This window comes from Peribacillus sp. NPDC096622 (genome assembly GCF_044762665.1).
Taxonomy (GTDB): Bacteria; Bacillota; Bacilli; order Bacillales; family DSM-1321; genus Peribacillus; species Peribacillus frigoritolerans_B.
This window is the reverse complement of the sequence record NZ_JBIWES010000009.1, coordinates 173,015-213,411: the sequence shown is the minus strand read 5'-3', so window position 1 is coordinate 213,411 and position 40,397 is coordinate 173,015. Positions and strand designations below refer to the sequence as shown.

Genomic DNA, 40,397 nt, shown 5'->3' with positions numbered 1-40,397 from the left:
CGGGAGTTTCTCGCTCTGGTTTTTATAACTACTTTTCTTCACAAGCTCAGGAAAGAAGAGAGCGAAGAGAAGAAAAAGACTTGATACTTAAAGAAAATATTTTAAATGCTTTTCATTTTAAACGCCGCAAAAAAGGTGCACGCCAGATTAAGATGACGTTAGAAGGACAGTTTCGAATTACATATAACTTGAAGCGAATCCGAAGGATTATGAGGAAATACAAGATTGTTTGTCCTATTAGAAGAACCAACCCTTATCAGAAGATGTTGAAAGCTACTCAAGAACACACCATTCTGCCGAACTTATTAAACCGAGAGTTTAAACAAGCAATTCCAGGAAAAGTATTACTTACTGATATTACATATTTATATTATGACAATAGACAAAAGGCTTATTTATCCACGATTAAAGATAGTTCAACGAATGAAATACTTGCCTTTAATGTGTCTAGCCGAATGACATTAGATTTAGCTACAGATACATTAGTAAAGTTAACGAAGAATAAACGAGTAAAGTTTGCCGAAGGGGCCTTTATTCACTCTGATCAAGGAGTACACTATACTAGTCCCACTTTTCAGAAACACGTAAAAAAACTAGGACTTGGGCAATCCATGTCTAGAAGAGGGAACTGTTGGGATAACGCTCCCCTAGAGTCCTTCTTTGGTCATTTCAAAGATGAAGCCTATATTAAACCTTGTAATACTATAGAAGAACTTAAAAAGGAAATAAGAAGTTATATGACGTACTATAACAATTTCAGATATCAATGGAACTTAAAGAAGATGACTCCTGTTCAATACAGAAATCACCTTCTCCAAGTGGCATAACCTTTTTTAAAAATGTCCTTTACATAGGGTACAGTTTAAAGACTGGCTAACCTTTTAATACGAAGGAGCATCGATATAGCACTCTATTACAATATTTTTTCATTTTCAAAGTTAGTATTCGACTCCACTTTCTTAGCCAATTTAAATTTATAGAATAATATACAGGCTACCAAAAATCCTATTCCATAAAACAGACCAACTCGTTGAGTAGGGTCAAAGGCAAGGAATACTAAAATCAGCAAACAAAAGCCTAAACAAAACAACGGGACAAATGGGTAAAATGGTACTATGTATTGTAAGTCTTCCGTTTTACCACCCGCTGTAATAAATTTCTTTCTAAACATATATTGTGATAAAGCAATTCCCATCCATGAGATCGTTACGGAAATACCAGCTATGGACATAAGTATCACGAACACAGTATCCGCCGCAATGAAGCTAGTCAATAACGAGAGAAGCGAAAAGCATATCGTAAAAAGAAGGGCATTCAAAGGCACTTTCCTTTTGGACAATAGACCAAACACCTTTGGCGCCATCCCATCATGGGCCATCGACCAAAGCAACCTTGTAGATGCATAAAGACATGAATTCCCCACTGAAAGAATGGCTGTCAAAATAATGAAATTCATGATACCTGCTGCATAAGGAATCCCCGCAATCTTCATCAAAGTTACAAAAGGACTTTCCAATAAACCTAATTCCGAAGAAGGGAATATGGCGGAAAGGATGATAATGGACGAAATGTAAAAAACGATGATTCTAAATAATACGTTTCGAATGGCTTTAGGGATGTTTTCTTCAGGTTTTTCACTTTCACCTGCCGCTATTCCTATTAGTTCTGAGCCTTGATAAGAAAATATTACATTCATCATTGTCACAAAGATAATTGTAATGCCGCCTGCCGGAAAAAGACCAGAAGGAGCCAAATTCTCGAAGAATGGGGTCGGACGATCAGATAAAGAGACAAAACCAAAGATACCTGCGATTCCAATCAAGATAAACAAAATCACTGCAACGATTTTTATTCCAGCGAACCAATATTCCGCCTCTGCAAAACCTCTTGTCGTTAATGCATTCAATGTAAATAAAAGCACTATGAACGCAGCACACCAAATCCAGGTAGGACTATGGGGGAACCATTGTTTCATCAATATTCCTGCTGCCGTAAATTCAACTCCTGCAGTTGCGGCTGAACCTACGAAATACATCCATCCTAGAGAGAAACCGGCAGAAGGCCCAATATATTCGGTAGCATACTTTTGGAATGATCCTGTAACCGGCATATGAACGGCTAGCTCGCCCAGGCAAACCATGACCATATACAAAATAAGACCGCCGGCTAGGTAACCGACCAAGGCACCTCCTGGCCCCGCTTGGTTAATTGTATAGCCTGCATTTAAAAAAAGGCCTGTACCAATTACGCCGCCAAGTGAAAGCATAAATAAATGGCGTCTTTTCATTGAGCGTTGCAGCTGATCATTATTCTCCAGTCCATACCCCATATAATCACGTCCTTATTTTATCTATTAAGCATATGCCTTCTCCCAAACCAACTTAGAACCTCAATGAAAGACAACTAAGCCCGCCATCTTGTTTTTGAAATTCTGACATTTCCACTTCAATCACTGTGTATCCCAAATCTTCAATTTTTTTCTTTGTACCCTCAAATCCTTTAGGGACAATAACGCAATCGTTCATTCTGACGCAGTTACCGGAATATTCTTCTTCCTGTTTTACGGTTATTTGATTGAAGCTAGTAAAAGCCTCGTGATTAATGAATTCCCCTGCCACTAATAAATTATTGTCTCCCAGGTAATTGACGCCCGTTTTTAAATGAAAGAATTTCTTAAGGGGAATGATGGTCGTGCCATAACCATATTTACCCATAATATCTTTGAACTGCAGAGCACCAGCTTCATTTGTTCTAGTTGAAAGGCCAACATAGAAGTGATCTTCAACTTGCATTACATCTCCGCCATCTAACATACCTGGAGATTGAATATATTCGATTGTGTCATAAAAGTCCTTTAAAACTTCTTTCATTTCATTAATCTCACCATTCCGGCTTTCTGCACCAGGATTGGTTACAAGGGCACACTTTGGCGTCAACACCGCGGTATCTTCCACAAACGTGGAATCAGGGTATCTCTCATCCGATTCGAGAACGGTCACTTTCACACCGCAGCGTTTTAATGCTTCTACATAAGCCTCGTGTTGTACAAGCGCTTTTTCATAATCCGGGTTTCCTAAATCCGATGTTGTTAATCCATTTACAAAACTTTTTCCAATCTTTCTTACAATCGCGTGATTAAACATATATATTCCTCCTGAATAGGTAGCTTATTTTTAAAAAATTCGGTAAATTGACCTTTTTACTGTTCAAGCAGCTGCTTAACTATGACAAAAGCGAGAGAAGAGGCAACCGAAAGCCTTTCTTAACTATAATGGGTGTCCCTTCTGAGCCCATGCTTTCTCAATTATTTTGATGACCGCATAATTTATCCGCTATTCCTACAAAATATCTTACTCCATACCCTAAAGCCTTCTCATCGATTTTAAATTTAGGATGGTGCAAAGGATAAGCTTTTCCAAACTCATTATCATGGACGCCTAGAAATTGCATGGAAGAGGGAACGATTTCGGAAAAAGCCGAAAAATCTTCTGTCCCAAACATAGGATCATCAACCTGGATGATATTATTTTCTTCAAAAATCCCCTCCATGACCGTTCTTGAAATATCAACGGCAGCTTTATCATTTACCACTGCTGGATACCCTAAATACCAAGTGACTTCACATTTTGCCCCATGTGCTTCTGAAATCCCCTTAACGATTTGCTCTAGATACTCCCTTGCTTTCACTCGGCTATCAGAGTCCAAGGAACGAATGGTGCCACCGATTTCTGCATATTCAGGTATGACATTGAGCGCACTTCCGGAATGGAACTGGGTGACTGAAATGACAGGTGTCCTAAGAGCTGAAATTTTTCTGGAAACGATATGTTGAATATTCGTCGTGATTTCTGCACCAATGATAAGCGGATCTACCGTTAATTCCGGAGTCGACGCATGACCGCCCTGACCAATAATTTTAATTTCAAAATCATCGGCTGCTGCACAAAATACCCCTTCCCTTAAACATATTGTTCCTGTTCGTTCATAAGGAGTAACATGCAGTGCGAATGCATAATCCACTCCTTCCATGACCCCTTTTTTCACCAATTCCTGAGCTCCTCCTGGCAGAACTTCTTCGGCGTGTTGGAAAATGAACCTGATTTCCCCATTAATTGCATCTTTTTTGCCAGAGAGGACTTTAGCAGCACCTAATAACATCGCAGCATGTGCATCATGTCCGCAAGCATGCATAACCCCAGGATTTATTGATTTATATTCAATATCTGCTTCCTCTTCAATCGGGAGTGCATCAATATCTGCACGAAAGGAAATGGTATTCGATTTTCGGGGTGATTTTTCAGCTCCTTTGAGAACCGCTAAAACGCTCGTTTCGGTAGGTCTTGTCACTTCTAATCCTGTAAAGGTTTTTAATTTCCTATAGATGAATTCGGAAGTCTGGTGCTCCTGATACGAGAGCTCCGGATTTTCATGAAAATGACGCCTCCATGAAATCACTTCATCCACAACTGTCTCCTCTATTGTCTTCATCATAAATGCCTCCTCCATCCAATAGTGCCAATATTCCGATTTTTAATCTTTAAAAAGGGCCATACTGTATGCTTTGAGCAATGATCAAAAAGATAATCGCTATCGCAACCTGAATCAAAAGATAGGGAAATACCCATTTTACCCATTTCGTAAATGATATGCCTGCCACTGCCAGTCCAGCCAATAGCACTCCAGAAGTCGGAAATATCATATTCGATATCCCATCCCCTAATTGGAAAGCTAAAACTGCCGTTTGTCTTGTCACACCCATTATATCCGCTAATGGAGCCATGATCGGCATCGTCAATGCTGCTTGTCCACTTCCGGATGGAACAATGAAGTTAAGGAATAATTGGACAATGAACATTCCGATTGCATTTATGGCGGGAGGAAGCTGCTCAACCAATCCTGCAGCATAATATAAAATAGTATCAAGCAATCCGCCACTTGTAATGATGACCAAGATTGTCTGCGCAACGCCTATTATCAATGCCCCTGAAACCATATCGCCTGCTCCCGAAATAAAACCATTAGCCATCTTTGACGGAGTTAAGCCTCCAATTAGGCCCATTATGATCCCGCTTAATAAAAACAAGCCGCCAATTTCACTTATATACCATCCTAATTTAATAACTCCATATACTAATAGAATGAAATTCACCAATAAAATAATTAAAGCAGCGCAATGTCTTTTGCTCATCCTAAAGTTTTTATCAAGGTGTGCATGTTCTTCACGCCTGAATTTCCCATACTCCCCCAGTTCAGGGTTTCTTTTAACCTTCATGGCATGGAAATAGATGTACAATACTGTAACGACATAAAACACCGCAAGAAGAGCGATTCGCAATCCCATTCCCGAATACATGGGCAATTCAGCAATGCTTTGGGCAACTCCAACATTAAATGGGTTCGTAATGCCCGAAATGAATCCAGTCGCCAATGTTCCAAGGATGACGATCGCAAAACCAGTAAGTGCATCAAAGCCTAATGCAATCGTCATCGGAACAATGATTGCGATATAAACTAATGCATCTTCAGCAGACCCGATCAGTGTCCCTAACGATGCGAAGATTAATACCATCAACGGAATAAGCAATTTCTCTTTTGTTCCGAATCGGACAGCCACAAACTTAATGAAAGAATCCAGTGCCCCTGTTGCCTGCATGATTCCCAGTGCTCCGCCAAACAAAAAGACGAACAAGATTATTGACGCTCCTTCAATCATCCCTGCGTGAATACTGCTGAACATTTCCAATAATCCCACTGGTGTTGATTCAACGAATTCAAAAGAAGCAGGATCGACTACACTTCGGCCATCCTTTTCAATTCTCTCATATTGGCCAGCTGGTAAGATATATGTTAAAACCGTCACTATTACAATTACGATAAACATTAATACAAAAGGATTAATCCCATTTTCCGGTAACTGTGTTAGTTGGTTAAGTGGCTTATTATTCGGATTAAGCGGCTCGGAAGTGATTTGACCACCAGGCAGGTCATTCATATAAATACCCCCAGTTAAAGTTTTATACTTTTAATCCAGTTCTCCTGTCGGACCATCACTTCTCTACCAAACACTTAAACATACTCTTTATTAACTTTTCCAGCATAACCGGCGTATGGACGAAGGCGCTATCGATGTGAAGGCGCTCAGTACGCTGGTGTGCATCCTTGCCGAACGGACCCACATTAAGTACGGGTGCCTGAAGTTTTTGCATATCGGCAAAAGGAATGCTGTAAGTATCGCCCCAGACTGGTGTATTTTTTTCAAAAGCCGTCCAGCCATCGGACTCATCACTATATTGAACATAGCTTAAATCGCAAAGGCCATTAAAATAATGAATTTGGCTGACTTCACAATCAAGCAAGCTGGCAGTTTCCTTCATTAATTTCACAGATTTGATGATCAGCGGATCATCGGACGTATTGACGGCTGGATAATATGGCGGTGCGAACAGCAATACAATGGCGGGTGAAAGCTCCTGACATTGTATCATCAATTTTTCAGCGATCCGCACTGATTTTTCCCGCTCATCCAAATCGGTGTTTCCTTTAACTTCACTCTTTATTTCCTCAACAAACCTCCCGCCAAATTTACCCTCGGCATATGAAAGTAACTTTTCATAGCGCAACACTTGTACTTCGCCTACACCTTCAATTTGTTCACGCAGACAAAGCTCTTTATAAGATTCATTGCATTTCATCGCTGCTTCGTTTGCAACCTGCTCGAATAGATCCATTATTTCTGCAGCTGTTCTTTTCATGATGAACACATTATAAAGCGCTGCTGCCCGATAAGGTGTCTGTGTTGAATATTGTAGTTTTAGATCTTTTTGCTGAAGCGATACTGGTAAAGGTGTTTCCTCGCCAAGGTCACTTTCCAGAAAAAGAGTGTTCCACTCCATGAGCTGCGTGAGGAACGAGGCTATATAGTTAGCCGTTATGCCCTTTAATGGCTCACCTACATGAGTTTCTTTCCCATAAAAAAGGGCAGCCGGCATGATTTTCCCCAAAGTTCCGGAATAAATATAATGTCTATTATCGCCCGGTTTCTGTGAAAAGGACGGTTCACTATTAAAAAACATTTTATAGGAAAGGTCATATTTATCACGTAAAGTCACAAGTTCTTTAACTGCAGCCCTCATTCCCGCAGAATTCACTTCCTCATCTGGAACCGTTAACAGCAGGAGATTGATCGGCCATTGTTCGATGCTTGCCTTTTCGATAATAGCCATATGAAGGGCAAGCCCCATTTTCATATCCATCGTTCCTCTGCCAAACAAGTACTTTCCTGATTCCAGATCAATGCGAGCTTCTTCCGGCAGTTCATCTTTCCTGTCATGAAGTTTTTTCGTGAGCTCCTCTGGTTGAAATGCAAGAGACTCAAGATCACCGTATTCTTCAGTATGAACCGTATCAAAATGGCTAATTAATACAACAGTCTCCTTGCTATCGGGATGATTATAAAAGGCATTGACAAAATTCCTTCCTAAATCTGCCTCGTGAAGCGATAAGTATGCCGGATTCCTTTTAAAATAATCAAGCTCCCTTAATTTCTCTTGTACCTTATAAGGGAACATCCGCTCCCCTGGTGTAAGAGAACGGCTTTCCCAGCTAACAAGTTCACACAACAAAGCACGGAGCGTTTCTGGAGTACCCCATAGTAATTGACTCATTCCAATCCCCCTTCATCATTATTTGCGCGCACCACCGGGCAGGTTAAACAGGTAGGACCGCCAGTGCCTTTGAAACTGATTTCAGTCCCTTTGTACTCATAAACTGTTGCTCCCGCATCAATAAGCCTTTGCTTCGTGTAAGCGTTCCCAGAAGATATCACGCAAACCCGCGGAGCGATGGCAAGCACATTACAACCCAAGTTCAAGTACTCATCAACCGGCACTTCGATAAGCTGAATGCCTCGTTCAATAAGCAGTTTTCTGAAAAAGACAGGCATAAGACGGGAATGAACTACCGCTAAATCATGGTCGACCATACTGATGAAAGACATAAGATGGAGACACTCTGCCTCTCCTTGATCATGCGGAAGCTGAACTACGATGAATTCATCCACCAGATGTGCGGTCATTTCCTTTAATTGCCGAATGGCTTCAGCGTTTGTACGATAACCATGTCCGACAACCAAGGTCTTATCATCAAGCCAAACGATATCACCGCCATCCGCGACCGCATCACCCGTTAAATACCCAATGATCGGGATGTTCTTTTCCTTACAAAATTCCTTGTATACATTCGCTTCAGGCTGCCTCGATTCTTTCCCGGACTTTAAAATGATGGCCCCTTGGCTTGTGAATTTGACCGGGTCATGCGCATATAAGGAATCAATGCCGACTACCGAAGATGCTGGCAAATAATCGATGTTTGGAACATATTTCTCCAAAATGGAAATAAAGTCACGATACTCCGTTAGCGCTTCGTTGAAATCTGGCTCTTCCAGAAAGTTGAAGTTCCGCCATGTTTGGCTTAAATGCTCTTGACTAATAAAAGCTTCTTTCGGATGTTTTACAATGACATGTTCCAATGGTTTGTACATGGACGAACAATAAGTCACTGCCTCCCCCTCCTTTTCCGCATATCGGAAAACGTTTCCGCTAATAGGAATTTTTCTTTTATTATAAATTTAGTTTTGTTATAATGTCAATATGTTTTAAATTTTCAAATAAATTAATACTTCATTTAACTTGGATTGAAAGATAGGTGGTTTGTTTATGCAATCAATTGACCGTGCAATGAACGTTATAAAGGTGCTGGTATCCAATTCATCGGAAAACTGGCTGTCAATTACGGAACTTTCCCAAGAATGTGATCTTCCTGTCAGCTCCATGCATCGTTTGTTAAAAGCAATGTCCTTGCATGGATTAATTCAACAGGACGGGCAATCCAAACAATATGGTTTGGGGAATATTTGGCTCGAATATGGTTTACGTATGTATGACAAAATGGATTATATTAGCCAAATAAGGCCTGAACTGGAAAGGCTGATGAACAAAGTGGAAGAAAGCGTCTATCTTAGCCAACCAGTCGGGATGGAATCACTCGTAATCGAAAGAATCGACAGTGAAAAAAGCCAAATCCGGGTTTATGACCAGCTTGGCTCACGAGTACCTATGCATATCGGCGCTGCCAATAAAGCGATGCTAGCCTATATGCCATATAATCAAACAAAAAAAATCGTGGATACTCTTCTGCCACCTCAAGAAAGAGCAGCTTTTTGGGATATATTGCAAGAGACTAAAATGAAGGGACATGGAATCAGTCACAGTGAAAGAACAGAGGGAACATGTTCTGTTGCCGTGCCGATATTGAACCATTTTGGGGAAGTTCACGGTGCGGTGAGCATTGGTTTTGTCAGCTTTAACCTGACAGATGAAAGACTTGATTTCCTCATTAAGAATGTGATGGAAACTGGCAATAGGGTTTCTGCAAAATTGGGGTATAGGGGAACATGAAAATAAGAGAGCAGTGGAGGGTTATCGGATAAGCCGAAAAAGAAGATGAATCATTTCATCTTCTTTTCGTTTATATATCAATCGCTGCCGGTCACGAATAAATCTTCCCTGAAATAGGCGAGGACCTCGCCGGCCACCACTGGTTCGCCCTCCAATACCTCCAATGATTCTATTTTCCCGCTTACACCAATATCAATGATTTCCACACTTCCATCTGCCTTCTTAACCTGAAATAATTGTTCCCATTCGTAAAATCTGGAGTTTTTGGATATTGAAATTTTTTCAATCCTGCCATCACAAGGGCTAAGAATCACATCGACGTACATTTATATCATTCCTTCCTTCAGTATTCTTCAAAATGAAATGGGGTTTGTAAAACTAACTTGAGAAAGTTTTGGAACTCAGATATATCTTCTTGTTCAATGCCAAGGGTCGGAGCCCAGTATTGATCTAAATTAATATCATTGGCACAAAGCAGGATCATTCTTCCGCTTTGCATGGAAGTCACCATTGCTTTACCGAAAAACTGGGCCGAATATACAATGGTCACATCATATCGATAATCTTGTGACAATAAGCAATAATGATGAATGGCCTGGTTTTCTTTACTTTCGGAAAGAATATCAAAATTCAACGGATTGCCTCCTTTCTTGTAAGCCCTAAATTCGTTCAGAACCTGACCCAGCCCCGAAGCTGGGATGCTTCTGCTATTTTGCGAATCCCTTCAATATATGCAGCCACTTTCATGTTCACGGAATATTTTTGGGAAGTATGGTAGACATTCAAAAAGCTGGCCGTTATCTTTTCCTTCAAACGTTCATCTACAAGCTCTTCCGTCCAGTAATAACCTTGGTTGTTCTGGCACCATTCAAAATACGAGACTATCACCCCTCCTGAATTCGCCAAAATATCCGGGACTAGCACTATACCTTTATCATCGAGAATTTTGATCGCTTCCTTTGTCGTCGGCCCATTTGCTGCTTCAATCAGGATTTCACATCTCAGTCGTTTTGCATTATCCTTATTCACCACTCCGCTAATAGCTGCGGGAATCAGCACATCACACTCTTTTTCCAATAATTCCTGATTGGATAATGAATCTTTGTATAAGTTCGAAACGACCCCAAAAGAGTCCCTGTTCTCCAAAAGGTAAGGAATGTCTAATCCATTCGGATCATATAAACCTCCAAGCTCATCCGCTATTCCGACAACTTTGGCCCCCATTTCATGTAAATACAATGCTAAATGACTGCCAACATTCCCGAATCCCTGGATGATTACCCGCATGCCTTCAATAGGAATCCCCTTTAAATCACATATCATTTGAAGTGTATATAATACTCCCTTGGAAGTGGCCTTTTCCCTGCCCTTCGATCCTCCTAATCTAAGAGGCTTTCCTGTAATGAAGCCTGGTGAATCGAATTCCCTGATGTGATCATATTCATCCAGCATCCAGGCCATGATTTGTGAATTCGTATACATATCAGGTGCCGGAATATCTTTTGTAGGGCCCACAATTTGACTTACTGCCCTGACATACCCTCTGCTTAATCGTTCAAGCTCAGATGAACTCATCTGTCTGGGATCACACACAATGCCGCCTTTTGCCCCTCCATATGGAAGATCGGTTATTCCGCATTTCAAGCTCATCCATCCGGCCAATGCCTTAACTTCTTCAGGAGTGACATCCGGGTGAAACCGAATCCCCCCTTTGGTAGGACCGGCTGCATCATTATGTTGAGCCCGATACCCTTGAAACATCCTTGTCTCTCCATTATCCATTTGAATAGGAATACAGACTTCCAGAAAACGCATTGGCGCTTTTAGAAAATCAAAAACTTGATCTGGATAGTCCAAAACTTCAATCGCTTCTTTTAAGATATCCTGGAATTCTTGCAGTGGATTATCCAATTGACGTTTTTCAATAACCTTAATTTTCTCTGTCATTTTAGCACCTCACTTTTATTCTTATTACTTATTAAGCAACTTTCATGCCAGCTTTGAGGATACAGTACGGATAGCAATACACCGCCATTTGATCACACATACAATCATCAGGATATATGTATTAATTCATAAGCAATTCAGGTTTGCATATGTAACAAGTGATGATTAAATACATAGAAAAAAACGCATCCTTTTAGGATGCGTCAGTCGGTGACAAACTAGATGACGCCTACTTTCGCTGTGATGAACTTAAAGAAGAAGGACAACTGGAGTTGGCAAAGGGGCCGAGGTCAACCATTCCCTATACCTGCTTCATTCAAATAAAAAACCAAAAAGGTTTTGGAATGAAACGATTCCAAAACCTTTTTGGCTACAAACTGACTCATTCTTATCGGATGAGTTTTTACTTGCAAAGTCTCATAGCTGAATTTCTTCAACTTGGTATTGGGGCGGAGCCTTCCGGAATGCCTTTGTGATATATAATAGATAACAAAAACCAATAATGAACCAACTTGTCCCCATTATTAGGGAACTTGCCTCAAGGTTGATCCATAGAATGCCAATTGCTATAGCTCCAATTAAAGGCATTATTAAGTATTGAATACACCCCTTTATCGTTCGGTGCTTCTTTTCCCGAATGATAAAATGGCTGATCACTGACAGATTTACAAAGGTAAATGCCATTAATGCACCAAAGTTGATCAGTGACGTGGCTGTCACTAGATCAAAGAATAAAGCCGACATTGAAATGACTCCAACTATGAGTACATTAATGGCTGGTGTTTTCCACTTAGGATGAATAAATCCAATCCATTTTTCCGGAAACACTTTATCACGCCCCATAACATACAAAAGACGGGAAACGCTGGCATGCGATGCTAGTCCCGAGGCTAGCGTATTGACGAAAGTCGTACAAAGAAAAATGGATTGAAATAGCTTCCCACCTACATAAAGGGCGATTTCCGGTAATGCAGCATCCGGTTCCTTAAAACGGGAAATATCCGGGAAAAAGAGCTGAATAAAGAAAGATGCGGTAATGAAGATGATTCCACCCCAAAGTGCAGTTAAAAATATCGCTTTTGGAATCGTTTTTTTCGGATCCGGCGTTTCCTCAGATAGTGTCGTTACCGCATCAAATCCCAAAAAGGAAAAACAAAGGATCGTGGCCCCGGTAATTATTGCCGAAAAGTCCATTCCTTCATTTACGAAAGGCGTTATCGTAAACACTTCTCCTGTACCTTCGCCATCATTCAACCCTTGGACAACAAGAATGATGAACACTGCCATGATGGCAATCTGAATTAAAACAAATAGCGCATTAAAGTTAGCAAGTACATTGACGCTCCGGAGATTGAGTATGGTGACGATTGCTACGAATAATACTACCCAAATCCATGTAGGAACTCCTGGAAATAATGCTGTCAGATAAATTTTGGTTAACAATGCATTTACCATAGGTAAAAACAAATAGTCTAACAGCGAAGACCATCCTACAAGGAATCCTAAATGCGGGTTCATGGCCTTTTGAGTATAAGTGTAAGCAGAACCTGCAGCAGGAAAAACCTTTACAAGTTTTCCATAGCTTGCAGCTGTAAAAAGCACCCCCAACAATGCAACGATATAGGCAGTCGGCACATGGCCGCCCGTAATCCCAGATACAATGCCAAATGTATCAAATACGACCATGGGTGTCATATATGCTAACCCCATCATAACGATTTGCCATAATTTCAGTGATCTTTTCAATGTAACTTCATTTTCCACCTATCATTCCTCCTTGAAACCGCTTTCAAACCAGTAGATTCAATTTCTTAACTAGAATAATCCCCATGCCTCCCTCTTTTTTAAAAGTTTTACCTGTATACCTTTATGCAAATTCCGTGCCATATGATTAAGGTTTACTTTGAAAAACGAAATAAGCCAAAAACGCTACTTAATTCCTGTATTTTTAACGGCAAATGATTGATTCATAGATATGATGTCTTTCAGCAACTCTTATTTGGCGATTCAATTCCCCATAAATTATTCTTCTTTGCATACCCCAAGCCAATGTTTTTGGTTAAACCCCTCATAAAATCACTTCCTGTAACTTGGCATGATAATTGCATAATAAATATTCTATAGGAATTCACCTATATGAGTTTCAAAACAATAATAGTTATAAGAAAATGGAGGAATAGAAAAAATGAAATATCCTTTATCCCCTGATGTAATGCCAGAGTTTTGTACCACCGGATCATTTATGCGCTTACCTTCTTCAAGAGAAAATGCCAAATTGGCAGTGATAGGTATGCCTTTTGATACAGCTGCTTCATTCAGGGTAGGAGCCCGGTTTGCTCCACAGGCAGTCCGCCAGGCATCGATGACGTTGTTTCCTTATCATCCCATTCACAAGGTATTTCCGTTTGACGAATGCAATGCAATTGATATTGGGGATGTTTCGGTGATTCCCCATAATATACATCGAAGCTATGAGTTAATTGAAAAAGCTATGGCAGACTTGATGAAAAACGGCATCATTCCAATAGGCATCGGAGGAGATCATTCAGTAACATTGGCTAATCTAAGAGCTGCCGCAAAAATACACGGTCCTGTTGCACTTCTTCATTTTGATTCACATACAGATACTTGGGATACTTATTATGATGAAAAATACTGGCATGGTTCCCCGTTTATCCGTGCATATGAGGAAGGCTTGCTCCAAACAGATAAAGTTTTCCAGATTGGCATAAGAGGTACGCTCAATCATCCAGGAGATATAGATTCCAGTACGGATCTAGGCTACAATGTAATAACTACGCCCGAGCTGAAGAAAAGAGGGATCGAAGACGTCGTGAAGGAAGTCAAGAAAACCATTGGGGATACGCCATGTTTCTTGACCTTTGATATTGATTTTGTCGATCCATCCTGTGCTCCTGGAACTGGCACCTTGGAGGTCGGCGGTCTAAATAGCTTTGAAACCCTGGAGATGATACGCTCACTGCAAGGATTCAACTTTATTGGGTTCGACCTGGTGGAAGTCCTCCCACCGTACGATCCAACACAAATTACATCACTATTGGCAGCCACCATCATTCATGACTTTGCCAGTTTAGTAGCCTTACGACTAAAAGAAGAACAAAAAAAGGAGAATTCAGCCGAAAAAAGTTTATAGGAGCAAACACCGACAATTAATGAAGGGACATTTCAGGTCCAAACTGTAATCGTTCAAAAGGCATCTGCTATCAGTGAAAGCAGATGCCTTTTTTCTATGTAATCTTTATTCTTGTCCTGCTATTTCCACTATAAATCATTTCATATAACAAGTTCGTGCTTCTATCGGTGTGGAAAAATAAAAAACACATCCCTCTGAAAATGGGATGTGTCATCATTTTATTCGTCTGCTTCTGCCCCAGGACGATTGGTTTGTGTTGGCAGGGTGTCCCAAAAGCTTGCATCAACAGTTTCAATTGAATCATCGGCAAGAGCTCTTACAGCTGCATCCAAAGTGGTTACTGTTTGCTTAATTAGATAGCCATTACTTTTTTGCCCAAGCGCTACTGACTCGACATTGTGGTCCGACATACCTCGCATCTCAAAGAGCAGTGTGGCAATATCATAACGGACGGCTGCACCATTACGGCCTATATTTTCTCCAGAACCGCCATCATACCTACCAATATGTCCCCAACCAGATGGTTCAATGGAGTTATATACGACAGCACCCAGTTTTTTTGACGCTTCTAACACTTCAGGCTTTACGTTAGCGTTTGTTGGATAAAGAATTGAACCTGAAACAAGTTCACCATATGTTTCGCTTAACGTCCCTTGATGATGTAAATCTATCATGTAATCTATATCGTATTTCGCGAATACATTTTCGTGTAAAGCCTTTACCTCTACTTGCATGGAATCAGTTTTTTTATCATGCTCACGGTTTAAGTCGATCCCATTTGCATTTGCCCGTGTTAGATGTCGATCACCTTTTGCTAAATAGTCATCTAGAGGGAAATTAACATCTCCCATGGCCCCATCTGCATTTAGCATGGGAATGATCAGTATATTAACATTTTCCAAAATACCTTTAGTCTTGTTCGTGCCTAGATGTTTAATGAATTCGAGAGCACCCTCTGTAGTCAGTTGTTCATTTCCATGCTGTTGAGTTAAAAATAGTATTGTAGGATTCTTAGGATTTGAAATGTACTTCGCCAGGTAAATATCCCTCCCTTTTACCGTTTCCCCGATTACTTCCAGTGCCAGCCTTTCTTGTTTAGCGTCCTGCGTTTCAAGATAGCTTACCAGGCTTTCATATGTATGAAGATTTGAAGTTGTCACTTGACCATTTCCAGCACTTGGACCATTACCAACCGCTCCGACTGGTAGTGAAAAAGCCGTTACTGCACTTAACGTCATTAAACTAGATAATGAAACTGCTAGAACTTTCTTTTTTAAATTCAATAAAAACCCTCCTTATCAAATATGATAACCATAAAAGAATAACTATTACTACTATTCTGACATTTTTAACACTTTGTGTTAATAGTGAAAAATGACTATGTTTCCAAATAGTTTTCTTCTACACAATATAACTTGAAAGGAATTGTTATATTAAATCATCAACTTTCTTTAGTCAATGAATTTGTCAGAATATTTTATTTACTCCCTTCCTTGAATCAGTTAGCTGCTGAATTGCCCATCAATTTTCATGACGTCCACTAGAACATCAAATATGATGCAACCCCTTCTTACTTTTTTCTAATTTTCCCAACCATTAATAATAACAATGGCAGAATAAAACAAATCGTTAAGGATAATGGTGTCCAAGCTGTAGCCATGAAGTTTTGATAATGCACGATATCGGGATGCGAAAAGATGGTAAAAGTGAGAATTAGAAAAGCTAATGGGAATAGAAGTATTTTGTAATTTTGCATACCCAGCAATTGAGCTAGTCCCAGGGCGAGTCCATAAAAGCATATGGTCAACTTAAAATACTCTGTAAAAACCCAAATGAAGGCCACAATGACCTCGACCCTTTCAAAAAAATTACCAATGCTTATCATCATTCCCAGTTTATAAGAAGGGTAAGTTAACCTTGCTGTATTATCAGCACCCAATACAAGGATACTGAAAACGATCACTAAGAATAGAACGCCGCCACCTAATATAGTCCCTAAATAAAAGTTTTTCTTCATTTCAGCCTTTTCATTTACATATGGGGTGATCATTAAAAAGAAAACAAGCTGAACATAAGGCAGTGCTAATGAGTGATATGATCCCCTCACTATCGGTTTCATGCCTTCTTCAAATACAGGTTGCATATTTTCGATTTTGATATCCGGGATAAGAAATACGAATAATATGAAAAGCAGCAGTACAAGCCAAGGAAAAAAGATTAATGCAGTCCTGCAGATAACTTCCAATCCTAGCCGTGCACCAAATAAGCTTGTTAATATAAACAAGATCATAATCATTTCCATAGGTGTCTCAACCAGAACCTGTGTTGAAAAAAAATTCCCAATTTCACTAAGTAACGCAGAAGAAAGGTAATATAAATAAAATAGGAATAGCAGGGCCGAGATTTTTCCGATCCATTTCCCAAATATTTTTTCATTAACTTCTATATAAGTCATGGATGGGTAGAGCGAGGCGAGCCGGATAAATAAGAAAACGAAACATAAACCGATGAGAGTAGCGATAATATAGGCAATCCAGCCATCCTGTTTTGCTAATGAAACAAGTACGGAAGGTAAAGTAAGTATCGCTCCTCCTATGGTGAATATGATGACCATTATAAGAAATTCACCAGAGCTGATTTTTCCTTTTTCGAGCATATTCGATACCCCCCTAGGATAAAATACGATCCATGAAATGAGCGAGTGGACTATATATTTTCGTTATCCAGTCGATGGGAGTGGGAATGGTAATATCCTTGATAATTAAAATACTCAACGTCATGCCAAGTAATAGTAATAAAATAAAAATGACAATTTCCTTCCAACATTTTTTTTTAATAAGAGGAGGTATTTCGAAAAATGAAATAATAGCACCAGTACACACTGTTCCAATAATTGCCCACATTGATCTTTACTCCTCGATTTCTTTTTGAAAGGATTCTGATATCGTTCCTAAATTGCGAATCTTTGCTTTAACGGTTACATTCACGTCTAAATTTGCGAATTCCTGCTCCCAATTTCCTTCTAAACGTTTCCATGCTTCAGGATCGGTTCTATGAATTTCGTCACCGAAACCGAAGATGTCACTTTGATACTTCTCTTGAAGCGTTTTTATCGATCCTTCTATTTTAGCTTTAATATCTTTTTCGTATCTTTTATTCAATTCTTCGATTTTTTCGGGTTTAGATAAATCGATCGTGCATTCTACCTCACCTATACTCCCTTCTGTGGTGACATTTATATCAATTTTCGGATTTCCTTTTTCCATTTCCCCCTTGATTTTCGTTTTTGAACTAGTCGTGTTAACCGTAATTTGGTCACCTTCACATGGAATATTTACCGCAGTGGACTTAACATGATCTGTAATGTAACTAACACCTTTACTATCGTTCCTGTTTAACCAGCCGACAAGTTTATCCTTCTTGAATACTCCAAGATAATCCAAACGCAAGCCGGATTTCGGGGAAATATTTTGTGCATTCGTAACATTGCTTCCTGATTCGGGATCACCATAAACGTAAATCCCCGTTAGCATGGCCTGTCTGCCTTTACTGACGATACTGCTGACCAGCTCATCCAAAGTGACCGTCCTTGTCGGCGCCCATCTTCTCTCTGAATTTTCCAAGGAATCAAACACTTTATTTGCCGGTATTTTTTCAAGAGCCGTTTGAACATTAAGCGTATCATAAGCAGTTGAACCCTTCGCAACGGTCATATAGAAATCGGAACGCAACTCCTTCTGCCGGGAAAGGACATCCAGAGGTTTTGCAATTCCTGCCCTGGCCATTTCCTCACCAAAGACAATTTCACGAAGATGTGCGACATATAACCTTCTTGGTATATCAGTTGATAGGCTTCTAATTGCTTCAGCAATGGTTTTACCACTTTTCCTGAAGGTTACAACTTCCGTACGGCCGGACCTGGCATCACCTGCCAGTTCACTCGAATTTAGAACTTGGACGCTGACAAGATACCCATCTTCCGTTTTATCAATTCCCATGGCAGTAACGATGGCAAGTTCATTCAACTCAATGCTGCTCCAACAGCCGGATAAACAAATTATAGGTAACATTAAAAATACCTTTAGCATTTTTTTCATCGTAAAACCCTCATAATCCCATCAATTTTATCTAGGTGGTTTCGGAGAACTGACATCTCCTCTGTCTGTATCATTTTTACTGATCAATCGAGGCCGCTTTACTAATGACCAATGTGGCATACGAATGATGTTGTCTTTTTGATCTTGTAAAATGAATGGTGCATTTGGAGCTAAATATGGTAAACCAAAAGATCGTAAGCTATTTAAATGCAGGACCACCACGATCAGCCCCAAAATGATCCCGTATAATCCAAATGTAGCGGCAAGGATCATGAACAAAAAACGAAGCATCCGAAAAGCTATGGCCATACTATTGGATGGAAACACAAAACTACTGATGGCTGTTAATGCGACGATGATAACCATCGTTGCTGAAACGAACCCTGCTTCGACAGCAGCCTGCCCAATAACTAATGCACCAACGATGGAAATGGATGAACCGATTGCCCTAGGCATCCTCACACCTGCCTCACGCAAAATTTCAAACACTACCTCCATCAGCATCGCCTCCACAAAAGCAGGAAAAGGAACTCCCTCTCGTTGTGAGGCTAGACTTATGAGTAATGGAGTAGGAAGCATTTCTTGATGAAAAGTCGAGACAGCTACATAAAGTGACGGTGTAAGCAAAGCAAGGAAAAAAGATAAATACCGTAATACTCGAATTAATGTTGCAATGTCTGCCCGTTGATAATAGTCTTCACTCGACTGGAAAAAATGCACCATCAGTGCTGGAACGATAAGGACAAACGGCGTTCCGTCAACCAGTATCGCAATCCTTCCTTCTAAAATGGCAGCGGCTACAGCATCAGGACGTTCCGTATTATAAATGGTTGGAAATGGAGTGTATACTTCATCCTGAATAAGCTCTTCAATGTATCCACTCTCAAGAATCGCATCTATATTGATTCGATTTAACCGGCTTTGCAATTCTGAAACCGTTTTATCATTGGCAACACCTTTTAAATACATAATCGCAACGTCCGTTTGCGTTTTTTCTCCAATCTGCTTTGTTTCAAGCCATAGGCTAGGATCTTTTATTCTCCGTCGTATTAAAGCAGTATTTGTCCGCAGCGTTTCAGTAAACCCATCCTTTGGTCCTCTTACTACTGTTTGGGAGGAAGGTTCTTGAACCCCGCGATCGACCCAATTTCTTGAACCGAGTGCCATTCCTTTAGTGGAGCCGTCCAATAATAACATCGTGTCTCCCGATAAAACATGGTTAAAAAACTTTTGAAAATCAGTTATTTCCACTATTTCCCCTATAGGCAGAGTATGTGATTTTATCATTTCAAAACAATCAGGGACCTCCACGTCCAAGTCAGAGTTCCGAATTTCAACCATCAAAGTGTCGAGGATTAAATCTTGGATGGAAGCTGAATCCGTTAATCCATCTGTGTAAACGATGCCTAACTTAATTTCCCCATTTTTACCTGCTTGAAAATCCCTTATAATTATGTCTGAACTATTTCCTAACGTTTTCTTAATATGATCAAAATTATATTGAAGATCAGAGGATATAAGTTTGGTTTGATGATTCTTTGAGTCTTTACTTCTGTTTTGAGCATTTTGAACTGGATTTTGGCTTTGATTTTTAGTTTTGCTGGAGTTTGGATTTCCGCTTTGATTTAGCTCTTCTTGTTGTTTTTTATTTTTCACTGATTGTTTATCTTCAATTAACTTCCTCAATGGGATAGGAACTCGAGATTTCAATGCTAACCCCCTCATAACCATAAGCTAGTTAAAATTATGTTTTCACCTTGGCTGCAATTATATCCATCTAAGTAAAATAAATTGCAATTAATAAAGAGCTAAATCATTGTAGACATGATAATTTTTTTCTCCAACAATCACGCTCCATTCATCGATAATTTAATTAAAGGTTGCTGAAGGTGGCTCGGATATAGACTTTCTGTACCTAGACTATTTTCCAGAGAATTCAAAACACGATAAATACAAACCACTTTCCGCCATCTTTGCAAACCCTGACACTATTTGTCTTTTGGAGTCAGATCAGCAGGTATAATCCGGCATAAAAAAAGGATTATCTTAGCATCAATTGCAGGCAGTTTACGATGAAAATACTTAAGGTAATTTGGATGTTAATTTTCTTTTAATCCCAACTTTCTTGCCTATGGCGACAGTTGCCTCATCTAATCGTTTATAGGCATCCTGCAGTACAATCTAAATCAAATTCATTGAAAGTCATGTTTAAAAGTATCCTATGAGTAAATGCATAGATTGCCAATATTCGCATAATCTATTATCGGACTAAATTGATAGAAAATAGGATGGTTAGGGGCAAAAAAAGAAAAAACTCTGCAGACCTCCACAGAGTTTTTAAAAGCTTTCAACCAATTTTTGGATGGCAGGTCACCATTCCCTTAGATTAGGTGCATAGAACTTTTTTTCCTTTAACTTGTTCAGATATATGTTTCATCCCAAGTTTCTTAATACCTGGTTTCCTACTTAACTTCATGTTTTACCCCAATTTTCCCCACACTCTTGAAGTCGCAAAATTCCATCTCTGGTATATATATACGAAAAAAAGGCTACACCCAATAGATACCGTCTCCATCCTAAAAAATTGTACATTCATGGATGTCAAGGGGTAGAATTCAGGATTCCAATGTAATATATTCAGCTCCTTGTTCTTTCGCCCATTTATGTATATAACTGAGCAGATTATATCCAAGGCCACTAGGACGATGATTTACATCAGTAACCAAATCTTGTACATAAACATAGCGTTCATTATATGAATCTTCGCGCCAGCTAATACCTGCTAATGCTACGATGCTTGTATCATGATATAAAGCAAATAACTGTTTACCCTCCTTACGCATATCACTTAATAAATCTAGATATTCCTTTAAAGTCAAATCAGTACGTAACTGACTCAATATAGGATATGCCTGTAAAAATTGATGTTCAACAGTTAACTCTACTATATTTTCCACTGGTATTTTCATGCTAATACTCTCCTAACCTTTTTAAGTTTAATTGCTTCGCCGCCCTTTTACGAACCCTGTTTATCTTCCTGACATATAAACCTGTCCAATTTGCTTTCAAGGGCTTAAATATTTTTCAATGATTGTATGTCTAACAGTTTCCATTCCTTTCTCCATAAATTAGATATACCAATAAATCATATGCAAGGATCGTGCCATACCGAAGGAAATATACTACTTATAATACTAGTGCAATTAACATGCTTAAAAATTCATTCCTAACATTTGCACTAAACTCTAACCAATAACAAATCAGAAACTTAAAAACCTTCTCTTGGACAGGAGTTCGAAGATTGTATAGTGAAGCTACATCAGGAAAAAATCCATAAAAAAATTGAGAAGAACGTAACGGGGATGGATTGTTGAAGAAAGGCAATTGATTTCTGTGTGAATAACTTGAACATGAATCGCCAAAAATAAGGAGTATTAAGAAGGAAGGAACCAATAGGTGAATAATAATGCCTGGTAGTTTCAAAATTTCATCACATCAATTGATGATTTTAATCCTTTTGTACTCGGTAGGAACGGTTATTTTACATACCCCTTCTCCTTTAGCTGGTTTTGCAAAGCAGGATGCGTGGCTTGCTGCATTATTTGGAACAGGAATCGCATTGATTTTTGTATGGTTTTACATCAGGGTTGGAAATTTATATCCTGATCTCGCCCTAGATCAAATAAATGAAAAGGTTTTCGGTAAGTTAGTCGGAAAGATCATCAATCTCACATTTTTTATCTGGTCCTTTTCCACTGCTGCCGAGAGCACTTATTATGTGGGGAATTTCATTGAAACTTTTTGGATGCCGGATACCCCGCTTTTAGCTTTAAATATATTGTTAGCTGCAGTGGTGATCTTTACAGTTCGCCTTGGTATGGAAACTTTTACACGCACGTTGGAAATATTCTTCATACCCGTATTAATATTACTGACTGTTTTTTTGATTTCCATCATTCCTCAAGCAAATATCCAAAACATTCAGCCGGTATTTGAAGATGGAGCCAAACCTGTCATAAGGGCGACACTTTTTTATGTCAGTGTGTTCACGCTGTCCCCTGTTATGTTCTTAATGATTTTCCCTTCAAAAGTCAATGAAAGGAAAAAAGGGGGAAAAGCTTTTTATATTGGCACTTTGATCGGAGGAATCATTTTAATTCTGGTAATCATGCTGGATATCTTGGTTCTTGGTCCCGATACCACAGCAAGAAATATCGCTCCAAGTTATACGATGGCAAAAAAAATATATGTGGGGAATTTCCTAATGCGGATTGAAGCTATTATTGCCACGATTTGGATCTTTACAACCTATACCAGGACGGTTATGTATTTTTATGTATCGGTTGTTGTATTTTCAAACATATTTAATATAAAAGATTATCGCCCCATTACTACAGCTTTAGGGATGATAATGGTTTTTTATTCATTGATTGTTTTTCCGACGGTCCCATCATCCGGGGAATTCAATAAGAATATATGGTTATTCTATGCATCGACTTATGGTCTGGTCATGCCTTTATTATTGTTTATTACGGCTAAATTTAAAGTCACCATTAAAAATCTCCATCATAGCCAACAATGATAATACTTAAGTGAGTTGGGGAATTTAAAAAAGAACATCATAAAAATACCCTAAAAATTCAATTTTGCCGGATTCCATCTGGCTGAATTGGATATGATCGTAATGAATATTTACGAATGAGGTGAGTATATTGAAACATAAAATAATCATTATTTTTAGTCTGGTTTTTATTGTATTCATGACAGGTTTACTCATCTTTTACCTCAAAAAAGATGATTCTTCCCGATGGATGGTAGCTCTTGGGGGAATATTGGTAAGTGCTATACCCATTTCATTACTGTTTGTAAAAAATAATCCCTTTAACATTCCAATCATAATCGGTTATTATGTTTTTGTTTTCTGTACGACATTTTTAGGGTCCATCGCAAATTTTTATGTTGATTTTAAATGGTGGGACTCTGGACTTCACTTCTACAAAGGTATTTTCGTGGGTTTTGTTGGGATTGCTCTTTATAAACTATACATCCCTCAAAAAGCGAGAAAAGATGTTTCAAGGTGGGTCATTTTCCTTTTTGTTCTCTCACTTTCAGTCACTTCCACTGTTTTTTGGGAAATATATGAGTTCGCAGGAGATCTCACTTTTACTCATACCATGCAGCGAGGCGGTAACAAAGATACCATGTACGATATAATTTTCGGTCTAACCGGCGGCCTGCTCATTTCCATTTATTCTAGTGTACAAAAATTAAAATTATGATGATTTGTTGAGGTAATCATATGAATCGTAAGCTAGTTATTTCATTAAGTTTGGTGTATGTACTTTTCATGGCAGCTTTATCTATTTATTACTTTACAGCCGATGAAACTTTCAAATCACTGGTTTCGATAGGCGGTGTGGTATGTGGGGCAATTCCCCTTTTACTGGCCCTATTTACCAAGCTTCAATTCAATTTGCCAATTATCATTTCCTATTTAATCTTCTTATTCGGTTCACAATTTTTAGGATCTATTTTAGGTTGGTATGGACTGGGGTGGTGGGACACATTTTTGCATTTACTAAGCGGTTCCCTCCTTGCTTTTACGGGAATTGCTTTATATGAACGATTGGTATACAGAGATGCAGGCAAAGAGATATCCCCTTGGTTCATCTTTTTGTTTACCCTCTCTTTCTCAGCACTTGGAGGCGTCATATGGGAGATTTACGAATTTAGTTCTGATCAATTATTCGGAATGACACTACAAGGCGGGGGAAATAAAGATACAATGATCGATTTAATCGCGGATACGATTGGAGGACTTATCATTGCAGTGTGGGCCGGTGTACGGACAAAGATTAAGTTAAAGAAGCTATAAAAAAACGTTCCAGTTGATTTCAGAAACCCGCTCCCTTTCCGCCGACTGGCTGCCAAGCCTCCTCGACGCAAACGTCTCCGGGGTCTCGGCTAGCCCGTTATTCGGCAGGAGTGTCGCAAATTTCTTCAATCTAATGAGGTTTCATTCTATTTGAATGAATAAAAAGTCATCCCCTATGTTGTGAACAACAGAGACCAGCATATTCTATTATCAGTCTATACTCTATTTTATTAAAAAAACGTTCCAGTTGATTTCAGAAACCCGCCTCCTTTCCGACTGTCTGCCAAGCCTCCTCAGCACAAAAGTCTCCGGGTTCTCGGTCAATCCAGTTATTCGGCAGGAGTGTCGCAAATTTCTTCAATCCATTGAGGATTACGGTAAAAAACATGAAGGGTGATCAAGTTTTTTCTAAACAAACGTATCATTTGATTGGAATGTAAGGTACGAGACTCCTGCGGGAAAAGCGTGGCCAAGGGAGACCCCGCAGGCGAGCGCCGAGGAGGCTCCCGGACCGCCCGCGGAAAGCGAGTGCCTGGAATGGAAATCAAAGGTCAGAATTACTAACCCTCAAAAAAAAAACGTTCCAGTTGATTTCAGAAACCCGCTCCCTTTCCGCCGACTGGCTGCCAAGCCTCCTCAGCGCAAACGTCTCCGGGTTCTCGGTCAATCCAGTGGGGGGAACAGTAAAAAGAAATCATTCCCTCGGTAATATCGTGAAAGGGGTCCGGGATGAGACCGTACCCCTTTCGTAGACAAACTGAAACGACCATCTTATCGATGGTCGTTTTCATGTTCATTTAAATATGATGGAAATTATTTTTTCCGTCGTCATCGCACTGTCCACCACATATGTTCCAGGTCTTAATCCGTTGGCCTTGCCTTTCTTTTCAACCGCGTCGGAAAACTCATTGGCATTTTTAATGACTTTTGCTTTTTGCAGGGTTTTACCCACATCGATGCTTGTCGAGCCTTTAGACACAGTAAGAACAGTACGGTATATGATTTTTTCTGTTGGTTCTTTTACCGTTTCTTTTTCCGCCTCCGCCTTATCTTTAACAGACTGTGCTTCAGCAATCTGATCTTCCCATTCTTTTTCGGAATGGATGACATACCCTTCTGAAGCCAGAGACTCTTTCATTTCATCTTCCGATAGTTTCTCGGATGTGCCGGTCGCTTCACCTTGACCAAAGAAGTACACTGCTCCGCATAAGCCTGCTGCAACAACAAGGCCTCCGGCAAAGCTGCGCATTGATTTAGATGTCATTGGCCACATTTCTCCTTTCATTCGTCGTTTTCATGTAAGGAGTAAGCATCCGTTCTATTTCTTCTTCTGGCTGTTTTGTCTTCAGTGCGATGCTTTCAAATGAATAGCCTCGCTTATGTAGGTCGAGTACCTCACGTAACATGTTTCGCTTTTCGGAAGACATTGCTAGAATGCCTGCCTCTTGCACCGTAATTTCAGCATCTATCTCGATGTTCCTGATTTTTTCCTGTAATACATTCATTTCATCTCCAAAAGTGCTGGCAATCTGCTCCAATTGACTGTCCACTTTTACAGAATCCTTTTTAATAAACGATAAAATGAACAGTAATACTGCTGCAGCAAACAAAATGATCAGAGCCCATTCCATCATTCTATGTCCCTCCTTAATCTTTGAATCTATTATCTCGCTTTCTAATTATATATGGATTTGTTCCAAAACTCGATTTAAAAGTACTAAATGCCACAATAGTCACGAATTTATGACATTAAAAGGCGCGAAAAGGCCATCCATAATTATTAATAATCAAAAAACGAAAAATACAGCTTCCATTTAAGGACCATTTTACCATAATCCATTCATCATTTATACCAATGTTAGCATATTAAGGCAACATACTGTAATAACGCTGTCTAACTAGGTGATTCAAACGTATAAATGGCATTCTTATTCACATCACTGCTTGTACTTTCCCTTTAAAAAAGTCCAAGGGTTATATTAAATGACAAACACGTTTCCGAACGATAAGATATATATTATTAGGTTCCTTTTCCTGTTTCATTTAATAGGTACGAATTTTCAGTGCCATTGATTTATTGGATACATGCAAGATAATAAGGAGGAAGCAATGAATATCAAAATAAATAATATACCGGGTTTCATGCAAGACGATATCGAACAACTTCAATCAAAATTGTCCCCCTTGTTGAAGAAAAATATGAAATACGGTTTTTTTTCGACGGTGATGATAGGCTTTTCCATCATTAATCTTTTTTTTCTATTATTTAAGAACGACTCTTTTCCCATCTCGAAAATCGCACTCGGAATCTATGCATTGGTGGGAGCTGTGGGATTTGCCTTATTAAAAGAAAATAAACACAACCAAAGAGAAATAGTGAAAATGAGTCAAAAATATATGTTGGAGAGAATCAAACAAAGCAGCTATTTAACAGATGCCCGAAAAAGTAATTACTTTAAAAGAGTTAATGAGCATCCGCTTACTGCCATGAATGTTTTTTTTGAGTTTCTTGCTGAAGAACAACAATGGAAGAACAAATCCTCACACCCGGAATAATATCTGTTGAAATAAGCAATAAAATTAGCACTAAAAAACAACTCAACCAGTGTGATCCGGTAAACTGCCGAATCACACTGGTTGGATGCTAGACTATTGAAATCAAAAAATTGTCTGGATCACGTTTCTTTTTTTAAGTACATTCAAATTATCAGCTCAGTTGTTAGTTCTGGAGCTTTTCATCAATGAGTTCATGAAAATAGACTGCAGCATGCTCAGTTGGAGAAAAGATACCATTTGTAAATGCCTCGGAACTTAATCCTTTTTGCAATTTTTCCACCAGTTCAAAATCTTCCTGCCGTACTTGATCAACAAATTTAAAATATTCTTCTTTTTCTATGGTTGTTTTTTCATCCAGTGAGTAATCACGATAAATACCTAACGACGTCACAGCATCAACAGGAATTACTTGAATGGTATTCACATTCCCGTCTCCTGGATAAACGTTAATCATCATATTTGGCCATACCCAATAAAATCGCGCTTGGTCCCCTTCGCCATTCTTGCTTGCTGTCATATATTGATAGGTGAATTTGTCGTGTGTCGTTGTGCAAAAGTTTGATAAATCAAAGGATTTTGCAAAGCCAGGATGAGCAATGGAACAATGATCACATTCAAGGTAATTGTCAACAACGGCTTTCCAATTAGCTTTTACTACACGGCGGGTTTCCCTGACTAGTTTCAGTGAATCAAAGAAGGGATACTCTTTCATTTCCTCTAAGAATTCCTGATATGCTTCTGCCATAGAAGGTGCATTTTTGTCAAGATTGACAAAAATCAAGGCATTCTGAACTTCTAAGCGAATTGATTTCATACAGCTGTGTATTCCCAGTTCATTCGTTTTAAAATTAGGTGCTCTATGCACACTTCCGTCTAATTTGAACGTCCATCCATGGTATCCGCATTGTAAAATTTTCTTATTTCCTTTATCGGAGTTTTCTACTTTCATTCCGCGATGGGGGCAAATATTGTAGAAAGCACGCAGTTCACCATCGGTACCGTGAGAAACGATAATAGGCTCTCCGGCGATATCTAATGTCATGAAATCACCTACCTTTTCGACTTGGCTTGCATGCCCGGCCAATATCCAACTCTTTCTGAAGATTTTTTTACTTTCTTCATTGAATACCTCTGGATCGACATACCGTGAATAAGGCAGTGTAGGGCTGAACTGTACATTTTCTTTCGTGGACATATTGAAATCCCCTCCTGTTTTTGATCTAATTTAATAGTTTAAAAAACGTTTAGTACAATTTTAGTTATACCCGATCCATATAGACTGTCTTGACTTCTGTATAGAATTCAACAGCACTCTTCCCTTGTTCACGGCTGCCTGCACTTGAATTTTTACATCCGCCAAACGGCATTTGCGGTTCGGTTCCTGCTGTTTCCGAATTGACATGAACAAGACCCACTTCAACGTCTTCAATAAACCGTTGAGCCGAAGTTAAATTATTCGTACAAATGGCTGCGCTCAATCCATACTCTGTATCATTCGCCATCTTAACTGCTTCCTCATAATTTCCGGCCTTAAAAAGGGCGATGACTGGTCCAAAGATTTCTTCACGTGCAATGCGGGCATGTTGAGGAACATTTTCAAAGATAGCCGGCCTGACATAAAAACCATTCGCCAATTCCTCTTCTGCCGGAATCTCTCCTCCGCACAAAAGTGTAGCTTCTGATTTCCCAACATCAATCATTTCAAGCACGCCATCGCGTTGTGATTTAGATACAGCGGGACCGATATATGTTTCTTCGTTGAGCGGGTTGCCCACTTTTAATTCTTTCGTACGAGCCACCAGAAGTTCCCTGAATCCTTCATAAATTCCTTCCTCCACAATCACGCGGCTAGTGGCTGTGCACTTTTGCCCTGTGGATTTAAAAGCTCCGCCTATGGCTATTTCCACTGCTTTTTCAAGATCAGCATCAGCCAGGACGACGAGCGGGTTTTTCCCTCCCATTTCCACTTGCACTTTCTTACCATGTTCAATGGCTTGTTTTTGAATTTGTTGACCCACTTGATTCGAGCCCGTAAAAGATATAGCCTTCACATCAGGATGTTCCACTAATGCAGCACCAATGACGGAACCCCTTCCGAATACACAATTGATGACACCAGGCGGTAAACCCGCTTCATCAAATGCTTTTATCACATGATAGACAGACTTAGGTGTAAGATCAGCCGGTTTAATCACGACTGTATTCCCGTAAATCAGGGCCGGCGCCAATTTCCATACAGGGATGGCGATAGGAAAATTCCATGGTGTGATCAAACCCACCGGACCGAGCGGTGTACGGGTAGTGTATAAAAATGTATTGGCATTAGCTGAAGGAATTACTTCCCCTAGTGGCTGCCGAGCTTCAGCAGCATAATATTCAAGTATGCTGGCAGCCCGAGTGGCTTCCCCCATCCCTTCAAAGAATGTTTTCCCTTCTTCCTTTATCAAATCTTGACCTACTTCCTGTATACTCTTTTTCAAAATATCAGCTGCTTTTTGCAAGTATGAAGCACGTTGCTGAAACGACAGTTTTTTCCAGTATGGGAATGCATTTTTTGCGGCTGCCACTGCATCTTGTAAATCAGCTGCCGCACTAGATGGAAATTCACCTAAATTTTCACCATCATGTGGACTAAGATTTTCTTTATACTCCCCTGTAGTGGGTTCTTTCCATTTTCCATTTATATAATTTAAGTAACGCATATCATTTCCTCCGTATTCTATTCTACTTCTCTAAATTATAGGTTTGCTTTTAACTCGAAACTTCTAGATGAACGACCGTTTTCTTTTTTCTGGCATATAATAATACTATTGAATAAAATCATTGGTCTGTTCATTTGTTAATGCTGGCACCTCGACGTTCCTTCTCGCATATCTAAAATAGTAAAATATATAACAAGCAACGACGAAACCCAATCCCCAATATAACGAAGTTCGCTGTGTCGGATCATAAGCGGTGAACACGAAAATACCTAGACACATCGTGATGCAGAGAATCGGGGCAAACGGGAAAAAAGGTACTCTAAACTTCAGATTTTCAACCTTTCCGCCTGCTCTGATATACTGCTTACGGAATCTGTACTGTGCGAACGCAATCGCCATCCAAGTAAGCACCCCTCCGACCCCGCTTATGGAAAGTAGCACAACGAATAACGTTTCTTCGGCTACTACACTAGTAAGTAGCGACAGCAAAGCAAAGACCATGGTTACGAGCAAGGCGTTAAAAGGTACACCGCGCCGATTAAGCTTTCCAAATGCAGAATGCGCCATACCATTTTGAGAAAGGGAGAAAAGGATCCTGGTACAAGCAAACAGACCCGTGTTCCCAACAGAGAGGACCGCAGTCAAAATTACAAAATTCATAATGTCGGCTGCATAAGGAATTCCAACCATTTCAAACACGGTGACAAATGGGCTTTCCAGTACCCCAACTTCTTGCCAAGGAACGATAGCCGATAGAACAAAGATTGCTAGTACATAGAAAAGCAGCACACGTATTACAATGTTTCGAATTGCTCTCGGAATGCTTTGCTGCGGGTTTTCCGTCTCTCCTGCTGCAACACCCATGATTTCCGATCCCTGGAATGCATATACGACTGTCATCATCGATATGAATACACCCGTGAATCCTGTTGGGAATAGTCCATCACCTATAAAATTGGAAAATAAAGGAGCGGTTTGTGCATCCTCCATATGAATCAATCCAAACATCGCTGCCGCACCGATAATTATGAAGAGAATGACGGCAAGTACTTTAATCCCGGAGAACCAATACTCTGTCTCTGCGAAACTCCTCGTAGTTAATGCATTTATAGTGAATAAAAGTACCGTAAATATCACACACCATATCCATACTGGTATATCGGGAAACCATCTAGTCATGAGTAAACCAGCCGCTACAAATTCCAAGCCTACGTAAAGTGCCCAGCTCAGCCAGTAAATCCAGCCAATGACAAAACCAGTGGCGGGTCCAATAAATTTCGTTGCATGAACCTGAAAGGAACCGGACACCGGCATCACTACCGATAATTCGCCGAGACAAATCATCGCCAAGTACATTAATAAACCACCCACCAAATAGGCAACAATCGCTCCTGTGGGTCCGGCTTCACCGATTGCATATCCTGATCCCAGGAAAAGACCTGTTCCAATTACCCCACCTAATGAGAGCATGAATAAATGTCTGCTCTTCATTGAACGCTGTAATTCTTTTGGCTGATTTTCATGTTCTGTTTGCATGAATTCCCCCCCTTTTCTGATCGATAAACTGCCTAAGCACCTTTATGGTTAACACAAGTTAACGAGAGTTCCCCGATAACGCTTCGGATGGCTCTTCATATTCCGGCAAGTCGCTGATTGTCGGTTTAAATATTTCATAAGCTACTTCTCTTTGATATTTATTTTCGTTTTTAGCTTGTTTAAACAAGTGATACGTATTTTTCCTGCATAGTTTTTCAATATCATCAACGACAGCTTGTGGATTTGGTTTAACTAGTCCGAAAATAATCGCATCATAAAATCTTATCGCACCCAGGTTGGCAACGAAATCATTGACAACATCAATTCCTCTTTGTTTTATGATTGCGTCTCCCTCGGAAGAAAGGGGAATGTTTGCCGCCTCCACAATCAAACTCGCTTTTACGCTTTTAGCATTGGATATGTGGATGACATCCTCCAGTGCGGACGGAATTAATATGTCGCAATCAATGTCGAGCCATTCCGTGTTGGGCCTTACATCATAACTCGGTTCAAAAAAGGCTTTATCCATTTCTCCGTACATATTCTTATGATCAATAAGCTTTTGGACATCTAATCCTTCTTCGCACGTTACCAAAAGAGCTGCATCAGAAATTCCCACAACTTTATAATCTAACTGGGACATTTTCAATGCACAGCTTGCTCCTACACAGCCGAACCCTTGAATGACAACTCTCGCTCCAGCTTTCCCGCTTTTAAATTTCCATGCCTCATCTGCGGAAAATGCCACACCATAGCCTGTTACGACATCGTTTAAAAACAACCCGTCGATTTTTGTCGTCAACAGTTCATCGAAGTCTTTTATCCCCTGCAGAACATCCGGATTCTGCTTCATTGATTTCGTTAGAGGGATATCAATGCCAAATTCATTGAATATTTTCAGCACATCTTCATATTTGGTGCCAAAATCACTGCCTAAAGATACCCCTATATCTATATAAGGCATCATCGCAATCAGAAATCTTCTTAACACTGCATATGCGTCTGGCGCTTTATAATCATAGGCAATGCCCGCTTTACAACCGCCAGTCGTCTCAGACTCACAGGCTACATACTTATAAGCCATAGCCTCGGCCAACCTTTCGACCTCTTCTCTTGTAACCGTTGGGTGCATTCTTGTACCGCCGCCTGTGTATCCTTTTACAAAGTTATGAACGACCAGCCAGCCTTTAGCATCTGTTTCAGTATCATTCCATTCCACAACTAAATATGGTTTTGACAACTATGAAACCTCCCTTAAATGGCTTACTTTTATTGGTTTCCGTTAACTTCCAATGTTAATTGTTCGACACTAGCTTTTCGTGTACTTCCTTCTTGTCCTGACCTACGGATAGAATCTTTGGATTGACTGCAACTTCAATTACAGCCGGCAGCCCTGAATTAATCGCCCGTTGCAGCGCTGGCGCAAAATCGCTATTTTTTTCAACCTTTTCACCATGTGCCCCAAATAAGCGGGCCAATTCGGCAAAATCAGGATTAAATAAGTCAGTTCCAACGACCCGGTTTGGAAAATGCCTTTCTTGATGTGCTCGAATTGTTCCGTAAATATTGTTGTTAACAACAATTGATATGGTCGGAATTTTATACCTTACTGCGGTTTCAATCTCTTGGAGAGTCATCATAAAGCCGCCATCTCCTGAAATAGAAACTACATGTTTGTGCGGCTGCGCCAGCTTTGCCCCAATAGCAGCAGGCAGTCCATATCCCATCGCACCCGACGTTGGCCCGACGTATGTGTTTTCTTGTTCAAAACGATAATATCTTGATAGCCATCCAAAAAAGTTGCCTGCATCATTTGTAATGATGGTATCCTTCGGCAGGCAGACAGCTAGATCATGCATCAATCCGTCCATATCCACGAAATCTTCTGTGTAGTCGGCCTTTGTTTCAGAAAATTCTAAATATTTATCATGCAATTCTTTCAAATGATCGCTTGAAATTAAAGATTCAGATTCTGGCGCCTGCAGTGCTTGTTCCAAAAAGCTCTTGGCATCTGCTTCAATGGCAAGAGAAGGAGCATACACTTTACCAAAAATATCGGGACAAATATCCACATGGATCAGCTTTGAATTTTTAGAAAGCAAGGTGTAATCTTGTGTTCCTACTTGAGAGAATCGTGTCCCTAATGCCAAAACTACATCTGCTTCCCGGATCGCATCAAGTAAATATTGAGGTGTCCCAAACCCAAGCCATCCTATATAGCAAGGATGTGAGTTCGGAAACGCGTCAAATCGACGGAAGGCTGTAACGACAGGAAGTTTCATTGCCTCCACAAACTGTACAAGCAACCTGTTGGCCTTAGCATGAATCACACCTCCGCCAGCAATCAATACGGGGCGCTCCGCATTTCGTATCATATCCATCGCCTGCTTCACATCTTCCATATGTGGTTGAGGAGGAAGCGAGCGATAAGAAGGATTTATGTTCAACACTGCCTCATCTTCTAACATGTCATGCGGCAAAGCCACTAATACAGGGCCCGGACGCCCCGATCGCGCAATATGGAAAGCCCGTTGCAATAATTCCGGGACTCTTTCCACACGATCGATCTCTACCGTCCATTTACATAAATGACTGAAAAAACCAGTCAAATTCACTTCCTGGAATGCTTCCTTTTCTTTAAAAGGGCGTTCGACTTGGCCAATAAGCGCAACCAAAGGGGTTGAATCTTGAGCAGCAGTATGAATGCCGATAGCTAAGTTTGTAGCACCCACTCCACGCGTTGCCATACAGACCCCTACCTCCCCTGAAGCCTTGGCATACCCTTCCGCCATAAAAGAGGCACCTCCTTCATGCCTGGCGGAAATAAGTTCTATTTCAGGATGTTGATATAGTGCATCCATAACACTAAGATAACTTTCACCTGGTACACAAAAGGCTTTTTTCACCCCTTCTTTAGCCATTACTTCTACGACTGCTCTTCCTCCACTGACTTTCATAATCAAGCCTCCCGCTCTTAAAAACGTGTTTTTGTTCTAGTAATTTATGATTATATTAATTTTTGGACTCATTCCTACTGTCATTTAACAAGCTTTTCCATTCCCGAAGCCTGTTTATTATCTTCTTTCATCCCGATTGAAGTTTTTCGTGTAACGGCACTCACTCCCAAAGTTACTGCAATGTTGATGAATAATACAGCCAACCCTACATCAAGATCTTGTATTACTTGCGGCAGGGATGGAAATAATGTAGCAAGTGTCGTACCTGATTTAGTCGAGTATATGACAATTAGAATTCCAACGATCATTCCGGCAAAAGCTCCTTGAACGGTGACAGGATTCTTTTTCCACAAGCTGAAAAATAGCGCTGGAAACAACTGTGCCATGAAGCTGTATGCCATAAGATACAACGTAAAAATTGACTCCCCGCCGTTGAACGTAAAATATAGAGTCACTATAGAAATGACAGGTACTAACATCCTGCTCAATCTTTGAAGCTGATCATCTGATGTATTCGGCTTCCACACCTTATATACATTTTTGGAAAGTATCGTGGCCGTAGCCGTCAACACGAGTGAACTGGGAATAAGGGCGGCCATTGCCCCTGATGCTCCAATAACTCCAACAAACCAGGGATCAAATGACATCTTCGCCATTTTAAATAAAGCTAAATCTGCTTCTGCTCCCTGTAAATTCGGGATTTGGAGAATCGCAGAAAAACCAATAAATAACGAAAAAATGATGATTACTTGATAAATTGGCATAACCCCAGCATTCCAACGAAGTGATTTTGGACTTTTTGCAGAGAACACTCCCGCTAACATATGTGGAAACATATAGAATGCCAGTGCTGTCATGATCGTAGCTGAAATAAACCAAGAGATACTCAAACCTTGTTCCGGGAAAATCAAAAATCCTTGTTTTGCTGTATCGATTGCTTCAAACATCGGCTGTATACCACCGTAATAATGAAGTGGAAAATAAATCCCCATAAAGACGACAACAGTCAGAATCATGATATCTTTAATGACCGCGGTCCACGCTACTCCATGCATCCCTGAAGCTGTTACATAAATTGTGATCGCAATTACACTAACAACTATAGCTACATTCGGCGAAATGGACCCATAGGAGGCTTCCGATACGATTATTCCTAACCCTTTCAACTGCATGATCAAATATGGAATAATTGAAATGACACTAATTACCGCCACAAGAACACCTAAAGCAGGACTGTTGTACTTTTTGTCATAAAAATCAGATTGAGAAATGACATTATTTTTTTTGGCATATCTCCAAATAGGCGGCAACAGCCAATAGGCGATTACAAAATAGAAGCAATTGAAAGCGTATAAGGCTGGAGGCATACCAGATCTATAAGCTCCGCCGCTTGCCCCCAAAAACGTATATGTCGTAAACATTTCACCTGCTATCAAGAAGAAGAGCAATAAGCTGCCGAAACCTCTTCCCCCTATAGCCCATTGTTCCAAACTCATATTTTTACCTTTTCGAGCTTGAAGCCCTAACCAAATACACAGAACCAGAAAGAAAAGGATAACGAGCAGGGCTTCATTCATCAGTCTTCTTCCTCCTCGGTTGCAGGATCAAGTTTATTAGCAATTATTAAAAACACGGATGTAAGACAAACCCATAATATAGCCCAAAAAAGAACAAATGGCATGCCTAATACATAAGGTTCAATTCGATTGATAACCACTAGCGAGCCAAGTGCCGGTATTGCACTTATCACATAGATTATTTTCTTCATTTGTTCACCATCCTTATCAACAAATGCCAAACTTGAACCTTCTGGAATTTTTCCGAAAAAACAGATAATTATTTCTATTTCATTACATTGGCAGCCTTTTAGTTAAGGGCTCATTTACAGCCCAATTCGGTTTCACGCCAGTAAGAACTTGTTCCACTTGCATTGCTGCATGTACTGCCATGCGTATCGAACCTTCCTTCGTCAATGCCGCATTATGAGGACTGACAATCACATTATCCAATTTAAAAAGGGGGTTCCATTTATCAGGAGGTTCAACCTCAAATACGTCTATTCCAGCACCAGCAATCTCCCCCGCTTGCAAAGCATTTACTAAATCAGCTTCCTTCACCACACCGCCTCTGGAAGCGTTTACAAAATAGGAGGAAGGTTTCATCCAGGAAAGCTCACGGCATCCTATTATTCCTTTTGTTGTTTTCGTTAACGGCAGATGTAGACTAATTACATCAGAGTTCCTGAATACCCATTCTAAATCTGTTGCTATCTCCAACTCCGAATTCGTGCAGGCTGTAACATAGGGGTCGTAGCCAATTACTTTCATATCAAAGCCTTTGGAAGCCTTTTTCGCCAGTATTCTGCCGATTCTCCCTAGTCCAATAATCCCCAAAGTCTTGCCTTCCAAGTCCATGCCGAAAAGTTGATTACGGATAGCAAAATTCCCGCTGCGCAGCTCTTTGTCAGCCAAGCTTAAGTTTTTGGACAATGATAAAATTAATGCCATTACATGTTCAGCTACAGAATTTGCATTTGCCTCTGGGGTATTTGTTACATAAATGCCACGCTCTGTAGCGGCTTCGATATCAATATTATCCAAGCCCACTCCATACTTGGCTATTACTTTGAGGTTTTCGGCTGCTGTAATGACTTCTTTATTTATCACAGCCGTTGATCTCGTTAGTACTGCATCACAATCTTTGATTTCTTCCATAAGAATTTTTTGCGACAGATCTGACCCTACTTTAACCTTATAGCCTTTTTCTACTAAATAACGTTTCCCCTCTTTCTCAATATCTTGAGGAATAAACACTAAATGACTCACATTGCCACCAACCTTTCATGTTAACCTTGAAGGAAAAATCTTTCCTACACCATTGTATATATACAATTATTGTGCCAACATAAAAAACATCAGTTTATTCAAGAAAGAAGCCAATTAGTTCTCAAACTAAGACATAAATAAAGTTAACAAATTGTTTCAATATGAATTAATTAGTTTCATTACGTTTCAATTTGATTCAATATTCAGATTTTTCATCTTTCTCCATAAAGTCGTGCGGCTCATCCCTAACTCAAAGGCAGCTTTTCCTTTGTTAAAATTCACCTTTATTAACGTTTGGACAATTCTTTCACGCTCGGATAAATGTATCCCAGGTGACAAATCCATCTCTTCGTCTTGTTCAGATAACAATATTTTCTTTTTACTTTTATTCGGAAAATACATTTCGATATCGTACACATCAATCAATTTGTTCTTATAAAGAGCGCATAATCGCTCACAAAAATTTTGCAATTGGCGAATATTCCCTTCCCAATTCCCTTCACTTAGCTTTTTCATGGCAGTATCCGTAATCTTGATTTGTTTTTGATCCGACTGACCTTTCCGAATAAAGGCATTCACCAATAACGGAATATCTTCTCTGCGTTCCCGAAGCGGAGGCAATACAAGGTCCAGCACGCTCAAGCGATAATACAGATCCTCCCGAAAGTCATTGCTCTTTACCATTTGCATGAGGTCTTTGTTCGTTGCCGACACTATTCTCACATCAACCGGGATTACTTTATCATCCCCGATGCGCATGATTTCACGCTCTTGCAGGACACGTAGCAGCCGGCTTTGCATTTTTGGGGAGATTTCTCCTATTTCATCTAAAAAAATCGTACCTCTATGAGCCAGTTCAAAAAATCCTTGCTTTCCGCCTTTCATGGCTCCCGTGAAAGCTCCTTCTGCATATCCGAAAAGCTCACTTTCCAATAAATTTTCGGGAAGCGCTGCGCAATTAATGGCAACAAACGGGTTATTTTTCCGGTTGCTATGATTATGTATGCTTTGGGCGAATATTTCCTTGCCCGTACCAGTTTCTCCAATTATAAGAATGTTTGAATCCACTTCACTATAACGTTGAGCTGTTTCAATCTTCCTCTTAATTTCCGAACTCCGGTACAATATATCATCAAATGTGTACTTAGCCACATGTCCGCGTGAATGAAGCTTTCTAAAGAACTTTCCTTCCATCTCCTGAATCCGTGTAACATCTTGAAAGGCGACCATATCCCCCACTTTTTTACCCTTTAAAAATATCCCAACCTTTTTTACCGATAATTGAATGGATTGGTAAGCAACGGTATCTTTTTCGTATTCATCGTCGCTTAAAAGCATATTACGAAATTTCCCGGGCTTTATTATATCGTTTACAGAATTTCCAATTAAGCTCTCCTTGGAAATGGATAATATCTCCTGAGCCGCCGTATTAAATACGGATATCTGTCCTTTTAAATCTATTGCAATGACCCCTTCATAGGCATAATTAAGAATCGTTTGGTAACGCTTGGTCTTCTCCTGTTCCCTTCTGCTGACAAGAGCCACTCTTTTCGCCTCAATCAACGCCTGCCGAAATGATTCCTTTCCAGTGTCAACAAGAATGGCTCCCAACCCTATCTCTTCAGCATATTTACAGGTGCTTAAACCACTTAACACAACCTCACAGCCATCTCTGGCGGCTAAATCCACTAGACTGACGGAGGACTCGATATCATTTAATATATAGGACTGAATTGGCAAATCCACGATATCCGAAAGGTTTTCCACGCCATAAATCATATTTAACGCTCCTATAACGGCCACTTTTTTACTGCCAAAACGTGCCTTGCAATCATGCAGGGAACGAATGAGGTCAATTCCTTGTACAGGTATATCAACGATAGGAATGAATTCATTGCATTCTTTTAATAGTTTCGTGATTAATCCCCTTGAGATGATTACATCAGCATCCAGTTTCAACTTCCCAATCTTATCGGCATCCTCAACTACTTCCTCTAAAACAAACTTCACTGAACCGTTATCATTGTTTTCCGATTCTTCCAACTTGTTGAACTCCTCAAATCTTTCAAAAGCATCCGTAATATACCCTTTTCGGGGAACAACTAGTTTAATTTTAATCAAAACACCCACCTCCAACGTAAAATCATTTTGGTTTATTGGAAATACTGGCAACCTGTTAATCTAGCCCCGGTCATAAAAGAAGGACGAGATATAATAAAGTTTGCCAAGAATGCCGTCAAAGTTTTTATTCAAAGCCGAGATTAGAAAAGTAAAAACCATAATACCCTTGAGACTTTCTAAAAAAGTAATTCTGTATTTTATTAAGATATTTCATATTTTACTATGAAAAATAAAAAACCCTGTTACCTGGGTTTTTAAAGGATTTCGATTGATATTAATTATAATTATTACAAAAATAATAAACATTCAAATCATATCATTAAAACTTACTTTTCATCACTAGAATACTATTTTTCACATTAACATCAGTATAATGATTCTTAAGGTGAAAGGTCATCATAATAAAATCCTCATTAATTTCTTAAAGTGGCAGTGTCATCTACTTCATTTTCCATAATCCCCCTTCCTCTCACGCTAACAGGACTATATTCCTTTTATTCTTCATACAAATGTAGAATTCCTTTTGATTTTATAGTTACTGACAATAAAATTCGTCTACAAACATATTAACCCCGTCAAGAAATCCTGAACGGGGTTTTTCAATAAATAATAATGTTAAGTTTTTGCGGGCTTGAGCTCAGTTGTCAAACTTCGTAAATCTGTTCATTCAAGTGGCTTTACTTACGAACTTAAAAAAGATCGGCGATGACAAGGATTTTCCCTGCCTTAATATCCTCCACATATTGATCGACTTCGGCTTCCTCCAGTCCAATGTCCAATAATGGCTTTCTTAATCCGCCTGCTCCCGATGCTGCTCCGGCTGCTGCTCCCCCAAAAGTGGTGAAAATCGGTCCTGCTGCCAATATCGGACCTATTCCTGGTACGGCCAATGCACTCATTCCAATAAGCAGGCCTGTCAATCCGACAGCTCCGCCGGCTGCTGCCCCAGCTACTAATCCATCAGTCTTTGCCGGGCTGACTTCCTCGGCTTCATTTGGTAATTTATCAATGTTTTTTGCCACTACTGATATTTGATCGGATGTATATCCTTGTTCCTTTAAATTTTCGACTGCTGAAGTCGCTTCATTTTCAGTTTCATATATTGCTATAAACCTCTTGTCCATGGTATCTGCTCCTTTAAAAGTAATGTATTATACAATACCCTTAATTGA

The 40,397-nt window shown here is 39.8% G+C and carries 35 protein-coding genes; 7 read left to right on the top strand and 28 right to left on the bottom strand.

Going from position 1 to position 40,397, the window contains the following annotated elements; genetic code table 11:
- A partial coding sequence (locus ACIQYG_RS17405) for an IS3 family transposase (RefSeq protein WP_402840238.1) occupies positions 1–827 on the top strand: 827 nt, incomplete at its 5' end.
- An 86-nt stretch (positions 828–913) separates the two neighbouring features.
- Here the strand turns inward: ACIQYG_RS17405 and ACIQYG_RS17400 are convergent.
- The 6 genes from ACIQYG_RS17400 to ACIQYG_RS17375 form a co-directional block, all read right to left on the bottom strand.
- Positions 914–2,329, bottom strand: coding sequence for an amino acid permease (locus ACIQYG_RS17400; RefSeq protein WP_402840235.1), 1,416 nt, complete (start codon positions 2,327–2,329; stop codon positions 914–916).
- Between the two features lie 52 nt (positions 2,330–2,381).
- Entirely contained in the window at positions 2,382–3,143 is a 762-nt protein-coding gene (locus ACIQYG_RS17395; RefSeq protein WP_402840234.1) for a dimethylarginine dimethylaminohydrolase family protein, read from the bottom strand.
- A gap of 157 nt (positions 3,144–3,300) precedes the next feature.
- Positions 3,301–4,491: an amidohydrolase gene (locus ACIQYG_RS17390; RefSeq protein ID WP_402840231.1), complete on the bottom strand. Its 1,191-nt coding sequence runs from the start codon at positions 4,489–4,491 to the stop codon at positions 3,301–3,303.
- Between the two features lie 46 nt (positions 4,492–4,537).
- On the bottom strand, positions 4,538–5,881 hold the full coding sequence (locus tag ACIQYG_RS17385) for a YfcC family protein (RefSeq protein ID WP_402840273.1): 1,344 nt from the start codon (positions 5,879–5,881) through the stop codon (positions 4,538–4,540).
- Between the two features lie 166 nt (positions 5,882–6,047).
- Positions 6,048–7,664 (bottom strand): M20/M25/M40 family metallo-hydrolase, encoded by a 1,617-nt coding sequence (locus ACIQYG_RS17380; protein ID WP_402840228.1) that lies wholly within the window; start codon positions 7,662–7,664, stop codon positions 6,048–6,050.
- Positions 7,661–8,539: a dimethylarginine dimethylaminohydrolase family protein gene (locus ACIQYG_RS17375; RefSeq protein ID WP_402840271.1), complete on the bottom strand. Its 879-nt coding sequence runs from the start codon at positions 8,537–8,539 to the stop codon at positions 7,661–7,663. The genes ACIQYG_RS17380 and ACIQYG_RS17375 overlap by 4 nt, the downstream gene beginning before the upstream one ends.
- Positions 8,540–8,714: 175 nt before the next feature.
- Between ACIQYG_RS17375 and ACIQYG_RS17370 the strand changes: the two genes are divergently transcribed.
- Entirely contained in the window at positions 8,715–9,455 is a 741-nt protein-coding gene (locus tag ACIQYG_RS17370; RefSeq protein ID WP_402840226.1) for an IclR family transcriptional regulator, read from the top strand.
- 77 nt (positions 9,456–9,532) lie between these two features.
- Here the strand turns inward: ACIQYG_RS17370 and ACIQYG_RS17365 are convergent, their stop codons facing one another.
- From ACIQYG_RS17365 to ACIQYG_RS17350, 4 genes are all read right to left on the bottom strand, one after another.
- The gene (locus ACIQYG_RS17365; RefSeq protein ID WP_402840224.1) at positions 9,533–9,781 is read right to left on the bottom strand and encodes a biotin/lipoyl attachment domain-containing protein; all 249 of its coding nucleotides are present in this window, start codon (positions 9,779–9,781) and stop codon (positions 9,533–9,535) included.
- A gap of 17 nt (positions 9,782–9,798) precedes the next feature.
- Positions 9,799–10,089 carry an SAV0927 family protein gene (locus ACIQYG_RS17360; RefSeq protein ID WP_402840221.1) on the bottom strand — a complete coding sequence of 97 codons (291 nt, stop codon included), beginning with the start codon at positions 10,087–10,089 and terminating at the stop codon, positions 9,799–9,801.
- 35 nt (positions 10,090–10,124) lie between these two features.
- Complete coding sequence (locus ACIQYG_RS17355; protein ID WP_402840218.1) at positions 10,125–11,402, bottom strand: Glu/Leu/Phe/Val family dehydrogenase; 1,278 nt, start codon at positions 11,400–11,402, stop codon at positions 10,125–10,127.
- 417 nt (positions 11,403–11,819) lie between these two features.
- Positions 11,820–13,166 carry an APC family permease gene (locus ACIQYG_RS17350; RefSeq protein ID WP_402840215.1) on the bottom strand — a complete coding sequence of 449 codons (1,347 nt, stop codon included), beginning with the start codon at positions 13,164–13,166 and terminating at the stop codon, positions 11,820–11,822.
- Positions 13,167–13,587: 421 nt separating this feature from the next.
- Between ACIQYG_RS17350 and speB the strand changes: the two genes are divergently transcribed.
- Positions 13,588–14,556, top strand: coding sequence for an agmatinase (gene speB / locus ACIQYG_RS17345; RefSeq protein ID WP_402840212.1), 969 nt, complete (start codon positions 13,588–13,590; stop codon positions 14,554–14,556).
- 218 nt (positions 14,557–14,774) lie between these two features.
- Here the strand turns inward: speB and ACIQYG_RS17340 are convergent, their stop codons facing one another.
- The 6 genes from ACIQYG_RS17340 to ACIQYG_RS17315 all read right to left on the bottom strand — a co-directional run bounded on the left by ACIQYG_RS17340 (position 14,775) and on the right by ACIQYG_RS17315 (position 21,622).
- Complete coding sequence (locus ACIQYG_RS17340) at positions 14,775–15,839, bottom strand: M14 family zinc carboxypeptidase (protein ID WP_402840209.1); 1,065 nt, start codon at positions 15,837–15,839, stop codon at positions 14,775–14,777.
- A 287-nt stretch (positions 15,840–16,126) separates the two neighbouring features.
- Positions 16,127–17,212 (bottom strand): GerAB/ArcD/ProY family transporter, encoded by a 1,086-nt coding sequence (locus ACIQYG_RS17335; protein WP_402840207.1) that lies wholly within the window; start codon positions 17,210–17,212, stop codon positions 16,127–16,129.
- A gap of 13 nt (positions 17,213–17,225) precedes the next feature.
- Entirely contained in the window at positions 17,226–17,459 is a 234-nt protein-coding gene (locus ACIQYG_RS17330; protein ID WP_402840205.1) for a hypothetical protein, read from the bottom strand.
- A 6-nt stretch (positions 17,460–17,465) separates the two neighbouring features.
- Complete coding sequence (locus ACIQYG_RS17325) at positions 17,466–18,653, bottom strand: Ger(x)C family spore germination protein (RefSeq protein WP_402840204.1); 1,188 nt, start codon at positions 18,651–18,653, stop codon at positions 17,466–17,468.
- 27 nt (positions 18,654–18,680) lie between these two features.
- Positions 18,681–20,171 (bottom strand): spore germination protein, encoded by a 1,491-nt coding sequence (locus ACIQYG_RS17320; RefSeq protein ID WP_402840268.1) that lies wholly within the window; start codon positions 20,169–20,171, stop codon positions 18,681–18,683.
- Between the two features lie 1,097 nt (positions 20,172–21,268).
- Positions 21,269–21,622 (bottom strand): GNAT family N-acetyltransferase, encoded by a 354-nt coding sequence (locus ACIQYG_RS17315; RefSeq protein WP_402840201.1) that lies wholly within the window; start codon positions 21,620–21,622, stop codon positions 21,269–21,271.
- A 497-nt stretch (positions 21,623–22,119) separates the two neighbouring features.
- On the opposite strand from ACIQYG_RS17315, the gene ACIQYG_RS17310 reads away from it, so the two are divergent.
- The 3 genes from ACIQYG_RS17310 (at position 22,120) to ACIQYG_RS17300 (ending at position 24,528) form a co-directional block, all read left to right on the top strand.
- Positions 22,120–23,235 carry a GerAB/ArcD/ProY family transporter gene (locus ACIQYG_RS17310; RefSeq protein ID WP_402840198.1) on the top strand — a complete coding sequence of 372 codons (1,116 nt, stop codon included), beginning with the start codon at positions 22,120–22,122 and terminating at the stop codon, positions 23,233–23,235.
- A 130-nt stretch (positions 23,236–23,365) separates the two neighbouring features.
- Complete coding sequence (locus tag ACIQYG_RS17305) at positions 23,366–23,932, top strand: DUF2238 domain-containing protein (RefSeq protein WP_402840195.1); 567 nt, start codon at positions 23,366–23,368, stop codon at positions 23,930–23,932.
- A gap of 20 nt (positions 23,933–23,952) precedes the next feature.
- Positions 23,953–24,528 (top strand): DUF2238 domain-containing protein, encoded by a 576-nt coding sequence (locus ACIQYG_RS17300; protein ID WP_402840192.1) that lies wholly within the window; start codon positions 23,953–23,955, stop codon positions 24,526–24,528.
- Positions 24,529–25,321: 793 nt separating this feature from the next.
- On the opposite strand, the gene ACIQYG_RS17295 is transcribed toward ACIQYG_RS17300, so the two are convergent.
- Positions 25,322–25,792: a hypothetical protein gene (locus tag ACIQYG_RS17295; protein ID WP_402840189.1), complete on the bottom strand. Its 471-nt coding sequence runs from the start codon at positions 25,790–25,792 to the stop codon at positions 25,322–25,324.
- A complete protein-coding gene (locus ACIQYG_RS17290; RefSeq protein WP_222619893.1) occupies positions 25,782–26,162 on the bottom strand; it encodes a hypothetical protein in 381 nt (126 codons plus the stop codon). Before ACIQYG_RS17290 ends, ACIQYG_RS17295 begins: the two co-directional genes overlap by 11 nt.
- A gap of 475 nt (positions 26,163–26,637) precedes the next feature.
- Between ACIQYG_RS17290 and ACIQYG_RS17285 the strand changes: the two genes are divergently transcribed.
- Positions 26,638–27,084 (top strand): DUF5392 family protein, encoded by a 447-nt coding sequence (locus ACIQYG_RS17285; protein ID WP_402840185.1) that lies wholly within the window; start codon positions 26,638–26,640, stop codon positions 27,082–27,084.
- Between the two features lie 163 nt (positions 27,085–27,247).
- On the opposite strand, the gene ACIQYG_RS17280 is transcribed toward ACIQYG_RS17285, so the two are convergent.
- From ACIQYG_RS17280 to ACIQYG_RS17235, 10 genes are all read right to left on the bottom strand, one after another.
- Positions 27,248–28,279 carry an aromatic ring-hydroxylating oxygenase subunit alpha gene (locus ACIQYG_RS17280; RefSeq protein ID WP_402840183.1) on the bottom strand — a complete coding sequence of 344 codons (1,032 nt, stop codon included), beginning with the start codon at positions 28,277–28,279 and terminating at the stop codon, positions 27,248–27,250.
- Between the two features lie 64 nt (positions 28,280–28,343).
- A complete protein-coding gene (locus ACIQYG_RS17275; protein ID WP_402840180.1) occupies positions 28,344–29,786 on the bottom strand; it encodes an aldehyde dehydrogenase family protein in 1,443 nt (480 codons plus the stop codon).
- A gap of 105 nt (positions 29,787–29,891) precedes the next feature.
- Entirely contained in the window at positions 29,892–31,322 is a 1,431-nt protein-coding gene (locus tag ACIQYG_RS17270; protein ID WP_402840178.1) for an amino acid permease, read from the bottom strand.
- Between the two features lie 58 nt (positions 31,323–31,380).
- The gene (locus ACIQYG_RS17265) at positions 31,381–32,562 is read right to left on the bottom strand and encodes a Glu/Leu/Phe/Val family dehydrogenase (RefSeq protein ID WP_402840175.1); all 1,182 of its coding nucleotides are present in this window, start codon (positions 32,560–32,562) and stop codon (positions 31,381–31,383) included.
- Positions 32,563–32,617: 55 nt separating this feature from the next.
- Entirely contained in the window at positions 32,618–34,279 is a 1,662-nt protein-coding gene (locus tag ACIQYG_RS17260; protein WP_402840172.1) for a thiamine pyrophosphate-dependent enzyme, read from the bottom strand.
- An 80-nt stretch (positions 34,280–34,359) separates the two neighbouring features.
- A complete protein-coding gene (locus tag ACIQYG_RS17255) occupies positions 34,360–35,856 on the bottom strand; it encodes a sodium:solute symporter family protein (RefSeq protein ID WP_402840169.1) in 1,497 nt (498 codons plus the stop codon).
- Complete coding sequence (locus ACIQYG_RS17250) at positions 35,856–36,077, bottom strand: DUF3311 domain-containing protein (RefSeq protein WP_375794211.1); 222 nt, start codon at positions 36,075–36,077, stop codon at positions 35,856–35,858. Before ACIQYG_RS17250 ends, ACIQYG_RS17255 begins: the two co-directional genes overlap by 1 nt.
- A 52-nt stretch (positions 36,078–36,129) precedes the next feature.
- On the bottom strand, positions 36,130–37,104 hold the full coding sequence (locus tag ACIQYG_RS17245; protein WP_402840165.1) for a hydroxyacid dehydrogenase: 975 nt from the start codon (positions 37,102–37,104) through the stop codon (positions 36,130–36,132).
- A 186-nt stretch (positions 37,105–37,290) separates the two neighbouring features.
- Entirely contained in the window at positions 37,291–39,225 is a 1,935-nt protein-coding gene (locus ACIQYG_RS17240) for a sigma 54-interacting transcriptional regulator (RefSeq protein ID WP_402840162.1), read from the bottom strand.
- Between the two features lie 689 nt (positions 39,226–39,914).
- Positions 39,915–40,349: a general stress protein gene (locus tag ACIQYG_RS17235; RefSeq protein WP_402840160.1), complete on the bottom strand. Its 435-nt coding sequence runs from the start codon at positions 40,347–40,349 to the stop codon at positions 39,915–39,917.
- Between the last annotated feature and the right edge of the window lie 48 nt (positions 40,350–40,397).

Bases quoted from the DNA above. Each gene is read 5' to 3' on its own strand.
- ACIQYG_RS17270 (WP_402840178.1), bottom strand. From the start codon at position 31,322: ATGCAAACAGAACATGAAAATCAGCCAAAAGAATTACAGCGTTCAATG.
- speB (WP_402840212.1), top strand. From the start codon at position 13,588: ATGAAATATCCTTTATCCCCTGATGTAATGCCAGAGTTTTGTACCACC.
- ACIQYG_RS17315 (WP_402840201.1), bottom strand. From the start codon at position 21,622: ATGAAAATACCAGTGGAAAATATAGTAGAGTTAACTGTTGAACATCAA.
- ACIQYG_RS17235 (WP_402840160.1), bottom strand. From the start codon at position 40,349: ATGGACAAGAGGTTTATAGCAATATATGAAACTGAAAATGAAGCGACT.
- ACIQYG_RS17370 (WP_402840226.1), top strand. From the start codon at position 8,715: ATGCAATCAATTGACCGTGCAATGAACGTTATAAAGGTGCTGGTATCC.
- ACIQYG_RS17275 (WP_402840180.1), bottom strand. From the start codon at position 29,786: ATGCGTTACTTAAATTATATAAATGGAAAATGGAAAGAACCCACTACA.
- ACIQYG_RS17325 (WP_402840204.1), bottom strand. From the start codon at position 18,653: ATGAAAAAAATGCTAAAGGTATTTTTAATGTTACCTATAATTTGTTTA.
- ACIQYG_RS17365 (WP_402840224.1), bottom strand. From the start codon at position 9,781: ATGTACGTCGATGTGATTCTTAGCCCTTGTGATGGCAGGATTGAAAAA.
- ACIQYG_RS17330 (WP_402840205.1), bottom strand. From the start codon at position 17,459: ATGTGGGCAATTATTGGAACAGTGTGTACTGGTGCTATTATTTCATTT.
- ACIQYG_RS17295 (WP_402840189.1), bottom strand. From the start codon at position 25,792: ATGACATCTAAATCAATGCGCAGCTTTGCCGGAGGCCTTGTTGTTGCA.
- ACIQYG_RS17400 (WP_402840235.1), bottom strand. From the start codon at position 2,329: ATGGGGTATGGACTGGAGAATAATGATCAGCTGCAACGCTCAATGAAA.
- ACIQYG_RS17375 (WP_402840271.1), bottom strand. From the start codon at position 8,539: ATGTACAAACCATTGGAACATGTCATTGTAAAACATCCGAAAGAAGCT.
- ACIQYG_RS17285 (WP_402840185.1), top strand. From the start codon at position 26,638: ATGAATATCAAAATAAATAATATACCGGGTTTCATGCAAGACGATATC.
- ACIQYG_RS17310 (WP_402840198.1), top strand. From the start codon at position 22,120: ATGCCTGGTAGTTTCAAAATTTCATCACATCAATTGATGATTTTAATC.
- ACIQYG_RS17255 (WP_402840169.1), bottom strand. From the start codon at position 35,856: ATGAATGAAGCCCTGCTCGTTATCCTTTTCTTTCTGGTTCTGTGTATT.
- ACIQYG_RS17335 (WP_402840207.1), bottom strand. From the start codon at position 17,212: ATGCTCGAAAAAGGAAAAATCAGCTCTGGTGAATTTCTTATAATGGTC.
- ACIQYG_RS17355 (WP_402840218.1), bottom strand. From the start codon at position 11,402: ATGACAGAGAAAATTAAGGTTATTGAAAAACGTCAATTGGATAATCCA.
- ACIQYG_RS17390 (WP_402840231.1), bottom strand. From the start codon at position 4,491: ATGATGAAGACAATAGAGGAGACAGTTGTGGATGAAGTGATTTCATGG.
- ACIQYG_RS17380 (WP_402840228.1), bottom strand. From the start codon at position 7,664: ATGAGTCAATTACTATGGGGTACTCCAGAAACGCTCCGTGCTTTGTTG.
- ACIQYG_RS17260 (WP_402840172.1), bottom strand. From the start codon at position 34,279: ATGAAAGTCAGTGGAGGAAGAGCAGTCGTAGAAGTAATGGCTAAAGAA.
- ACIQYG_RS17395 (WP_402840234.1), bottom strand. From the start codon at position 3,143: ATGTTTAATCACGCGATTGTAAGAAAGATTGGAAAAAGTTTTGTAAAT.
- ACIQYG_RS17300 (WP_402840192.1), top strand. From the start codon at position 23,953: ATGAATCGTAAGCTAGTTATTTCATTAAGTTTGGTGTATGTACTTTTC.
- ACIQYG_RS17385 (WP_402840273.1), bottom strand. From the start codon at position 5,881: ATGTTTATCGTAATTGTAATAGTGACGGTTTTAACATATATCTTACCA.
- ACIQYG_RS17290 (WP_222619893.1), bottom strand. From the start codon at position 26,162: ATGATGGAATGGGCTCTGATCATTTTGTTTGCTGCAGCAGTATTACTG.
- ACIQYG_RS17280 (WP_402840183.1), bottom strand. From the start codon at position 28,279: ATGTCCACGAAAGAAAATGTACAGTTCAGCCCTACACTGCCTTATTCA.